Origin of the sequence: Bradyrhizobium arachidis (assembly GCF_015291705.1) — a bacterium.
Lineage (GTDB): Bacteria > Pseudomonadota > Alphaproteobacteria > Rhizobiales > Xanthobacteraceae > Bradyrhizobium > Bradyrhizobium arachidis.
This window is the reverse complement of sequence record NZ_CP030050.1, coordinates 7711951-7766331: the sequence shown is the minus strand read 5'-3', so window position 1 is coordinate 7766331 and position 54381 is coordinate 7711951. Positions and strand designations below refer to the sequence as shown.

Genomic DNA, 54381 nt, shown 5'->3' with positions numbered 1-54381 from the left:
CGATCACGGGACGGATCCTGAACAGCGGCACCATCGCCTTCAACAACTCCGCCGCGTCCGCCTCCGACATCCTTCTCCCCTTGATCCGCGCGGACATGAGTCCGAGCCGCCCGGCCATTCCACGGAGCGGCAGATCGCATCTAATCTAACGGCATCACGATGAGAAGGAAGCATCTCATGGCCATGCTCGACTGGAACAACTATCGCCGCCAGATCGTCGCCGGTGTCGGCGAGATCGGCAAGCTCGCGCCCGATACGGTCAAGGGCTACGCGACCCTGAGCGGCGCAGGCGCCAAGACAAATCACCTCGATGCGAAGACGCGTGAGCTGATCGCGCTCGCGGTCGCCATCAGCCTGCGTTGCGACGGCTGTATCACCGTCCATGCGGCCGAGGCGAAAAAGCACGGCGCGAGCGAAGCAGAGATTGCCGAAGCGCTCGGCACCGCCATCTCGGTCAATGCCGGCGCCGCGCTGGTCTACGCGACTCGCGCGCATGAGGCGTTCAAGGAAGCGTGAGCCAACGCGCCGACGCTAATTCCTTCTAACACAACCTAACGCGCAATCGTCGCAGCGTCATGTCAGTGTCGCGACATGAGCGTTGCCGTCATTTCGAAAAAGCACGGTTATCGACGGGAGAGCCCATGACGTCCAGAACGCCAACCGAATTGTCACCGCGGCCTGCGAACGTGTCGCGCCGCGGCTTCGTGGGAGGCCTGTCGGCGGGCATCCTTGGCGCGGCCGCAACTGAAGCTGCCGCCGCCGAGACTCTGGCCGACGTGCCCGATCGCGGGCCCGGCGCCGATCTCAGCGCACACAGCGAACGCTCCCGCTTCGCAAAACTCGATCGCATTCCCGAGGCGACGCCGGGGAAGCGCAACGTCGATCCCGGCGATGCCATCAATTCCAAGACGCCGCACCAGAAGCTCGTCGGCAACATCACGCCGACCGACCTGCATTACGAGCGCAGTCATTCCGGCGTGCCCGACATCGACCCCGCGCAGCACCGGCTGCTGATCCACGGCATGGTCTCGAAGCCGCTGGTGTTCAGCGTCGAGGACCTGAAGCAGATGCCGTCGGTCACCCGTGTCGTGTTCATCGAGTGCACCGGCAACGGCTGGGAGAACTGGAAAAAAGCCGACCCTGATATCACGGTGCAGAACACGCACGGCCTCGTCAGCACCAATGAATGGACCGGCGTCCCGCTGAAATTCCTGATCGACCTCGTCGCCAAGGACAAGGGTTCGAGCTGGATGCTGGCGGAGGGCGGCGACGGCGCGGGCGTCGATCGCAGCATTCCACTCACCGACGAGATCGTGAACGAGGCTTTCGTCGCCTACGGGCAGAACGGCGAGCCGCTGCGGCCCGCGCATGGTTTTCCGATGCGGCTGGTGATGCCGGGCTTCGAGGGCAACCTCAACATCAAATGGCTGCGCCGCCTCAAGTTCGGCAACGCGCCCTGGATGACGCGCTGGGAAACGGCGCGCTACACGCAGTTGCTCGCGAATGGCAAGGCGCGGCAGTTTCAGCTGCGGATGGAAACCAACTCCGTCATCACCCAGCCCTCGGGCATGATGCAGATCCAGCCTGGCTACAACCGCATCTCCGGCCTTGCCTGGAGCGGCCACGGCAAGATCGCCAAGGTCGAGATCTCGACCGACGGCGCGAAGACCTGGAAGCCAGCGCAATTGAGCCAGCCGGTGCTGTCCAAGGCGCAGGTGCGCTTCCAGATGGATTGGGTCTGGGACGGCAAGCCGACCAAGATCGTGAGCCGCTCGACCGACGAGAAGGGCAACGTCCAGCCGGACCGGCAGTCCTTCATCGCCGCGATGGGGACCAACGCGCTGTTTCACTACAACGCGCAGCAGACCTGGAGCATCGACGAGGCCGGGAGGGTCCGCAATGTCCTCGCATGACAAGCTCGTTCTCGCCGGCATCCTCTCACTCGGCCTGCTGGCGCCTCCCGCACTGGCGTTTGATTTCGGGCGCCCCGCGACACCGCAGGAGATTAAGCTGTGGGACATCGACGTCAGCCCCGATGGCAAGGGCCTGCCTGACGGCAGCGGCACCGCGGTCCAAGGTAAGCAGATCTTCGCCGACAATTGTGCGGCCTGTCACGGCGACAACGGCCAGGGCGGCATCAAGGATCGCCTCGCCGGCGGACAGGGCACGCTCGCCTCCAACATGCCGGTCAAGACGGTCGGCAGCTTCTGGCCCTATGCGACGACCTTGTTCGACTACATCCATCGCGCGATGCCCTATCCGACGCCGGGCTCGCTCAGCACCGACGAGACCTATGCCGTCACCGCCTACATATTGAGCCTCAACGGCATCGTTCCCGCCGATGGCAAGATCGACAAGGAGTCCTTGCCGAAGATCAAGATGCCCAATCGCGACGGCTTCATTCCGGAGCCGGAATTCGATCCCGCCAAACTGTTCCGCAACAAGTGAGCGGACAATGAGGCTTTCGGCACTGATCAGGATGCTCGCTCTGATCGCGGCGACATGTTCATGGGAGACGCAAGTCATGGCTGCAGACGGACTCATCACCATCAAGAGCAGTTTCGGCCCCGAAGACACCATGAAGCGGCTAGAGGCGGAAGTGAAAGCCAAGGGTCTCACGGTGTTCGCCCATGTCGATCACGCCGCGGGTGCGGCTGCGGTCGGGATGAATTTGCGGCCGACGGATTTGCTGATCTTCGGCAACGCCAAGGGTGGCACGCCGTTGATGCAGCAGGCGCAGACCATCGGTATCGACCTGCCACTGAAGGCGCTGGTCTGGCAGGACGAGCAGGGCGTAACCTGGCTGTCGTACAACGATCCCGCCTTTGTGGCGGGGCGTCATGACGTTGGCGAGCCGGCGAGGGCTGCCATTACCACAATGACCGGCGCGCTGCATGCAATCGCAACCAAGGCCACGGCACAGTAGGCGTGATGCCGTGGCCCTCCTGAGGCACAAAAGGAGAGATCCATGAGTGTTACACATGATCAACCGGCACCATCCAACCCGCAAGACGGCAAGCTCGCCCGATGGCTGGTCATCGCGGTGCTGTGCGCGTTGCTCGTCGGCGCCGGCGCGCTCGGCTATCTCGGCTGGGTCAGCACGGATACCAAGGTGCCGGAAGCGGGCTATGTCGCGCTGGTGCTCGGCGTCGTGTTCTCGCTGATCGTCGGCGTCGGCCTGATGGCCTTGGTGTTCTACAGCAGCCGCGCAGGCTATGACGAACCCGCGGTGCTGATCCAGGAGCCGGAAAGCGATCCGGAGGATGGACGCAGCGACCTGCGCTGATTGGACGGCAATTTGCGCCGATGCAGACCGGTTGATGCCGTTTGCTCTGTATTGTCCGGGGGCATCAAATTTGATCTGAATCAAGCAGGCGGATGCCAGCCGTACCACAACGCGTCACTGAGGGTTGGTGACAGTTGGTGCAGCGCAATGATTGCAACGTGGTACGTTACCTTTGAGGTGCAACAGCGGGGCATTCTTCCGAGACAGCGGAGCCCTCGCGAGACAAGGACTTTTCCGACAGAGCAGGAGGCCAAACTCTTCGCGCGCGAAAAGCGCGATGCGGGATGCGCCGTCTTTGCAGGCACGATCAACCCGCACCTTCCAAGGCGATTGATCCCGTCCTCCGGCATCAATGCGTGGCTCGCCGACGAACAGGATGGCGCCGCGACGAGCGGCACTTCGGACACCGACTAAGCACTTTTGCATGCATAGCGATGGCGCTTAGGTGTTGCCATTTTGTTACGGGTCAACACTCCCCCCGCGCGTAAACTTCAGGCTGTTCGCAGACTTTTATGCACGCCAGCCTGCATAAGGGCCTTGCGTCGGACGTAAGAAACTTGAGCAAAGGGGACGAAACGATGAAAAAACTTTCGATCGCGGCGATCGGTTTCGCGGCGCTGAGCATGTCGGCTCCGGCCTTGGCGGCCGATATGGCCGTCAAGGCGCCGCCGCCCGCGCCGGTGGTGGCGGTTTACAACTGGACCGGGTTCTACATCGGCGCCAACGGAGGCTGGGGACAGAGTCACGGTTGCGCGGATTTCATAACGCCCGCGGGCGCCGTCGGAAGCGGTTGCGCCGATCGCTCCGGCGGCCTCGCCGGCGGGCAGATCGGGTATCGCTGGCAAACCAATCAGTTTGTGCTCGGCCTGGAAGCCCAGGGCGATTGGGCCGAGATCAAGAACACGCGCGTCAGCCTGATCGATCCGTTGATCTCGACCACGGGCAAGATCGACGCCATCGGGCTGTTCACGGCCCAACTCGGCTGGGCATGGAACGCCTCGCTGCTCTACGTGAAGGGCGGCGCCGCCGTGACGCGCAATCGCTTTGACATCTTCAACAATGTCACCGGCGTCGGCCTCGCCTCGGCAGGCCACACGCGCTGGGGCGGCGCGCTGGGTGTCGGTTGGGAATATGGATTCTCGCCGAACTGGTCGGTCGGCGTCGAGTACGACCATCTCTGGATGGGACGTGACAACACCACCTTCGCGGGGGTCGTGACGCCCGGCGGGTTCACCCTGACTGGCAGCGGGGTCACGCAGGATGTGGACATGGTCACGCTTCGGTTGAACTACCGCTTCGGCGGTTTCGGTGCGCCGGTCGCGGCGCGCTATTGATCTGATGTCTTCCCAGTGAACTCAGGCCCCGGCATCGACCGGGGCCTTTTTCATTGGAGGTCGCAACGAGCAGGGATGCCTGTTGCAGCCAGAGTCAGTTCTGGCGGTCGAGCCCGGCGAGTTGCTGCCTGTCCACGAGAACAATGTGGCGCTGGCTATTGTCGATGAAACGAAGGATGCCGAGCTCGCGCAGATGCGACAGCGATCGCGAGACGGTCTCGATCGTCAGGCCGAGATAGTCTGCTATGTCGCGCCGAGTCATGGGCAGCGCCAGAATGCCTGCGGTGGTGAGCCGCTTGTCCATTTCGATCAGGAAGGCGGCGACCCGCTCCATCGACGTCTTGCGTCCGAGTAGCAGCATATGATCCTCCGCATGCCCAAGATTCGTAGCCGCCATGCGGAGCAGATCTCTGGTCAAGGTGCCGTCATTCTCGGCGGCGGCATCGAGGCTCTCACGCCTGACGCGATGCACGATCGTGTCGACCATGGCTTCCATGCTGAAGCGGTGGACATCGCCGTTCTCCAGCCCAAAGAAGTCGCCGGCAACGTGGAAGGCACCGATGTGGCGACGTCCGCCGGACAGCAGTTTGCAGCTTCGTACCGCGCCCGACTTGACTTGATAGACAAATTCGATCGGCTCTTTCTCGCTGTAGATCTCGCTGCCGCGTGTGTAGGTGAATTCGCTCAGGCTGATCGTCGGATTTGAGGCGGAGAGTATTCCGAACTCTATGAGCGTATGTGGGCGGGGAAGCGAGGCCGAGGTCTGGGGCATCGGCATTTGTCCAACTCCTCAATCAGGTGACGATCGGGTTTGCCAGCCACGGCGCATGTGACACCGGCCAGTGCCGACCGCTCGAGGTCCGCGCAAAATTCGAGCTTGTTCCAGCGCGGAGCTGGTGACTATCGTCATAAGGTTCATTGTACCAACGGACAGCACGATGCTGCCTTCGACGGCGCGACGTCGGTCGACGCACTGCTTCTGCTCGTCGGGCTCGAGCGTGACGAAGCGGCTGGAGCGATTACGCCGCTCGTAACGGTCTCGGCTGCACGCCGGGCACGCTCGTCAAGGGCGGCGGTGGGATCATGTATGTTTGCCAATAAGTGAGCGAGACCGGAGGTGCGCCATGCGCGCCTCCAACCAATTACCAGTATCTGTACCCGAACCATCCGAACTGCCCCTGCCGAGCCGCAAGGACCATTTGCGGCGGCGCGTGTCGCTTCAACCGCACAGCGGCGTGTTGGGACTTGCGCGCTCGCTTGCGATCGACCGCCGCGCTTGGCGGCGAGTCCGGGCGCGTCATGGCGAGTGCGTTGGCAACCGCCGGAGTTTGGGCCCGGATCATCGGCGGTTTTGCGCGGTCGAGAGGGGCCGCGGCTTGCGCGACCGACACCGCGGGCGCCGCTGCGACGATGACCGGCATGCTGGTATCGAGGATCACGCGTTCGGGCAATTTGCGATCCGAGTGAATGCGTATCGCCGGCCGGTCCGCGGCGCTCTTCTCGGCGATCGGGGCTTTCGGGAGACAAAGGTCCGCAAGGAAGAGCAGGGCGAGCAACGCTGCACCGACCTTCCAGAAGTACGCCAGCAACGACATCTCGCCCGCTCCGCGCCCCCCACAATGGGCCCAGCTTGCGACGACGTTGCACGATTTTGCAATGCGCTGTGAGAACGGGCTTGATTCAAATCAAGCGCGCGAAGAAATCTCCGATGCGGTTACGAAGTTCCTCGACAATTCCATCGTGCCAGTGTTTTGCCCGGCGAAGTAATACAGCCGTCATGCCACTTTTCGATGATGCCATTATGCCGGTGTTTTGCCCGACGTGTCAAATGTATTTCGGATAATACGTAAGACCCCTGATATCGCAGCGCCGGTCTACTGTGCATGGGGTTGTTTTCGAAGTTTGGTTTCGAGGGGCTATCCCGCCCCGAGCGCCACCGCGATGTTGTACGTCACGAGGCTCGCGGCATAGGCCAGCACCAGCATGTAGGCGAAGGTCGCAGCCATCCATCCCCAGCTCCCGGTCTCGCGCCGGATCACGGCGAGCGTGGAGGCGCATTGCGGGGCGAAGATGTACCAGGCCAGCATCGATAAAGCGGTTGCGAGCGACCATTTCGTCGCCAGCACCTGGCCGATCTGCTCGGCCGCTTCCTTGCCGCCTTCGATGGCATAGACGGTGCCGAGCGCCGCGACCGCGACCTCGCGCGCTGCCATGCCCGGGATCAGGGCGACCGCGATCTGCCAATTGAAACCGACAGGGGCGAGCAGCGGCTCCAGCGCCTTGCCGATGATGGCAGCAAGGCTGAAGTCGATCGCGGGCTCGGTTGCGCCCGCGGGCGGCTGCGGGAACGAGGCCAGGAACCAGATCAACACCATCATCGAGAAGATCGTGGTGCCGGCGCGGTACAGGAACATCTTGGCGCGGGTGAAGATGCCGATCGCGATCGATTTCAGCCGGGGCATCTTGTAGTCCGGCAGCTCCAGCATGAACGGCGCCGGCGCATAGTCGCGCAGCATGAAGAATTTGAGCAGGAACGAGACGGCAAGTGCGCTGACGATGCCGGTCGCGTACAGGCCGAACATCACGAGGCCCTGCAGGTTGATGAAGCCCCAGACGTCCTTTGCCGGAATGAAGGCGGAGATGATCAGCGTGTAGACCGGAATGCGCGCCGAGCAGGTCATCAGCGGCGCGATCAGGATCGTGGTCAGCCGGTCGCGCTTGTTGTCGATCACGCGCGTCGCCATGATGCCGGGAATGGCGCAGGCAAAGCTCGACAGCAGAGGAATGAAGGCGCGGCCGTGCAGCCCCGCGCCGCCCATGATGCGGTCCATCAGGAACGCGGCGCGCGCCATGTAGCCGAAATCTTCCAGGAGCAGGATGAACAGGAAGATGAGGATGATCTGCGGCAGGAACACGATCACGCTGCCGACGCCCGCGATTACGCCGTTCTGCAAGAAACTCTGCAACAGGCCGTCGGGCAGGGTGGCTTGCACGAACTCCCCGAGCGTGTCGAAGCCGGACTTGAGCAGGTCCATCGCCGGCTGCGCCCAGGCGAACACCGCCTGGAACATCACGAACAGGATCAGCGCCAGGACGATCAGCCCGCCGACCGGATGCAGCACCACCGCATCGATCCGCGCGGTCCAGGTGTCGGGCCTGGCAGGCAGGCTGACGCAATCGGCGATGATGCGATCGGCCTCGCGCTGGGTGGCGCGCAGCTCGGAGACGCTGAGCGCGCGCCAGCTGTTATCCTGCGGCGGCTCGGCGGCGAGTTTTGCAGAGATCTCGTCGGTCAGCGCCAGCAGGTCGGCGGTGCCGCCCTTGCGCACCGCGATCGAGGTGACCACGGGCACGCCGAGCTCCTTGGCCAGCCGCTCGACGTCGACGGTGATGCCGCGGCGGCTCGCGATGTCGAACATGTTGAGCACGAGGATCATCGGCCTGCCGGTGCGCTTGAGCTCCAGCAGCAGGCGGATGGTCAGGCGCAGATTGGTGGAATCGGCGACACACAACACGAGGTCGGGCACGGTCTCGCCGGAAGCCTTGCCGAGCACGAAGTCGCGGGTGATCTCCTCGTCCGGGCTGCGGCCGCGCAGCGAATAGGTGCCGGGCAGGTCGACCACGGAGACCTGACGCCCCTGGGGCGTGACGAAGAAGCCTTCCTTGCGCTCGACGGTGACGCCGGGATAGTTCGCGACCTTCTGCCGGCTGCCGGTCAGCGCGTTGAACAGCGAGGTCTTGCCGCTGTTGGGCGTGCCGACCAGGGCGAGATGCAGCAGGGGTAATTCCATGTGATCAAAGGCCTTGGGAGCAGATGTCCGGTCGCCAATTAGGCGACGATGATGGCCATGGCTTCGCGGCGGCGCACCGCGATCGTGATGTTGTCGACCCGCACGGCGATCGGGTCGCGCCCGACCAGCCCCTCGTGCAGGACCTCGACCCGGGCGCCCTCGACGAAGCCGAGCTCGATCAGCCGGCTCTCGAGCTCGATATCCGAGAGCGCCGAGCCTGCGTCCTTGGCGGAGAGGTGCTGGATGACGCCGGTATAGCCGCGCTGGGCCAGGCCCAGCGGCATCTCGCGGCGCGTGTCATGGGTGTCGGTCATGCCCTGTATTTTCAACGCAGGGCAGTGAGGTCAAGCGCACGGGTCGGCCGAAGCTGCACCTTAGAGTGATTTTAAAGTGCAGATGCCGAAAGCGTGAGGAAACGCCTCGGCCGCTACTGGGCCGGGACCTTGTCCGGCTGGAGGGCGGCCATGGCGCGGCTCTTGAAGTAGTCGAGCACGAACAGGCGGATCGCCGAGGACAAATTGCCCTGCTGGCGGTTGCTGTCGATCTCGCCGACCAGCTCGGACAGCGTCATGTTGCGCAGGCCCGAAATCTCCTTCATTCCGTTCCAGAAGGCCTCTTCCAGGCTGACGCTGGTCTTGTGGCCGGCGACCACGATCGACCGTTTCACGACGGGCGACTTCATGGCTGCTCCTCGCGATCGATCTGATGCTGGTCCAGATGCGCCTTCGCTTTGTCCGCGCGCGTCTCCTCCGCCGACCGCTCCGCCTTCGAGCGGCCGAACTTCGCCCGGTTGGCGTCCGCCTGCTTCGCCGAGGCTTCCCGCTCGGCGCGCTTCCTGAAACGATTCAGGTTGATGACGTTCCCCATGCCGCGTCTCCATCATCCGATCCTCATCAGGCAGGATGAAACATTCAGAAACAGGGTGGCGCGCTGCGCCCCACAAGACTTGATCGTCATTCGCTCATCCTCGTCAATCGGCCCCTCGGGCCATCAAACGATGAATTTCGCCCGTCAAGGGCAGACGGCGGGCGTAACACGCCGTCCGGCCATTTCATTGACGGTAATCAAATCCCGTCTCTAAAACTGCATATTTCTGAGCGTCGAGCGTCCGTATCATTACGGATGACTATCGGAATTCGGAATTTATCCCGGGCTGGTCATTTTCTCGGGGCGCACCAGGCGGTCGAACTCGTCCGCCGAGACGAAGCCGAGCCGCAGCGCCTCCTCCTTCAGCGTGGTGCCGTTGGCATGCGCCGTTTTGGCCACCTTGGCGGCGTTGTCGTAGCCGATCTTCGGGGCCAGCGCCGTGACCAGCATCAGCGAGCGCTGCATCAGCTCACTTATGCGTTTCTCGTCGGCGCGGATGCCGCTGACGCAATGTTCGGTGAAGGAGCGCGCCGCATCCGCCATCAGGCGGATCGAGTGCAGCATGTTGTAGGCCAGCACCGGCTTGTAGACGTTGAGCTCGAAATGGCCCTGGCTGCCGGCGACTGTGATGGCAGTGTGATTGCCGAACACCTGGCAGCACACCATGGTCATCGCCTCGCACTGCGTCGGATTGACCTTGCCCGGCATGATCGAGGAGCCCGGCTCGTTTTCCGGCAGGATCAATTCGCCAAGCCCCGAGCGTGGGCCTGATCCGAGCAGGCGGATGTCGTTGGCGATCTTGAACAGGCCGGTCGCGACGGAATTGATGGCGCCGTGCGCCAGCACGTAGGCGTCGTTCGAGGCCAGCGCCTCGAATTTGTTGGCGGCGCTGGTGAAGGGCAGCTTCGTAATCCCGGCAACGTGCTTTGCGAACAGCTTGGCAAAGCGCGGCTTCGAGTTGAGGCCGGTGCCGACGGCTGTGCCGCCCTGCGCCAGCGGATAGAGGTCCTTCACCGCGACCTTCAGCCGCGCGATGCCGCTCTCGACCTGCGCGGCATAGCCCGAAAATTCCTGGCCGAGCGTCAGCGGCGTCGCATCCTGGGTGTGGGTGCGGCCGATCTTGACGATCTTGCCGAACTCTTTCTCCTTCTTGCGGAGTGCCCCGAGCAGCTCGCCGAGGGCGGGGACGAGGTCGGCATTGATGCGGCTCGCGGCTGCGATGTGCATCGCAGTCGGGAAGGAGTCGTTCGACGACTGGCTCATATTGACGTGGTCGTTGGGATGCACCGGCTTCTTGGCGCCGAGCTCGCCGCCGAGTAGCTCGTTGGCGCGGTTGGCGATCACCTCGTTGAGGTTCATGTTGCTCTGGGTGCCGGAGCCGGTCTGCCACACCACGAGCGGGAAATGGTCGTCCAGCTTGCCCTCGATCACCTCGCGCGCGGCGCGGATGATGGCATTGGCCCGGCGCTCGTCGAGCAGGCCGAGCTCGAGATTGGACTGCGCCGCGGCGAGCTTGACGATGCCGAGCGCATGCACGAGCGAGATCGGCATGCGGTCGGTGCCGATGCGGAAATTCTGCCGCGAGCGCTCGGTCTGCGCTCCCCAATAACGATCGGCGGGGACCTCGATCGGACCGAAGCTGTCGGTCTCGGTGCGAGTTGCGGCGTTGCGCGCGGGGCGGGTCGTCTTGGCCATGAGCATATCCATCCTGTCGCGCGAAACGCCGCGCGGCCTTCTGATATGCCTCTCTATATAGACAGTTTGGGCGGACGCGACGGCCTAGCGCCCAACCTAGATCATTTCTTGCGGAAACGATCGAGCCGCACGACCTCGGCGCCGCCCTGGCTCGGCGGGGTCGGCTCGTCCGCAGCTTCCGCCGTCTCAGCGGCGGGCGCGGGCACCGACACAGCGGCAGGAGCGGGGGCTGCCGGCAATGTCTCCGGTGCGACCTCGGCAACGTCCGAGGTGTCGAACTGGAGGCCGAACTTCACGGACGGATCGAGGAAGCTCTTGATGGCGCTGAATGGCACCACCAGCCGCTCAGGAATGCCGCCGAAGGACAGGCCGACCTCGAAACGGTCCTCTAGCACGGTCAGGTCCCAGAACTGGTGCTGGAGGATGATCGTCATCTCTTCCGGATATTGCGCGAGGAGCCGCGACGACAGCTTCACGCCCTCGGCCTTCGACACGAAGGTGATGAAGAAATGGTGCTCGCCCGGCAGGCCATGGGCCGCGGCATCGGTCAGCACCTTCCGCAGCACGCCGCGCAGCGCGTCGCGGGCCAGCACATCGTATCGGATATGATCGGTCGCCATGGTGGTCCTGTTACATCCCCGGAGCCGGACCCCGCCGGCCCGACTCGCCAAGCCGCGATAGTACTGCGCCTGACGGGTCAGCAGGAGTCCCCGCCGGAGAGGAAATCAAAAAGTTAAAGTGGAGGCTTCTGTTGCCAGGTGCCTCCGAACCCCGCCTAGCGGAGCTTAACCCGCTAGGACTTTAGAGTGGTCTTTCAAACTGCGTTACGCAGCCTGAGCAACCGGAGCAAAGTTGTCGTTGGCAACTATTGCAGTAGCCCGATAACGGCGGAACAATACCGGGAAAAAGCACGCCCTTTACGCCCTCGTCGATCCTATTTCGCCCCCGCCAAAACTCACCTTGAAGGACTCGAGTCCGATGAGCTTTGGTGGAGGCGCCGGGTACCGCCCCCGGGTCCGAATGGTTTATTACGACGACCGTTTATTTCCATAGCCGGCGAACCGGCACCCCCAATATAGGGGGCAAAGGTTTCAAAAAACAGAAGTTTCGAGCGGCGATCGCGCTGTTCCCTTTGGATAGGTTCCGGACCGTCCGCCTCTGACCTTGGCCGCGCGGCCGCGGCCGTTCTAAGCTCCTGACATGCCCCCGGATTCAGCACCGGCCGTCCAAGAGCCGGATATCCCTGTCGCCCACGCCCCACCGCCCGGCTTGCTGGCGCTGTTCCTGGCCTTCGCCCGGATGTCGCTGGCCGGTTTCGGCGGGGTCTTGGTGTTTGCCCGCCACGCCATCGTCGACCAGCACCGCTGGATGACGGCGGACGAGTTCAACGAGACCTTTGCGCTCTGCCATTTCCTGCCGGGGCCCAACATCGTCAACCTGTCGATGGTGTTCGGCTCGCGCCTGCGCGGGATCGCGGGTGGCGTTGCCGCCTTCAGCGGGCTGCTGCTGCCGCCGACGCTGATCATGACCGTGCTCGCGATCATCTATGCCCGGTTCGGCGACGTCGAGGTGCTGCGCCGGATCCTCGCCGGCATCTCCTGCGCCGCGGTCGGCCTCCTGATCGCGGTGGTCCTCCGCATGATGACGCCGCTGCTGAAGCGGATGGATGTTGTGGTGCTCCTCCTGATGCTCGGCGTGTTCATCGCCATCGGCGTGCTCCGCTTGCCGCTCCAGGCGGTGCTGCTGGTCGCGATCCCCGTTAGCATCGGCGTCACATATCTGATGCGGCGGAAGGTAGCAGCATGAACAGCGAGAACCCGATCTGGGCGCTGATCTCCACCTTTGGTCTAATGTCGCTGTTCGCGGTCGGCGGCGCTGCGGCGGCGGTGCCGGAGATGCACCGCATCGCGGTCGACGTGCATCATTGGATGACCGACAAGCAGTTCGCCGACGCGTATGCGATCGCGCAACTCTCGCCGGGTCCGAACGTGCTTATTGTCACGTTAATCGGCTATGCCGTTGCCGGCATCCCCGGCGCTCTGGCGGCGACGCTGGCGATGTGCCTGCCGACCGCGTTGCTTGCCTATTATGTCAGCCGTCTCCTGAGCCGGCCCAGCCAATCGCGCTGGCCCGGCCTGATCCAGGCTGCACTGGTTCCGCTGTCGATCGGATTGATGGCAGCGAGCGCCCTGATCCTGGCCCAGTCGACCGATCGCACCGTTGCTGCACTGCTTCTGACCGCCATGGTTGCGGTGATCGCCTCGATCTCGCGCATCAATCCACTATGGCTTTTGCTCGCCGGCGGCCTGTTGGGTTTTGCTGGCATTGTGTGATGAAAATCGCTAGGCAGTGATGCGGCCCGGGGATCCCTTTCCAGCCGATTTAGAACAACAGTGCTCGTGACTTACGGGTCGCGGAGGAGACATGCATGGCCGATACGATGGGCCACTCAGCGACAGCCACCCGAAACACCTCGGTGGCGCTCGGCTTTTGCCTGCTGGCGATTGCGCCGCAGATTTTCGAATTCATCTGGTCGATCGGCACGATCTTCGGCTGGGGGGCGGGACGCGGCCCGGCCACCGTCCTGATCAGCCACGCCACCGCGCTGGTCGCGGGCGCGCCCGGTGCGCTGATCGGAGCAGTCGGCGGTGAGACCAAGAAGGCGTCATCCGATGTGCTGCTGGCGCTGATCTATTCCTATCCGATCTTCGCGGTGGCGATCGTCACGCTGTTCATGACCATCCGCTCGGCGCAGGACTATGTCGGCGGCGTCATTCTGATGGCGCTCGCCCTGTTTGCGCTGTGGGCTTCCAGTGATTTGCAGGGCATGCGCGGCTTCTCCTTCGGCGCAGGCACCGCGCCGCGGATGTTCGGCGGGCTTCTGGTCGCGCTGTCCGCTGGCATCGCCCTAACCGGCCTTCTGACGGACGGGGCGGGAATGTCGCATTATTCCTGGCGCGGGCCGTTGTTCGTGATGGTCGCGATCCTGTTCTTCGCGCTCGCGATCCGGCCGCTCGGCCTCGTGGTCACGGCCTTCGTCAGCTTCATGATCGCCGCGACCGGGTCGCATGAGACGCGGTGGCTGGAGGCGGCCATCGTCGGCGCCTGCCTGACGCTCGGCTGCGCGATCCTGTTCCCCTATGTGCTCGGACTACCGATGCCGATGTTCCCGCGTTTCCTGGTCCAGTGAGGGTGTGATGGATATCTTTGCCAACCTCGCTCACGGTTTTGCCGTCGCGCTCTCTCCCATCAACCTCCTGATGTGCCTGATCGGTGCCCTCGTCGGCACGCTGGTCGGCGTTCTCCCCGGCATCGGCACCATCGCAACCGTCGCGATGCTGCTGCCGATCACCTTCGGCCTGCCGCCGGTCGGCGCGCTGATCATGCTCGCCGGCATCTATTACGGCGCGCAATATGGCGGCTCGACCACGTCCATCTTGGTCAACATTCCAGGTGAGGCGACATCGGTCGTCACCGCCATCGACGGTCACCAGATGGCCAAGCAGGGCCGTGCCGGCCCGGCACTGGCGATCGCGGCGATCGGCTCGTTCTTTGCCGGCTGCGTCGCGACCGTTTTGATCGCCGTCCTCGGCGCGCCACTCACAAAGCTCGCGCTGGCGTTCGGTCCGGCCGAATATTTCTCGCTGATGGTGCTCGGCCTGATCTTCGCGGTCGTGCTGGCCAAGGGCTCGGTGCTGAAGGCGATCGCGATGATCGTGTTCGGCCTCCTGCTCTCGATGGTTGGTTCGGACATCGAGACCGGCGCCTCGCGCATGGCCTTCAACATTCCGGAGCTCGCCGACGGTCTCGGCTTTGCCACGGTGGCGATGGGCGTGTTCGGCTTCGCCGAGATCATCCGCAATCTCGACGCAGGCGCCGAGATGAACCGCGACCTCGTGCAGCAGAAGATCACCGGCCTGATGCCGACCAGGAAGGACCTGGTCGACTCGACGCCACCGATCCTGCGCGGCACCGTGCTCGGCTCGATCCTCGGCATCCTTCCGGGCGGCGGCGCGGTGATCGCCTCGTTCGCGGCCTACACCCTCGAGAAGAAGCTCGCGAAGGATCCGAAGCGGTTCGGTCGCGGCGCGATCGAAGGCGTGGCGGCGCCGGAAAGCGCCAACAACGCCGCAGCGCAGACCTCCTTCATCCCGCTGCTCACCCTCGGCATCCCGCCGAACGCGGTGATGGCGCTGATGGTGGGCGCGATGACCATCCACGGCATCGTGCCGGGTCCGCAGGTGATGCAGAAGCAGCCGGATCTCGTCTGGGGCATGATCGCCTCGATGTGGATCGGCAATCTGATGCTGATCATCATCAACCTGCCGCTCGTGGGCATCTGGGTCCGCCTGCTGCGCGTGCCTTACCGGCTGATGTTCCCCTCGATCGTGATCTTCTGCGCGATCGGCATCTACTCGGTGAACAACGCACCGGTCGACGTCATCCTCGCCGGCGTGTTCGGTCTGGTCGGCTACTGGCTGATCAAGCACGATTTCGAGCCGGCGCCGCTGCTGCTCGGCATGGTGCTGGGACCGCTGATGGAAGAGAACCTGCGCCGCGCGCTGCTGATCTCGCGCGGCGACTGGAGCGTGTTCCTGACGCGGCCGCTCTCGGCGGTGCTGCTGGCGATCTCGCTCGGCCTTCTGGTGCTGACGGTGTTGCCGACGCTGCGTGCCAAGCGCGACGAGGTGTTCACCGAGTCCGAGAACTGATCGCGTCCGCGCGGCCCTGCGTCCGCGCGGCGCCCTGCGTCCGCACGCCGCATTCGGAAGTCGAATCGACGTGTGTGATGTCTTCGTGACATGAAAATGCCGGCCCTTGTGGCCGGCATTTTTTTGTTTGTGTCCCGGGGAAAACGATATGACCTCTCTTCGCGCGCTTGCTACGGGCGCATGTGCTGCCGCGCTCGCATCGCTGTGCGCCTTTGTCGCACCGGCGAAAGCGCAAAGCTATCCGACGCGCAGCATCACCATGATCGTGCCGTTCGCAGCGGGCGGCCCGACCGACGTCATCTCGCGCATCGTCACCGCGCATATGGCGCAGACGCTGGGGCAGAGCATCATCATCGAGAACGTGGTCGGCGCCGGCGGCACCACCGCAACCACGCGCGCCGCACGCGCGACCAATGACGGCTATACGCTCATCACCGGGCATATGGGCACGCACGCGGCATCCGTGCCGCTCTATCCCAAGCTCGCCTATCATCCCGAAAAGGATTTTGAGCCGGTCGCGCTGCTCGCGGGCACGCCGATCCTGATCCTCGCACGCAAGGATTTTCCGCCGAAGGACCTCAAGGAGTTCGTGACTTACGTGAAGGCCAATGCCGAGAAGGTGAACGCTGCGCATGCCGGCGTCGGCTCGGTCTCGCATGTCTCTTGCGAGCTCCTGCACTCCATCCTCGACATCAAGCCGGTCGGCGTGCCCTTCAACGGCACGGGTCCCGCGATGAACGCGCTGGTGGCGGGACAGGTCGACTACATGTGCGATCAGATCGTCAACGCGGTTCCGCAGATCAACGCCGGCACAATCAAGGCCTATGCGATCGCAACGCCCGAGCGCAATCCGTCGCTGCCGAACGTGCCGACGACCGCGGAAGCCGGCCTGCCGAACTTCCAGGCCCAGGCCTGGAACGCAATGTTCGCGCCGAAGGGAACTTCGCCCGCGATCATAGCCAGCCTGAACGCCGCCGCCATCAAGGCGCTCGACGACGAGACCGTGAAGAAGCGCTTGCTCGAGCTTGGCAGTGTCATCCCGGCCCCCAAGGACCGGACGCCGGAAGCCCTGGCAACCCTCGTCAAGAACGAGATCGCGAAGTGGAGCCCGGTGCTCAAGCCGGCGACTTAACCAGCACTTTCAAGCCGATAGGCGAGGGGCGGGACTTAAGTTCCGCCCCTTGTCGTTTGCCGCGGGAACGCTCACCTTTTCCGGGTATAATCTGTGGGAGCAGCGAATCGCTGCTGTCGCAGCGCGGGGGCGGCCGTTAAGTTCGCCGCCTCCCCAAAGGCTCATTGGCACATGCACCAGTATCAGGACCTGCTCGAGCGGATTCTTTCAGACGGCGCCGAGAAGACAGATCGGACCGGCACCGGCACGCTGTCGGTGTTCGGCCATCAGATGCGATTCAATCTGTCCGCCGGCTTCCCGATGCTGACCACCAAGCGGCTGCCGCTGAAGGCGATCGTGCATGAGCTGCTGTGGTTCCTGAAGGGCGACACCAACATCAAGTATCTCAAGGACAACGGCGTCACCATCTGGGACGAATGGGCCGACGCCAACGGCGACCTCGGCCCGGTCTACGGCCATCAATGGCGCTCCTGGCCCACGGCCGACGGGCGCAGCATCGATCAGATCGCCAATGTCATCGAGATGATCAAGCGCACCCCGGATTCGCGCCGGCTGATCGTCACCGCCTGGAATCCGGCCGACGTCGAGAAGATGGCGCTGCCGCCCTGCCACCTGCTGTTCCAGTTCTATGTCGCCAACGGCAAGCTGTCGTGCCAGCTCTATCAGCGCTCGGCCGACGTCTTCCTCGGCGTGCCCTTCAACATCGCCTCCTACGCGCTGCTCACCATGATGGTGGCGCAGGTCACGGGATTGAAGCCCGGCGATTTCGTGCACTCGCTCGGCGACACCCACCTCTATTCCAACCATCTGGAGCAGGCGCGGCTTCAGCTGACGCGCGCGCCGCGCGCGCTGCCGGTGATGCGCATCAATCCCGATGTGAAGGACATCTTCTCCTTCCGTTACGAGGATTTCGAGCTCGTCGGCTACGACCCGCATCCGCACATCAAGGCGGAAGTCGCGGTCTGACGCATGATCCGGAAAAGTGTGCAGCGGTTTTCCGATATGATCATGCGGGCTCTTTAAAGCGATGTCTCTCAGCATCCGCCGCGCGCGCCCGGACGAGGCCGGGCTCGTTCTTGCCTTCATCCTCGAACTCGCCGAGTACGAAAAGCTTTCGCACGAGGTCGAGGCGACGGAGCAGACGATTGCGGAGGCGCTGTTCGGCAGCAACCCGCGGCTTTATTGCGCAATCGGCGAATGGGACGGCGAGGCTGTCGGCTTCGCGGTGTGGTTTACGAATTTCTCCACCTTCAGCGGCCGTCACGGCATCTATCTCGAAGATCTCTATGTGCGGCCGTCGCATCGGGGCAAGGGCCTCGGCAAGGCGCTGCTGGTCTATCTCGCCAAGGAATGCGTCGACAATGGCTGGTCGCGCCTGCAATGGGCGGTGCTCGACTGGAATGCGCCGTCGATCGCGTTCTACAAATCGCTCGGCGCGGTGATGATGGACGACTGGACGCTGTGCCGCGTCTCTGGTCCTGCCTTGAGGCGGCTTGCCGGGAGCGCTAACTGATGGAGATCGTCTTCGTCGTCGCGATCGCGGAGAACGGTGTCATCGGCGCCGGCAACGCGATCCCATGGCGGTTGAAATCCGACATGGCGCGCTTCAAGGCGCTCACCATCGGCAAGCCCGTGATCATGGGCCGCAAGACGTTCGAGTCCCTGCGTAGGCCGCTGCCGGGACGCACCAACATCGTGATCACGCGCGATGCGGATTATCGCGCCGCGGGTGCCATTGTCACGACATCGGCCGCGGATGCGGGCGATGTCGCGCGCGGCGATGCCCTGCGGCGTTCGGTCACTGAAATCGCGGTGATCGGCGGTGCCGAGATCTATCGGCAATGGCTCGATCGCGCCGATCGCCTCGAAATCACCGAAGTGCATGCGAGCCCCGAGGGCGACACGTATTTCGAGATCGACAAGGCGGACTGGGAGGAGACGGCGCGTGTCCGCCATCCTGCCGGTCCCGACGACGGCGCCGACTACTCCTATGTGACATATCGTCGGCGGTCGCCCCATTAACCGCTTTCGCCAATGTTTACATTGACTTTTTCGTGCCCGAGCATAGCTCGGAAGGCGGCGAGGGCTGCGTTGTAAGGGACCTGCCGGTCCCCTATAAAGCCGGACCGGACAATGCGGGCCGGGTTAGTTCTAGTCCCGGTCTGCCGAGGAGAGCGTCGAATGCCGTGGAAGAATCAGGGCGGTGGCCCATGGGGCTCGGGTCCGAAAGGACCATGGGGCACGGGCCCGCAACCGGTCGGGCCGAGGCCGCCGGATCTGGAAGACCTTCTGCGCCGCGGCCAGGATCGTCTCCAGCAGATCATGCCGGGCGGCTATTTCTCCGGCATCGGCATCACGCTGATCATCCTGATCATCGTTGCGTTCTGGCTGCTGTCGGGCTTCTTCCGCGTGCAGTCCGAAGAGCTCGGCGTCGTGCTGCGCTTCGGCAAGCACGTTCGCACCGTGCAGCCGGGCCTGAACTATCATCTGCCCTATCCGATCGAGACCGTGCTGCTGCCGAAGGCGCTGCGCGTCAACACCATCTCGATCGGCATGACGCTGATCGACGATCCGGCGCGGCGCGGCCGCTCCATTCGTGACGTGCCGGAAGAGAGCCTGATGCTGACCGGCGACGAGAACATCGTCGACGTCGACTTCACCGTGCTCTGGCGCATCAAGCCGGACGGGGTCGGTGACTTCCTCTTCAACATTCAGAACCCCGAAGGCACCGTGAAGGCGGTCGCCGAGAGCGCGATGCGCGAGGTGATCGGCCGATCGCAGATCCAGCCGATCCTGACCGGCGCGCGCAACGTCACCGAGCAGGGCGTGCAGGAACTGATCCAGAGGACCCTGGACGGCTACGGCTCCGGCATTCTCATCACCCAGGTGCAGATGCAGAAGGTCGACCCGCCGGGCGAGGTGATTGCTGCCTTCCGCGACGTCCAGGCGGCACGCGCCAATCTCGAGCAGCTGCAGAACGAAGCCCAGACCTACGCCAACCAGGTGGTGCCGCAGGCGCGCGGACGCGCGGCGCAGATCCTCCAGGCTGCCGAAGGCTACAGGGAGCAGGCGATCGCCGAGGCCAAGGGCCAGAGTGCGCGCTTCCTGAAGGTTTACGAGGAATACAAGAAGGCGCCCGACGTGACGCGTGAACGGATCTATCTGGAGACCATGGAGCGGGTGCTCGGCGGCGCGGACAAGCTCGTCTATGACGGCGGCCCCTCGGGCCAGGGCGTCGTGCCCTTCCTTCCGCTCAATGAATTGACGACCAAGCGGCCGCCGACCAGCGGCCAGCAGTCGGGCGGAGGCAACCGATGAGGTCTCCGGTCACAGGTATCGTCACGCTGCTCGCGCTCCTGCTCGTCGTGATCGTCGGCTACATGTCGTTGTTCACGGTGCAGCAGACCGAGCAGACCATCGTGCTGCAGTTCGGCCGGCCCGTCGACGTCGTCACCGCACCCGGCCTGCACTTCAAGGCGCCGTGGAATTCGGTGATCAACATCGACAAGCGGATCCTCGACCTCGAGAACCCGTCGCAGGAAGCGATCGCGTCCGACCAGAAGCGGCTCGTGGTCGACGCCTTCGCGCGCTACCGCATCAAGGACGCGCTGCGCTTCTACCAGAGCGTCGGCTCGATCCAGGCCGCCAACATCCAGCTCACCACGCTCCTCAACGCGGCGCTGCGCCGTGTGCTCGGCGAGGTCACCTTCATCAACGTGGTGCGCGACGACCGCGAGAAGCTGATGCTGCGCATCCGCGACCAGCTCGATCGCGAGGCCGACGGCTACGGCATCCAGGTGGTCGACGTCCGGATCCGCCGCGCCGATCTGCCGGAGCAGAACAGCCAGGCGGTCTATCTGCGCATGAAGACCGAGCGCGAGCGCGAAGCTGCCGAGTTCCGCGCCCAGGGCGGCCAGAAGGCACAGGAGATCAAGTCGAAGGCCGACCGCGAGGCGACCGTCATTGTCGCGGAAGCCAATTCGCAGGCCGAGCAGACCCGCGGCGCCGGCGATGCCGAGCGCAACCGCCTGTTCGCCGAGGCCTACAGCAAGGATGCCGACTTCTTCGCCTTCTACCGGTCGATGACCGCCTACGAGAACGGGCTGAAGGCGAGCGACACACGCTTCCTGCTGCGGCCGGGCTCGGACTTCTTCCGGTATTTCGGTAGCCCGTCCGGCAAGACGGCGACCGAGACGCCGGCGAAACCGTAAGCTAGACGAGGGCGGCAGGTCTGCCGCCCTGCGTCCACACAAGAACAGCACAACGGGAGGTTCCAATCCGATGAGGTCCATTGCGTTCGCCGACTTCCTCATCGGCCTAGGCATCCTGTTCGTGCTGGAAGGCTTGATGTTCGCGGCAAGTCCGAACTGGATGCGCAAGGCCATGAAGAGCGCCATCGCCACACCGGACAACATCCTGCGGGCGGTCGGGATCGGCTCGGCTGTGGCCGGTCTGATCCTGATCTGGGTTATGCGCCGCCCGGTTTAAGCGTCACGACAACGCCAAAGTGAAGGCGAAGAACCGGTTTTCGCCGTATTATTCCGGTCCTGAGGCCCGTTAAGCTCCGTGCTTGCGCCGTCCCCCCGTTCGAGCGCAGTCTTGGAGCCGAATTCTTGGCGCCGATTCCTTTTCTCTGGAGAAACCAATGACCGCTGCCACCATTGCCCCGACCCGCTTGCGTTTAGGGCTGGCCGCGCTCGCCGTCAGTGCATTCAGCGTGTTCGGCACGCCGGCTTACGCGCGTGGACCGGAGGGCATTGCCGACGTCGCCGAGAAGGTGATCGACGCGGTCGTCAACATCTCGACCTCGCAGACCGTCGAGGCCAAGGGCGGCGCCAACACCATGCCGCAACTGCCGCCCGGCTCGCCATTCGAGGAGTTCTTCGACGACTTCTTCAAGAACCGCAAAGGCCCCGGTGGCGGCAGCAAGGGCGGCGATAATGGCAGCGGGCCGCCGCGCAAGACCAACTCGCTCGGAAGCGGCTTCATCATCGACACGGCGGGCGTCGTCGTCACCAACAACCACGTCATCGCGGATGCCGACGAGATCAACGTCATCCTCAACGACGGCACCAAGATCAAGGCCGAGCTGGTCGGCGTCGACAAGAAGACCGACCTCGCCGTGCTCAAGTTCAAGCCGCCGAAGCCGCTGGTCGCGGTGAAGTTCGGCGACAGCGACAAGCTGCGCCTCGGCGACTGGGTGGTCGCGATCGGCAATCCGTTCAGCCTGGGCGGCACGGTGACTGCCGGCATCGTCTCGGCCAAGAACCGAGACATCTCCTCGGGACCCTATGACAGCTACATCCAGACCGACGCCGCCATCAACCGCGGCAATTCCGGCGGCCCGCTGTTCAACCTCGAAGGCGACGTCATCGGCGTCAACACTCTGATCATCTCGCCGTCCGGCGGCTCGATCGGCATCGGCTTCGCCGTGCCGTCGAAGACGGTCGCGGGTGTCGTCGACCAGCTGCGCCAGTTCGGCGAACTCCGCCGCGGCTGGCTCGGGGTGCGCATCCAGAGCGTCACCGACGAGATCGCCGAGAGCCTCAACATCAAGCCGGCGCGCGGCGCGCTGGTTGCGGGGGTCGACGACAAGGGCCCGGCCAAGCCCGCCGGCATCGAGCCCGGCGACGTCGTGGTCAAGTTCGACGGCAAGGACGTCAAGGACCCGAAGGACCTCTCCCGCGTCGTCGCCGACACCGCGGTCGGCAAGGAGGTCGACGTCGTCATCATCCGCAAGGGCGAGGAGCAGACCAAGAAGGTCACGCTCGGCCGCTTGCAGGATCCCGAGAAGGTGCAGGCCGCGGTGAAGACCGACGAGCCCCCGCCCGAGAAGCTGGTGACGCAGAAAGCGCTCGGCCTTGATCTCGCAGCGCTCAGCAAGGACCTGCGCTCGCGCTACAAGATCAAGGACAGCGTCAAGGGCGTGGTCGTCACCAATGTCGATGCCAATTCGGATGCGGCCGAGAAGCGCCTCTCCGCGGGCGACGTCATCGTCGAAGTGGCACAGGAGGCCGTCTCCAGCGGCGCCGACATCCAGAAGCGCGTCGACCAGCTCAAGAAGGACGGCAAGAAGTCCGTGCTGCTGCTGGTCTCGAACGGCGATGGCGAATTGCGGTTCGTCGCGCTGAGCGTGCAGTAACCTCATCTGTCATTCCGGGGCGGTGCGAAGCACCGAACCCGGAATCTCTAGGTTCCGGGTCTGGTGCTTCGCACCATCCCGGAACGACGACTGTGTCAGGTCTCCACGAACTCCTCGCGCCGATACCCCTGCGCATAAAGCAGTGCGGTGAGATCACCGTGATCGATCCGCGCCGCCGCAGCCGCGGCCACCGCCGGCTTGGCGTGATACGCAACGCCCAGTCCCGCCGCCTGGATCATCGCGAGGTCATTGGCGCCGTCGCCGACCACGACGGAGTCGATGTCGTCGAGATCGAACGATTCCATCAGATCCACCAGCGTCGCCAGCTTTGCCGCGCGGCCGAGGATCGGCTCCTTGACCTCGCCGGTGAACTTGCCGTCACGCACGACGAGCTCGTTGGCGCGGTTCTCCTGGAAGCCGATCTTCGCGGCGACCGCGCTGGTGAACAGGGTGAAGCCGCCGGAGACGAGGCAGGTATAGGCGCCGTGCTTGCGCATGGTCGCCACCAATTCGCGGCCGCCCGGGGTCAGCGTGATGCGCTTGGCCAGCACCTCGTCGACCACGCTGGCGGGAAGGTCTTTCAGCAGCGCGACGCGCTCGCGCAGCGCCGGCTCGAACTCGATCTCGCCGCGCATCGCGCGTTCTGTGATTGCTGCGACATGGGCCTTCATCCCGACGAGATCGGCGAGCTCGTCGATGCATTCCTGGCCGATCATGGTGGAATCCATGTCGGCGAGAAAAAGCTTCTTGCGCCGGAAGCCGACAGGCTGCACCACGATGTCGATCGGCAGGTCGCCGCGCAGCTCGCGGAGCCGCTGCTCGATGGCGTGACGGTCGCCTTCGAGGTTATCCTGCGCGCCGAAAGGAATATCGACCGCAACCCCGTCGAACAGCCAGTGCGCCGGTTGCGCTTTCGGCAGCACGGCGCGGGCGCCGTCGACGATGGTAGAGTCGAGCGCGGGATTGTCGGGGTTGCAGATCAGCGTGGCGACGAGGGACATTTGAGGTTTTCGTGAGCGAGGGACGTACGAGCAAGGCCGTGCTTATCGCAGGCCCGACCGCCAGCGGCAAGTCGGCGCTGGCGCTGGAGCTTGCCCTCAGCGCGGGCGGAATCGTCATCAATGCCGATTCCATGCAGGTCTACCGCGACCTCCGCATCATCACGGCACGCCCCACCCATGGCGAGGAGGCGCGCGCGCCGCACCGGCTCTACGGCCATGTCGATGCGGCCGTGAATTTCTCGGCCGGTGCCTGGGTGAGCGATGCAGCCAAGGCGCTCGAGGAGGCGCAAGCCGAAGGCCGTCTAGCGATTTTCATCGGCGGTACCGGGCTCTATTTCAAGGCGCTGACGGTGGGCCTTTCCGTGGTGCCCCCGATCCCTGCGCAGGTGCGCGAGGACGTACGGGCGCGGCTGGAGCAGAACGGCGTCGAGGCGCTGCATGCGGAACTCGCACGCCGCGATCCGCGTGCGGCCGAGCGATTGAACCTGCGCGACCGGACCCGGATCTCGCGCGCGCTCGAAGTGATCGAGGCGACCGGCCGCTCGCTGCTGGACTGGCACCATGAGGGCCAGCCGCCGCTATTGCCCAAGGACAGTTATCGTGCGGTCTTCCTCGCGCCCGAGCGCGACGAGCTCTATGCCCGCATCGATGCCCGCTTCGACGCGATGCTGGGTGCCGGCGCGCTGAAGGAGATCGAGCGGCTGGCCGCCCGCCAGCTCGATCCGCTGCTGCCGGCGATGAAGGCCCATGGCGTGCCGGCGCTGATGCGGCATCTGCGCGGCGAGCTCAGCCTGGAGGACGCCGCCGCGATCGGCCGCGCCGACACCCGCCACTATGCCAAGCGGCAATTCACCTGGTTCCGGCATCAACTCCCCGAATTCGAGTGGGTGAAGCTGGAGGAGGCGAGGGGATGGCTCGCCGCCGCCGTGAACGCGACGCGGGACGAGGAATAAGAGCCTCGCTCGATCGTCGTTCCGGGGCGCGCGCAGCGCGAGCCCGGAACCCATACCCCCAAGCGCTCGTGTGGCGACGGCATTCTGCGACCCCTCGGACCCCAGCGAGGCCTGTGGCTATGGATTCCGGGCTCGATGCTGCGCATCGCCCCGGAATGACGGGCTGACGCGCTTTTGTGTTCGGGTTCCCGCATTTACCTCTCGCCGAACCCCGGGAACACCGCTACACTTCCTAAATCGCGCGGGAACGGCCGCTTTGCCTTGACATCTAGGCTTTGGCCGTTATGTTTCGCGCAACCTTTGGGAAGCCGAGCGCCCGCCATGCGTAACATTATTACCAAACTCCTTATCGCCGTCGTACCCAGGCACACCGCCGGGGGTGGCTAGCTGCCATCCACAAGACAGGCGGTGTGCATGGGCCCTCTTCGGGGCCTTTTTTATTTCCCGAACCCAGAACGAAAGCCGCTGACAACAGCGCATCCGGAGCAAGCCAATGACCGACAAGAGCCACGATCCGAACCAGATGACCGGCGCCGCGATGATCGTCCGCGCGCTCATCGACCACGGCGTGACCGACATTTTCGGCTATCCCGGCGGCGCGGTGCTTCCGATCTATGACGAGATCTTCCAGCAGAGCGAGGTCCAGCACATCCTGGTCCGCCACGAGCAGGGCGCGGGCCACGCCGCCGAGGGCTATGCGCGCTCGACCGGCAAGCCGGGCGTTGCGCTGGTGACCTCCGGTCCGGGCGCCACCAACATGGTGACGCCGCTGACCGATGCGCTGATGGACTCGATCCCGCTGGTCTGCATCTCCGGCCAGGTGCCGACGCATCTGATCGGCAACGACGCGTTCCAGGAATGCGACACGGTCGGCATCACGCGGCCCTGCACCAAGCACAACTGGCTGGTCCGCGACGTCAACGATCTCGCCAAGGTCCTGCACGAAGCCTTCTATGTTGCCACGTCGGGCCGTCCAGGCCCGGTGCTGGTCGACGTGCCCAAGGACGTGCAGTTCGCAACCGGCACCTATCATCCGCCGCGCAAATCCGACGTGCACCGCTCCTACGCGCCGCGCGTGAAGGGCGATGCGACGCAGATCCGGAAAGCCGTGTCTCTGCTCGCCAATGCCAAGCGTCCCGTGATCTACAGCGGTGGCGGCGTCATCAATTCCGGCCCGGAGGCGACCAAGCTCTTGCGCGAGCTGGTCGAGGTCACCGGCTTCCCGATCACGTCCACGCTGATGGGCCTCGGCGCGTATCCGGCCTCGGGCAAGAACTGGCTCGGCATGCTGGGCATGCACGGCACCTACGAGGCCAACATGACGATGCATGATTGCGACGTCATGCTGTGCGTCGGCGCGCGCTTCGACGACCGCATCACCGGCCGCGTCGATGCGTTCTCGCCCGGCTCGAAGAAGATCCACATCGACATCGATCCGTCCTCGATCAACAAGAACATCCGTGTCGACGTGCCGATCATCGGCGACTGCGGCAACGTCCTCGGCGACATCATCCAGGTGTTCAAGGCGGAGGCGAAGAAGCCGGACATCAAGTCGTGGTGGCAGCAGATCACGCAATGGCGGGCCCGCAATTCGCTCTATTACAAGAAGAGCAACGACGTCATCCTGCCGCAGCACGCGATCCAGAGCCTGTTCGAGGCAACGCGTGGCAAGGATACGTACATCACGACCGAGGTCGGCCAGCACCAGATGTGGGCGGCGCAGTTCTACGGCTTCGAGGAGCCGCATCGCTGGATGACGTCGGGCGGGCTCGGCACCATGGGCTACGGCCTGCCGGCCGCGGTCGGCGTGCAGGTGGCCCATCCCGACAGCCTCGTCATCGACATTGCGGGCGATGCCTCGGTGCAGATGACGATGCAGGAGATGTCGACGGCGGTGCAGTACGAGCTGCCGATCAAGATATTCATCCTCAACAACCAGTACATGGGCATGGTGCGGCAGTGGCAGCAGCTGCTGCACGGCAACCGGCTGTCGCATTCCTACTCGGAGGCGCTCCCCGATTTCGTCAAGCTCGCGGAGGCCTATGGCGCCGTCGGCCTGCAGGTGCACAAGCCTTCTGATCTCGATGGGGCCATCAAGGAGATGATCTCGGTCAAGCGCCCGGTGCTGTTCGACTGCCGCGTCGCGGCGCTCGAAAACTGCTTCCCGATGATCCCCTCCGGCAAGGCGCACAACGAGATGCTGTTGCCCGAGCAGGCCAACGACGAGGCGACGGCGAAGGCGTTCGCCGGCGGCAAGGCGCTGGTGTGAGCGCGATGGTCACAAACTCCGCTGTCATCGCCCGGCTTGACCGGGCGATCCAGTACGCCGCGGCCTCTCGATCAATCTCATGGGCCTCTGGAATACTGGATCCCCGCCTTCGCGGGGATGACGGCTGCATGAGATGGTCGATGGAAGGACCACAATGTTCGACCTGACGGAGCTCGAGCGCGCACATGCGATCGTGGGGCAGGCGGTGCCGGCAACGCCGGCGCGCGGCTGGCCGCTGCTCGCCGAGCGCCTCGGCACCGAGGTCGTGGTCAAGCACGAGAACCATACGCCGATCGGCGCCTTCAAGGTGCGCGGCGGGCTGGTCTATCTCGACCGCCTGAAGCGAGAGCGGCCGAACACGCCAGGCATCATCTCGGCGACGCGCGGCAATCACGGCCAGAGCCTCGCATTCGCGGCGAGCCGACACGGCGTGCCCGCGGTGATCTACGTGCCATCAGGCAACTCGGTCGAGAAGAACCGGGCGATGAGGGCGTTCGGCGCCGAGCTGGTCGAGCATGGCGAGGACTTCCAGGCCGCCCGCGAGGAGGCCGAGCGCCGCGCGCAATTCGCCGGCCTCCACATGGTGCCGTCGTTCCATCCGGACCTCGTGCTGGGCGTTGCGACCTATGCGCTCGAGCTGTTCAGGGCCGCGCCCGATCTCGACATTCTCTATGTGCCGATCGGGCAGGGCTCCGGCATCTGCGGCTGCATCATGGCACGCGATCTCCTGGGCCTGAAGACCGAGATCGTCGGCGTGCAGTCGACGGAAGCGCCATCCTATGCGCTGTCGTTCGCAGCCGGCACGATCGTGACGACTGAGACGGCCAATACGCTCGCCGACGGCATGGCAACGCGTATCCCTGACGAGGATGCGCTGGCGCTGATCCGCAAGGGCGCTTCGCGCATCGTTCAGGTCACCGACGACGAGGTCGCCGCCGCAATTCGCGCCTACTGGACTGACACACATAATCTCGCCGAAGGCGCCGGCGCAGCCGCGCTCGCTGCGGCACTGCAAGAAAAGAGCAAGCTGAAGGGCAAGCGCGTCGGTCTCGTGCTGTCCGGCGGCAATATCGATTTCGATCTGTTCCGCCGTTGGGTCGGAACGGACGCGCCGGCCATGGCGTGACGGAGAGACAAGAGGGGACGACAATGAACCAGCCTGCATCCGCCTACTTCATCGAGGACCGTCACGATCCCAACGAGACGCACACGCTCGCGGTGCTCGTGCAGAACGAGCCCGGCGTGCTCGCGCGCGTGATCGGCCTGTTCTCGGGGCGCGGCTACAACATCGAGAGCCTCACCGTCTCGGAGACCGAAGCCCAGAAGCACCTGTCGCGCATCACCATCGTCACGACGGGCACGCCGATGGTGATCGAGCAGATCAAGCACCAGCTCGACCGCATGGTCCCGGTCTACCGCGTCGTCGACATGACCCAGACCAAGCGCTCGATCGAGCGTGAGCTGGCGATGGTCAAGGTGCGCGGGCAGGGCGAGCATCGCGTCGAGGCGCTGCGGCTGGCGGATGCGTTCCGCGCCCGCGTGATCGACGCCACCACCGAGAGCTTCGTGTTCGAGATCACAGGCAACACGGACAAGATCAACCAGTTTATCGACCTGATGCGCCCGCTCGGACTTGTCGAGGTGTCGCGCACGGGTGTTGCCGCGATCGGTCGCGGGCCTGAAGGGATGTGAACCATGCTGGCGCGCGACTGGTATTACAACGAGCGGAACCGGATGGGGATCGAGCCCGCTGTGGCCTCGATCTACGACAACCATGACGATGCCGACCTGCGGGCGCGCGCCGCGCTGAAAATGCTCGGAGTGCAGCGCGGCTGGCGCATCGCCGATATCGGCTGCGGCAACGGTGTGCTTGCCACCGAAGCCGCGCTGATGGGCGCCGAGGCCGACGCCATCGACATCTCGCCGGCGATGCTGGCGCTCGCCGAGATCTACGCCCGCGACCGCAAGGCGCCCGTGCGCACCCAGTCCGCCGGCTTGCTCAGCTTCGCCTACCGGCCGGAATCCTACGACCTGATCGTCAGCGAGTTCACGCTGCACCATCTGCCGGATTTCTGGAAGGCGGTGGCGATGTCGCGGATCTATCGTGCGCTCAAGCCCGGTGGCAGCTTCTATTTGCGCGACATCGTCTACGCCTCGATGCCCGATGCGATCGAGCGCGACGTCGAGCAATGGGCCGATTTCCAGATCAAGAACCACGATTTTTCCCGCGGGGGCGTGGTGACGCATATGCGCGATGAATATTCCACCTTCGGCTGGGTGATGGAGCGGATGCTGACCGATGTCGGCTTCACGCTGGTCTCAGCCGATTACCACGCGCCGATGCACGGCACGTATCTGCTGCGGAAACCCAATTCTTCCACGTAAAGGCCGGCGAGCAAGGCTAGACCAGAACAACAAACAGGGCTGCACGACAAGGCAGAACCGGAAACAACAATGAAGCCGGCCGACATCCTCATCGCCGTCATGGTGGCGATCATCTGGGGGCTTGCCTTCGTGGCAAGCCGGATTGCGCTCGACGAGTTGTCACCGGAGCTGATGACGGCGTTGCGCTTTACGATTGCCGCGGTGCCGTGCCTGTTCATCCGCAAACCGAAGGTCGCCTGGTCGCTGCTGATCGCGATCAGCTTCACGCTGTTCCTCGGCCAGTTCCTGTCGCAGGCCTACGGCATCGCCCACGGCGTGCCGGTGGGGCTGACCTCCGTCGTCGTGCAGAGCCAGGCGCTGTTCACCATCGGCTTCGCCGCGATCGCCTTCGGCGAACGCCCGACGCCGGTGCAGACGCTGGGCATCGTCATCGCCGCCGCTGGCCTCCTGATGATCTGCGGCACCGTTGGCTATGATTTCACCGTCAGTGCCTTTGCGGTGCTGATGATCTCGCCGGTCAGCTTTGCTGTCGGCAATCTCCTGCTGCGTGGTGCCCGCGGTGTGCCGATGTTCGACCTGTTCGCCTGGCTGTGCCTTGCCTCGGCCGTGCCGCTGTTCGTGCTGGCGTTGGTCGCCAACGGTCCCGCTCCCACCTGGACCTCGCTGACACACATGTCGCTGACGTCAGCGCTCTGCATGCTGGCGCTGGGCGCCATCTCCACCAGCATTGCCTACTGGCTCTGGGGCCGATTGCTGCGCGATTACCCGGCGGCCCAGGTGGTGCCGTTCGCGCTGCTGGTGCCGTTCGTCGGCTCGGCGGCCTCCAGCATCGTCTTCGGCGAGCGGTTCGGGCCGCTGCGCCTGGCCGGCATGGTGACTGTGATCGCCGGCATCGCCGTGATGGTGCTGGCTCAGCGTCCCCGGGCGCTGCCGAAGACCGCGTGAGGTGATGATGGCCTACTCGCTGTTCTACGCCTTCCTCGCCTTCATGGTCGTGATGTACTTCACGCCCGGGCCGAACAACATCATGCTGCTGTCGTCGGGCCTCACCTACGGCTTCCGCCGCACCATCCCGCACATCGTCGGCATCGTCCTCGGCTTTGCCTTCATGGTCGCCACCGTCGGCCTTGGGCTCGGCACCGTCTTCCTGGCCTATCCGATCCTTCAGACCATCCTGAAATATGCCGGCGCCGCCTACCTGATCTACCTCGCCGTCGTGATCGCCTTCTCCGGACCGGCCAAGCCGGGCGAGGAGAGCGCCCGCGGCCCGATGACCTTCTGGGGTGCGGCGATGTTCCAGTGGATCAACGCCAAGGGCTGGGTGATCGTGATCGGCACCATCACCGCCTATGCAGCGATCGCCCAATTCCCCCTGAACATCGCGATCCAGACCTTGATCAGCCTGCTGGTCGGAACGGTCTCGACCGTGGTCTGGGCCTTGTTTGGCACTGCCTTGCGGCCCGTCCTGACCTCCGAGCGGCTGGTCCGCGCCTTCAATATCCTGATGGCGATCCTGCTGCTCGCCTCCCTCTACCCCGTTTTCATGGATGCATGATGTCGCGGATTTCCATGCAGAAACGGGTTTCCCTAAGGGGCCGAAATGCTCTAGACAGCCCCCGAAATCCGCAAATTTCACCCTTCGGACACTGACCATCGGCCGATTTCGGCCCGCAACGAGGAAACGACTATGCGTGTTTATTACGATCGCGACGCCGACCTGAACCTGATCAAGGGCAAGAAGGTCGCCATCGTCGGCTATGGCAGCCAGGGCCACGCCCATGCGCTCAACCTGAAGGACTCCGGCGTCAAGGAAGTCGCCATTGCGCTGCGCAAGGACTCGGGCTCGGTGAAGAAGGCGGAAGCCGCCGGCTTCAAGGTGATGGAAGTTGCCGAGGCCGCCAAATGGGCCGACCTCGTCATGATGCTGACCCCGGACGAGCTCCAGGGCGACATCTATCGTGACCACCTTCACGACAACATGAAGAAGGGCGCCGCCCTGGTGTTCGCGCACGGCCTCAACGTCCACTTCAACCTGCTCGACCCGCGCGCCGACCTCGACGTGCTGATGATCGCGCCGAAGGGCCCCGGCCACACCGTGCGCTCGGAGTATCAGCGCGGCGGCGGCGTGCCCTGCCTGATCGCGATCGCCAAGGACGTCTCGGGCAACGCCCATGACCTCGGCCTGTCCTACGCTTCGGCCGTCGGCGGTGGCCGCGCCGGCATCATCGAGACCACCTTCAAGGAAGAGTGCGAGACCGACCTGTTCGGCGAGCAGGTGGTTCTGTGCGGCGGTCTGGTCGAGCTGATCAAGGGTGGCTACGAGACCCTGGTCGAAGCCGGCTACGCCCCGGAGATGGCCTATTTCGAGTGCCTGCACGAAGTGAAGCTGATCGTCGACCTGATCTATGAAGGCGGCATCGCGAACATGAACTACTCGATCTCCAACACCGCCGAGTATGGCGAGTACGTCACCGGCCCGCGCATCATCACCGACGAGACCAAGAAGGAGATGCGCAAGGTTCTCGCCGACATCCAGGGCGGCAAGTTCGCCCGCGACTGGATGCTCGAGAACAAGGTCAACCAGACCTCGTTCAAGGCGACCCGCGCCAAGCTCGCCGCGCACCCGATCGAGGAAGTCGGCGCGAAGCTGCGTGACATGATGCCCTGGATCAAGAAGGGCGCGCTGGTCGACAAGTCGAAGAACTGACGGCATCGCCGTCATTCCGGGTTCGCGCGAACGCGCGCCCGGAATGACGGGTTAAGCACAAGCTTCGCTCGCCAAACCAAATCTTAAACCTTCGTCCCTACAAACGAGCGAGATCGCAAATGGCGTTCTCGCTCTCTCCATCTCACCCGAAGCTTTGCTGCTTCATTCAAATTCTTCGCGAGCTGAATTGCTCTCTGAGCAGCAAGAACTGACGCTTAAACCACATTCTTGACCTCGCGTCGTTTCTCAGAACTTTTTCAGACATACCGATCGCCAAAAGCCCAGCGTCTTCAGAGTCAAAGATTCGGCTCTTCATCCGCGGTCTCATCGCGCTCGTTATCTCGCCGAGCGCCGTTCGCGTGCCGCTTCATTCTAAGATTCCACATCCGCTGCACCTTCTTTGCGGCGCCTCACTCGCACGAAAAGCGCCGTCGTTGCGCGGCCTGAGAACCCCGTCCATTGCACTGGCGTACCCTTCTCCTGCATGATCCCGGGAACTCGAGGGGGAGGGGACCATGCGATCCGTCGTCATCACCGGCGCATCCACCGGCATCGGCTGGGCCGCTGCGAAATTCCTGATCGGGCGCGGCTATCGCGTCTTCGGCAGCGTCCGCAAGCAGGCCGATGCCGACCGGCTCAAGGGTGAGTTCAGCGACAACTTCACGCCGCTGCTGTTCGACGTCACCGACGAGGCCGCAGTCCTCGCTGCAGCGCGACAAGTTCGCGAGGCGCTCGGCGGTGAGACGCTGGCCGGCCTCGTCAACAATGCCGGCATCGCGGTCGCCGGCCCCGTGCTCGAATTGTCGGCCGACGACTTCCGCCGCCAGATGGACATCAACGTCATTGGCCCCGTCATCGCGACGCAGGCGTTCGGGCCGCTGCTCGGCGCCGACCCGTCGCTGAAGGGGCCGAAGGGACGGATCGTGATGATCAGCTCGGTCGCGGGCAGGAACGGCAATCCGTTGTCGGCGCCCTATTGCACGTCCAAGCACGCCGTCGAGGGGCTGTCGGAGAGCCTGCGCCGCGAGCTGATGCTGTTTGGCATCGACGTCATCATCGTCGCCCCCGGCGCGGTGAAGACGCCGATCTGGAGCAAGGCGGAAGAGATCGATCTGTCCGTCTACCAGAACTCGCCCTACCTGCCGGCGCTGAACAAGGTCATGGCGTTCATGATGGAGATCGGCGCCAAGGGCCTGCCCGCCGAGCGCATCGCCGAAATCGTGTTCGAAGCGCTGACTGCGGCAAGCCCCAAGGTACGTTACCAGATCACGCCGGATCCGCTGCGCCATCTGATTGGCGCCGTGCTGCCGAAGCGGATGCTCGATCGCATCATCGCCAAGCGGCTCGGGCTGTTGCCGCACTAAAGCATGATCCGGAAAAGTGCGAAGCGGTTTTCCGAAAAGATCATGCTTAAACAACAACCTAAAGCGCGATGACGATTCATCCCAATCTCATCGCGCTTTAGGCGGGCCCCTCAGCCCGCCGCCACGGTTTGCCCGCGCGGACGCGCGGCCATCGCGATCAGCCGCAGCGCCATTACCGCGAGCAGCGGAACGAGGAACGCGGCATAGAGCGGCATCGCCGGCACGCGCTTGCCGAACGACACCATGAACTGGAACCAGAGGTAATAGCCCCCGACAAGGTGCAGGGCGCGCCAGGCGCGCGGCCCGACCAGCGCCGCGGTGCGGTCGAACGAGGTCGCGCTCATCGCGACGATGAAGCCATAGCCGATGCCGCCGAAGATGTAGGAGGCGGCGGAGGTGGCCCCGGCAAAGCCGGCCGGATCCATGTTGGCAAAGGCGACGATCGCCGCCGCATGGATGGCGTGGGAGGCCGCAAAGCTCAAGCCCAGATAGCGGCGGTTGCGGCGTTGCCATCGCGTCCAGGGGTTGGGCCAGAGCCGGGCCAAAGCCGCGGCGCTGAAGGCGAGGCAGAACAGTAGCAGCGAGCTGCGCGCCGTGAAGCGGATCACCATGCGTACGCCCTCGACCTCGAACTGCCGCATCGAGGCGATCCACAGGCTGAGCGCGAGCAGGCTCAGGGTGAGTACGGCGAGCAGCCGCCAGCCTTCGAACCGGCCTTGACGTTGTGACATGGCAATCGCCTCCGTTATGTAATCACTGATTACATTTCGTGGCGGTAAGTCCGTCAACGGTGTAATCACTGCTTACATTCACGTTCGGGTGATGCTAGGAAGCGCCATGCCTGCCCGACAGCCGTCCAAACCGCGCGCCCGCCGCCAGACACCTGAAGCTCGGCCCTATCATCATGGCGACCTCCGCCGTGTGCTGATCGATGCTGCGTTGCAACTGGCAGAAGAGGGTGCCGAGGTCTCGGTGCGCGAGGCTGCCCGCCGTGCCGCTGTGTCGCCGGGGGCGCCATTCCGGCACTTCCCGAACCGCGATGCCCTCATGGCGGCGGTGGCCGAGGAGGCACAGCGGCGCTTTCGTGCCGAGATTGAGGTGGCGCTGGGGCAGGCCCCAGCCGCCGATCCACTCGGCCGCTTCCGCGCCTTCGGCCTTGCGTATTTGCGCTGGGCGATGCGCAACCCCGCGCATTTCGAGATCATCTCCACCGGGCGCTATTTCGCCCATGGCAGCTCCACCGAGCTGACTCGCGACAATGCCGAATTGATCGCGCTGACCGAGCAGATGCTGGCTGACGCCGCCAGCCAAGGCCTGCTGCGATCGGCCGACCTCAAGCGCATCCAGATCGCCGGCCGCGCCCTGGTCTATGGCTTCGCCCGGATGAATCTGGACGGCCACTTCCCGCGCTGGGGCGTGGCGGCGGGCGAGATCGACCGCATGGCGGAGGGGGTGATCGATCTGTTCATCGCCGGGATCGCGAAGGCCTAGCCATCCGACCCTCATGGTGAGGAGGCGCGCAGCGCCGTCTCGAACCATAGAGGCCCCAGCTGCCCCCCCGCGCGCTTCGCGGGCTCCTCGGGTGAGCCGATAGAGTTGAAGGCAGCGCGCCCAAGCGTGCGGCACATTCGCGCGTTGCTAACATTAAGCGAAGGTCGGACGCCGGATCGCGTTGCCTGCCCGTGACGGTTCCGTTACAGTTTTGTGACACGGTGCAGGCTTCCGGCTGCGCCGGACGCCGCAGCCGTCCTGGGGCCGGCTCGACGGCTTGGCATCACCGCGCCGGACCAGAAGTTGCGTGCCCGTCGATGGCGTCCGCGCCCAATCCAGGTCCTTCTGCCACCACCGCCGTACTGGCGAGCGTCGCCGCGCTCGGCATCTGGCGGTTGCTCGCGGTTGCGGTGCCGCATCTCGCCGCGCTGGCGCTGATGTATGAGACTGAGACCGATTTCGGCTCGCGTCTCGCCTTCGCGCTCGCCTGGGGCATCCTCAACTTCTTCTGGATCACGCTGCTGCGGCGGCCGGCGCTGTCGGGCGCGCTGTCGCTGACCATGGTCGTCGTGCTGGTGCTGCTATCGCGGCTCAAGCACGACGTCGTGCAGATGACGGTCAACTTCATCGACCTGATGATGATCGACCGCGACACCGTCGCGTTCCTGTTCACGATCTTCCCGAGTCTGCGCTGGTCGGTGATCCTGGCCGGTCTCGTCACGTTGCCGCTGATGTACGCGCTGTGGTGGCTCGATCCGTTTCGGATCCGCCGCTTGCCGGCGCTTGCTTCCATGCTCGCCTGCGTGGCTGGGCTGGTCGGCTATTCGCTCTATCATCCCGATGAGGCCTGGCGCGGCTATTACGACGATGGCTATCTCTCGAAATTCTTCCGCTCGGGCGTCACCGCGGTCTCCGATTTCGCGCAGTACGGCCTCATGGAGTCGGCGGCCTCGACCAATGAGCGGCTCAACATGCCGCTGGTCGATGCCTGCCATCCCGCGGGCCGCCGGCCGAACATCATCATGATCCATGATGAATCGAGCTTCGACATCCGCGCCGCGCAGGGCATCAAGGTGCCGCCGGGCTATGGCAATCACTTCAAGTCCTGGGACGGCAGGCAGCGCACCTTCCTTGCGGAAAGCAATGGCGGGCCGAGCTGGTTCACCGAATACAACGTGCTCGCGGGACTTTCCTCGCGTTCGTTCGGCCGCTTCGCCTATTTCGTGACGCGTATCGCATCCAACCGGGTCGAACGCGGCCTGCCGCTGGCGCTGCGCCGCTGCGGCTACGATACGCTCTCGCTCTATCCCGCCCATGGCGGCTTCATGGGCGCGCGCAGCTTCCAGCTGACGACCGGCGTCGAGCGCTTTCTCGACGCGAAGGACCTCGGCGCCAGGGATGTCGAGCCCGACAGCTTCTTCTACGACAAGGCGCTGCAGCTGATGGGCCAGCAGCCGCCGAACAAGCCGCTGTTCACCTTCATCTATCTCGGCGCCAATCATTTCCCCTGGGAGACGCGCTACCGTCCGGACCTGCTGCCGAACTGGCGTGCGCCGGGCAATGTTCCGTCCATCGACGAATATCTGCGCCGCCAGGCGATGAGCGCAGAGCAGTATAAGGCGTTCGTCGCGGGTCTGAAGAAGAACTTTCCGAGCGAGCCGTTCCTGATCGTGCGCTATGGCGATCACCAGCCGGAATTCGCGCCGAACCTGCTCGAGCCCGGGCTCGACGAGGGCGCGATCGGCAAGAAGCTCGATGCCTACGATCCGCGTCTCTACGCGACCTATTACGCGATTGATGCCGTCAATTTCGAGCCGGTCAAAACCGAGGCCGTGATGGACACGGTCGACGGCCCGTATCTGCCGCTGGTGATCCAGGAGACTGCCGGCATCCCGCTCGATCCGTCCTTCGCCGAGCAGAAGCAGATCATGCTCCGTTGCAAGGGCATCTTCTACGGCTGCAAGGACGGCGCGGAGGCGCGGCGGTTGAATCGGTTGCTGATCAATGCCGGGATGATCCGGGGGCTGTAGTTTCCATCGCGGCCATTCATTCGCCACCGCATCCGTCGATATTTCACCTCGCGCTGTCCTCCAAACGGTGGACGCGACGACAGACGATGCCGGCTAAGGGGGCGCTTGACAAACAGCCAACCCTAAGGAGACGACATTGGCAATATCCGTGAAACAGATGCTCGAAGCCGCCAACGCCGCCGTGCCGAAGATCACGCCGGCCCAGGCGAAGGAGATGATCGGCAAGGGCGCGCTCGTGCTCGACGTGCGCGATGCGCCGGAAATCGAGAAGAGCGGCAAGATTCCCGGCGCACTGAATGTCTCCCGCGGCATGCTGGAGTTTCGGGCCGATCCGGACTCGCCCTATCACGACAAGGCTCTCGCCAGGGACAAGACGGTGATCCTCTATTGCGCCTCGGGCGGCCGTTCGGCGCTGGCCGGCAAGCTGCTTCAGGACATGGGCTATAGCCATGTCTACAACGTCGGCGGCTTCAAGGACTGGGTCGACGCCGGAGGGGCAACCGAGAAGGTCTAGCAAGGGCGGCGGCGCAGAGCCTCGCTCTAGCGCCGGCCCACCTTCTCCCACAGCCACTTCGCCACCGCATCGGGTGATGAATTCGCATCATTGCCGCTGGCGCGCAGGTTTGCCTCGCGCATGGTCGCGATGTCGATCTTGCCGAGCAGCGGCTCGAGCGCCGTCTGCAATTTTTCATCGCCGGCGCGCTTTGGCGCGAGCAGCAGGATCGCGTCATAGGGCGGGATCGCGTGCTTGGGATCGTCGAGCACGACGAGGTCGTATTTCGCAATCAGCCCGTCGCTGGTGTAGCCGGCGATGACGTCGACCTCGCCGCTGGCGACCGCGGCATACATGAAGTCGGGCTGCATCTGGCGCTGGGCGCGGAACGAGAGGCCATAGGCCTTTTGCAGCGCCGCCCATTCCGGCCGCGAGAAGAATTCGTAGTCGCCGGCAATCGACATCGTCGGCGCGTGTGCGGCGAGATCGGCGATGCTGCGGATATGAAGCGCCTCGGCGCGCTGCTTCGGCATCACCAGCGCATAGGCGTTCTCGAAGCCGAGCTCGCCGAGCAGGGTGATGTTATCCTTCGCGAGCGCTGTTTTGAGGTCGGCCAACAGTTCCGCCCGCGGCTTAATGTCGGTGCGGTGCAGCTGGTTGGCCCAGAGCGTGCCGGAATAATCGACATAGAGATCGATGTCGCCGGCCTTCAGCGCCTCGAAGATCACACTGGAGCCGAGGCCCGAACGCGCTGTGGCGGTGAGACCGGCGGCCTGGAGGCGGTCGCGGAGCAGGGACGACAGCACGTATTGCTCGGCAAAGGTCTTGGCCCCGACTACATAATTCTGCGGCGAGCGCCCCATCGTCGGCACCAGCGTTGCGGCGACCAGCGCCGCAATTCCAATACCGCCAAGCGCGGTGCGCAGGCGGCGGCGCTGGCGCAGGCCACCTTCGATCAGGCCGAGCAGCTGATCGACCGCGAGCGCCAGCAGCGCCGAGGCAAAGCAGCCGAACAGCACGAACACCCAGTTCTGGGTCTGCAATCCCGCAAAGATGTAGTTGCCGAGGCTGGTCTGCCCGATCGGGGTCGAGAGCGTCGCGGTGCCGATCACCCACACCGCGGCGGTGCGAATGCCCGCCATCATCACCGGCAGCGCCAGCGGCAGCTCGACCATGACGAGCGACTGCCGTGCGGTCATGCCGACGCCCTTGGCGGCCTCGATCAGCGCGGGATCGATGCCGTTGAGGCCGGTGATGCCGTTGCGCAGCACCGGCAGCATGGAATAGAGCGCCAGCGCCAGCATCGCCGGCAGGAAGCCGAAGGCGGAGAAAGAGACGCCGAACCAGGCGAGCGTGACCGAGGCAGCTAGCAGCAGCAGTGGATAAAACAGCGCCAGCAGCGCCAGCCCCGGCACCGTCTGCACGATGCTGGCGAGCGCGAGCAGAACCGCGCGCGGCGCGGGCCGGTTGCGCGTCAGTATCGCGAGCGGCAGGCTGACGGCAAGGCCAAGCGCGAGCGCGGCAAGACTCACCCGCACATGGTTGCCGAGATAGTCGGGCAAATGCGCCAGCGCCTCGCCCCAGCGCGGATCATTGAGGAGGCTCATGCCGCACCGCTCTGCGGCAGCAGCGTGTTCAGCCGCTCGACCTGGCGCCGCGGCGTCCTCAGCAGCTCCAGCACATAGGCATCGCTGCTGTTCGAGAGCTCCGCCGGCGTGCCCTGCGCCAGCAGCTTGCCGCCGCGCATCACCGCGATGCGGTCGGCAAGCAGGATCGCCTCGGTCATGTCATGCGTGATCATGACGGTGGTCAGGCCGAGCTTCTTGTGCAGCGCGCGATAATCGTCGCCGAGCGCATCGCGGGTGAGGGGATCGAGCGCGCCGAACGGCTCGTCCATCAGCACGATGCGCGGGCGTGCCGCGAGCGCCCGCGCCACGCCGACGCGCTGCTGCTGACCGCCCGAGAGCGCTTCGGGGAGGCGGTCGCGATGGGCGCTACGGTCGAGCTGTACGAGCTCCAGCAGCTCGTCGACCCGCACCGCGATATCCGCCGCCGGCGCGCCCAGCAATTTGGGCGTGATCCCGATATTGTCGGCGACACTCAAATGCGGGAACAGCCCGCCGCTCTGGAAGACGTAGCCGATCCGCCGCCGCAGCGCGACCGGATCGACGTTTCGCACGTCCTCGCCCTCGACCGTGATGGTGCCGCCGGCGGCCTCGATCAGCCGGTTGGCGAGCCGCAGCAACGTGGTCTTGCCCGAGCCCGAGCCGCCGACGATCGCTACGAACTCGCCCTCGGCGATATCAAGCGATACGTCGTCGACGGCCTTGAGCGTGCCGAAGCTCTTGGTGACGTGGGCGTAGCTGATGGCCAGCTTGGAAGGCATTCGACGCGGCTCGCTTCTCTTACCCTCCCCTGGAGGGGGAGGGGCGATCGCGCGAAGCGCGAGCGAGGTGGGGTGATCTCTCAACACGGGCACCGCCTCATTGGAGAGCCTGTCACCCCATCCCGTCTCACATTTCGCTGCGCTCATGTGAGCCGACCCTCCCCCTCCAGGGGAGGGTAAGAGCACGGCAAGAGCCCATGCGTAGCACGCTTGGCGGCTTGATTGAACTTGGCGGCGCGAGCGGCTAAGGCATCGGGTCAAGTCTGGAGGGAATACATGACAACGCCCACGGCAGTGGCGCTGGAAGATGCCAAGGTTGCGTTCCGGCTCGGGGACGGGCGGGTCTATACGGCGGTGGAGAAGGCGCATCTTACGGTCGCGCAGGGCGAGTTCGTCGCCATCGTCGGGCCCACGGGGTGCGGGAAATCGACGCTGCTCAACGTCGCGGCCGGCCTGCTGAAGCCCGCTGCCGGCAACGTCAAGATATTCGACCGGCCGCTTGCGGGGCTGAACCGGGACGCCGGCTACCTGTTCCAGGCCGACGCGCTGTTCCCCTGGAAGACCGCGCTCGACAATGTCGCGATCGGGCTCGAGATCAAGGGCACGCCGCGCGCCGAGGCGCTGCCAAGGGCGCAGAAATGGCTGACGTCGGTCGGCCTCGGCGCCTTCGCCGGCCGCTATCCGCACATGCTCTCCGGCGGCCAACGCAAGCGCGTGGCGCTGGCGCAGGTGCTGATCCGCGATCCTAAGATCCTGCTGATGGACGAGCCGTTCGGGCCGCTCGATGCGCAGACCCGGCAGGTGATGGGTAATCTGCTGCTCGACCTCTGGAACGCCGACCGCAAGGCCGTGCTGTTCGTCACCCATGACCTGGAAGAGGCGATCGCGCTCGCCGATCGCGTGGTGATCATGTCGGCAGGGCCGTCCTCGCGAATCATCGGCGACTGGCGCGTGAGCTTGCCGCGCCCGCGCGACATTTTCGAGGTGCGGCTCGACAAGGAGTTCCACGCGCTTCATCGCGAGATCTGGAGCGTGCTGAAGGACGAGGTGATGAAGGGTTACGCGCAGTCCACCCACGCGGCGGAGGCGGTCTGATGTCGCGCCCGACGCTGTTCGCGCTGCAAGTCCTGGTCGCGGTCGTCTGCATCGTGCTGTGGCAGGTGCTGTCGACCGTTCCCGTGTTCGGCAAGATCCTGCTGCCGCCGTTCTTCTTCTCCAACCCGTTCGACGTCTTCAGCCAGATCGTGAAATGGTTCGCCTCCGGCGTGATTTGGAAGCATCTCGGCATCACGCTCGCGGAATCGATCCTCGCCTTCGTGATCGGATCGCTCGGTGGCGTTCTTGTCGGCTTTTGGTTCGCGCGCCAGCCGATCGTTGCCGCGGTGTTCGATCCCTACGTGAAGATGGTCAACGCGTTGCCGCGCGTCGTGCTCGCGCCGATCTTCGCGCTGTGGCTCGGCCTCGGCATCTGGTCCAAGGTCGCGCTCGGGGTGACGCTGGTGTTCTTCATCGTCTTCTTCAACGTCTATCAGGGCGTCAAGGAAGTCAGCCGCACCGTGCTCGATAACGGCCGCATGCTCGGCATGAGCGAGCGGCAGCTGATGCAGCACGTCTATTGGCCCTCGGCGCTGTCCTGGATGTTCTCCTCGCTGCACACCTCGGTCGGTTTCGCCGTGGTCGGCGCGGTCGTCGGCGAATATCTGGGATCGGCGGCGGGGCTCGGCTATCTCATCCAGCAGGCCGAGGGCGTGTTCGACGTCGCCGGCGTGTTCGCCGGCATGTTCGTGCTGTCGGCGTTCGTCATCCTGATCGACTTCGGGGTGACGCTGGTGGAGCGACGGCTGCTGGTGTGGCGGCCGACGGTGGACGGGCGCGGCTAGGCCGGCTCGTTGCCCGCTGACATTTATGTGATTGAGCGGCCGGAATAGAACGGGCGCCCGCGCGTCAAACCCCCATGCAACCACCCGCATGGGAGTTTTCGATGTCCTCCTTACAATTTCGCCGCGCCGTAGCAGCGCTCGCAAGCAGATGTCGATGGCCCAGGCCCGGCCTCGGCACGGCGTTCCTTGCCGCGCGCATTTTGGTCGCATTCGCGGTGCCTCCGCTCGCGTTCGCGCATGAAGCCCATCCAGCCGCCCCGCCGGCCGCGCAAAATGCAGAAGAACGGGCGTTCCTGGAAGAAAACGAAGCCGCCATGACCAAGATGATGAACGACATGACGGTCAAGCCGACCGGCGACGTCGACCGCGACTTCGTCGCGATGATGAACCCGCATCATCAGGGCGCGATCGACATGGCGGTGATCGAACTGCGCTACGGCAAGAACGAGCAGCTGAGGCGCATCGCCCAGGAAATCATCGTCGACCAGATGCAGGAGATCGCGGCCATGAAGCTCGCCATTGGCGAGCCTGCCACGGACACCACGCCTGCTCCAACCCAGTCGGCACCCGTTCCCGTCGCTGCCGGTCATCATCCGGGCATGCAGATGGACACGTCCAATGGAATGAAGAAGTAGGAGCCGCAGATGACCACGTCACCAATCAATATGATGAAGAGCATCTTTCTGGCAGCCTCCATGCTCGCCACGGGCTCTGCCGCATGGGCAGGGCAGGCGCCGGGTGCGCTATCCGCCCCCGATATTCCGGTCAGCCACCACGACCGCCTCTACGCCGCGGAACAGTTCTCGAACACGGTCTCGGTCACCGACCCCGTCGACAACAAGCTGCTTGGCGTAATCCGGCTGGGCGACCCGCAGCCCGGCAATTTCAGCCCGCTGTACAAGGGGCAGGTGCTTGTGCACGGCATGGGCTATTCGCCCGATCACAAGACGCTTGCCGTGGTGTCGATCGGCTCGAATTCGGTGACGTTCATCGATACCGCGACCAACGCGGTCAAGCACACCACTTATGTCGGACGATCGCCGCATGAGGCGTTCTTCACCCCCGACGGCAAGGAGGTCTGGGTCACCGTTCGCGGCGAGAACTACATCTCCGTCATCGACCCCGTCAGCTTCAAGGAGAAGACCCGCATCACGACTCCGAACGGGCCGGGCATGCAGATTTTCTCACCAGACGGCAAGTACGGCTACATCTGCTCGTCGTTCAATCCCGAGACCGACGTCGTCGCGGTGGCCGAGCACAAGATCATTGCCAAGGTGAAGCAGGAAAGTCCGTTCTGTCCGAACATCGCGGCGACGCCCGATGGAAACCAGGTCTGGTTCACGCTGAAGGACGTCGGCCGTACCCAGGTGTTCAACGCCAAGCCCCCGTTCAACGCGATCAAGACGATCGATACCGGTCCAATCACTAATCACGTCAACTTCGCGCACACCACCAAGGGCACGTTCGCCTATGTCACCATCGGCGGACTGAACGAAGTGAAGGTGTTCCGCACCGACGACTTCTCGCTTGTCGCCACGATCCCGGTTGGGAATCTGCCGCACGGCGTGTGGCCATCCGGCGACGGCACCCGGATCTATGTGGGACTGGAGAACGCCGACGCGCTGGTGGCCATCGACACGGCGACCAACACGGTGGTCGGGAACGTTCCGATCGGCCAGGCGCCGCAGGCGATCGCCTATGTTCCAAATGCTGCGCCCGACCCCGATGACCGCCAGAATCTTCAGGCACTCGGCGTTGCCGGACAGGTGGCTCATCTGTCGCTCGCGTCGAAAGATGGTGCAAAGGACGGCAAGCCGCCGACCAGCGTGTCGCTGTTCGACCAAGGCCTGATTCAGATCTTGCAGGCCTCGGTGACGGGACTGCAGCCCAAGCAGAAATATGTGCTTGCCCTGGCGGAGCATGGCGACGGTAGCGGCCCGCTGCAGCCGCTGGCCGCGTTCATGACCAATCCGGCCGGATCTGCTATCGTCAACGCGGCCGGCCCGATCCGACAGATCGTCGATCAGTCTGCCGCAGCCGCAAAGCGCTACCTGGTGATTGCCGCCGGCGATGCGGCCGCGCCCGGCGAGGCCGTCCAGGTCGAGGCGCAATGACCTCGGCCAAAGCAGCCACGAAGAGGTGACGGAGCGCGTCATGAAGGACATGCTGGTTCAGGTCGAACCGCTGATCCCTGCGCTCCGTCGCTATGCGCGCGCCCTCGTGCGCGACCGCTCGGCGGCTGACGACCTGGTCCAGGATTGCCTGGAGCGCGCCGTCAGCCGCTGGCATCAACGACGCGACGGAAGCGTGCGTGCCTGGCTGTTCACCATCCTCCACAATCTGGCGGTCAGCCAATTCCGCCAGGCCAGAGCGCGAGGCAGGCACATGCCGATCGACGATGCAGGCGAGCAGGAACTCGTCAGTGCGGCAGCACAGGAGCTGAGGCTGATCTATCAGGATGTCCTGAGCAAACTTGCAAAGCTCCCGGAGGAGCAGCGGGCCGTGCTGTTGCTCGTTGGGGTCGAAGATCTTTCCTATGCGGACGCTGCGGCAGTTCTCAACGTCCCGGTCGGTACGGTAATGTCACGCCTCTCGCGCGCGCGGGAGAGGCTGCAACAGGAGATGGATGGCGTTGCACCGGGGAATGTCGTGGCATTGCGGAGCTTGAAATGAACCAGCGGCCGATCACGGAAGACGATCTGCACGCCTATGTGGACCAGGTGCTCGAGCCCGAGCGTCGCGCGGAGGTCGTGTCCTATCTGGATGATCATCCGGATGTCGCCAGCCGCGTTGCCGCCTTCGCCACCCAGCGCGAGCAGCTGCGTGGCGCGCTGGCCTCGATTGCCGACGAGCCACTGCCGGCGGAGCTGAACCTGTCGCACATCATCGAGGGCCGGAAGCGGCGTCCGCTCCGGCTATGGGGTGCGATCGCTGCGATGCTGCTTCTCGGCATTGGCGGCCTCGGCGGATGGACCATGCGCAGCGTGTTGCAGGATGGCTCGAACGGGCTGTCCGCATTGGCGCAGGAGGCGGCCTACTCCTATAACGTCTTTGCACCCGATCGCGTGCGGCCGGTCGAGATAAGGGCGTCCAACAGCGCCGAGCTCACACAGTGGGTCTCCAACCGGCTGAAGCAGGCGGTCAAGGTGCCGGACCTCTCCGTGTCGGGCTATAGGCTGATGGGTGGCCGCCTGGTTCCGACGTCGCATGGTCCGGCCGCGATGTTCATGTACGACGACGATCGCGGCGACCGCCTCGTGGTGCTGACGCGCCCGATGAGCAACCGCAATCTGGATACGCCGATGATGCCGCAATCGACCGGCGATGTTGCGGGCTTCGTGTGGGCGGAGGGCGGCATGGGTTACACGCTCGTCGGCCAGCTTCCGGGGGACACCCTCAAGCCAATCGCAAACGAGATCCGCAAGCAGACGCGCCCGATCTAGCACCGGAATTGACGAAACGGGCCCGCACGGCCGTGCGAGCCCGGGCACTCAGCCACGCTCCGTTTTCGCGGCTTCAATCCAGCAGCTTGGTATCATCAGGCGCCTGCGGCGGCGTCTTGATCGCGATTGCCTTGACCTGGCCGCTGATCGGCTTGGTGCCGCCATGCGCGGTGCCCTTCGGGATGATGACGAGGTCGCCGGGCTTCACCGTGACCTCCTTGTCGCCGAGCCAGATCGTCCCGGTCCCGTCCAGGATGTACTGGATCTCGTTGGTGTTGGGATGCATGTGCTTGGGCACGTTGCCGACCTGGATCGAGATCGTGGCGCCGTCGGCGCTCGCGAACATCTTTGAGCGGAAGCCGACATTGTTGGCGGACCCGAGCGCATCGCCATCCATCTCGCCGGTATGGATGATCTGTGCGGTGATGTTCTCGGCGGCCAGCGCCGGCCGGAGCAGCTGGTTGGCGCCGCATCCTGCGGCAAAGGCGGCGGCGAGCGCGAGCCCGGCAGCAAGGCGATTCATGGATGATCCTCCCCATCAAGACTTGTTGTTGTGGGCCCATGCTATTGCGCCGAAAGGCCGATGGCCAGAGCCCTGAGTTGCGCTTCTCAAGCCGGGTGCGCTGCATTATGGTGCCGCCAGCCGAACGGAGGAAACCAATGAAGAACACGATTGCCAGGCTCGCCGGCGCGCTGCTCGCGCTGACGCTCACCACCGGATTTGCCGCGGCGCAAAGCAAGGTCACCATCGCGGTCGGCGGCGGCGCCTGCCTGTGCTATCTGCCGACGGTGCTGGCCAAGCAGCTCGGCGAATACGAGAAGGCCGGCCTCAATGTCGAGCTGGTCGACCTCAAGGGCGGCTCGGACGCGCTCAAGGCCGTGCTCGGCGGCAGCGCCGACGTCGTCTCCGGCTATTTCGACCATTGCGTCAACCTCGCCGCCAAGAAGCAGGAGCTTCAGTCTTTCGTGGTCTATGACCGCTATCCTGGCCTCGTGTTGGTGGTCGCGCCGTCGCGCACCAATGACATCAAGTCGGTCAAGGACCTCGCCGGCAAGAAGGTCGGCGTCAGCGCGCCCGGCTCGTCTACGGACTTCTTCCTGAAATACATGCTCAAGAAGAACGGGCTCGATCCCACCAGCGCCGCCGTGATCGGCGTCGGCCTCGGCGCCACCGCGGTCGCCGCGATGGAGCAGGGCCAGATCGACGCGGCCGTGATGCTCGATCCCTCCGTGACCGTGCTCCAGGGCAGCCACAAGGATCTGCGCATCCTCTCCGACACCCGCACCCAGAAGGACACGCTCGAGACGTTCGGCGGCGAATATCCCGGCGGCGCGCTGTACTCGACCGCGGCCTGGGTCAACGGCCACGAGAAGGAGACGCAGGCGCTCACCAATGCGATGCTGGCGACGCTCGCCTGGATCCATTCGCATTCGCCCGAGGAGATCATGGCGAAGATGCCGGACGAGATGGTCGGCAAGAACAAGGACCTCTATCTCGCCGCGCTGAAGAACACGATCCCGATGTTCTCCGAAACTGGCAAGATGGACCCGAAGGGCGCCGACGCCGTGCTCGCGGTGTTCAGCGTCGGCTCGCCGGACGTCGCCAATGCCAAGATCGACGTCAGCAAGACCTTCACCAACAAGTTCGTCGACCAGGCCAAGAAGACCACGGGGAGCGCCAAATAACTGACGCGAACGCGTTGTAATCAGGCGTCATGACGTCACCAGCCATTCATCGCGTCACGACGCTTGATCTTGCCGTGCGGCCGATCTCCTGGCCGTTCGCAGAGGAGCGCCGCGCCGAGATCGCGGCGCATTTCGCCGAAAAGCAGCGCGAGCGGCCCAAGATCTGGAACGGTCGCATCCTGCTCGGCCGCGATCCCGTGTTCTCGGATGGCGGTTTCGCCGCGACCTATTCCGAAGTGGATTTCGCAAGCTTCCTCGCCTGGCGCGACTGGGGATTTCCCGATCCTACCGTGTTCAACGGTTTCGGCATGGGGGCGCTGCGCGCCTCCGACGGTGCTTTCATCATGGGCGAAATGGCGCCCCACACCGCCAATGCAGGGCGGATCTATTTCCCCTCGGGCACACCCGATCCGGGCGACGTCAGGGACGGCAGGCTCGATATTCCCGGCAGCGTCGTCCGCGAGCTCGAGGAGGAGACCGGGCTCACGGCCGACGACTATCGGGCCGAAGCAGATTGGCACTGTGTCGTCTCCCACCGCGCGATTGCAATGATCAAGGTGCTCAACCTGGATATGCCGGGCGACGTCGCCCGTGCCCGGATCGAAGCCAATCTCGCGCGCGAGGCCGAGCCGGAGCTGTCGGCCATTCATCTCGTGCGCGGGATGGATGATCTCACGCCGACCATGCCGCGATTTGTCACGGCCTTTATCGCGCAGCAGTTCGCATCGCGTTGATGCGCGAGGCTTGACATCGCTGCGCGCAGCCCATGTGATGGGCCAAAAAGCAAAAGCAACAAGAATGCAATGCACAATCGTCCAGGGAGGTTTAGATGCGCCTGCGCATGGCTGCCCGCTTGGTACGTGGGCTGTTGGTCGCGATAGCAGCGACGGGCTTGGCGGCGTCCGCTGACGCTCAAGAGAAGAAGATCAAGATCGGCGTGATTTTCGACCTGACCGGGCCGCTCGCGGGCGGCGGGTCCGAGCTCGAATATATCGGCACCAAGATCATCCTCGACCAGTTCGGCAAGACCGGCGTCGAGGGCTACAAGATCGAGGCGGTCTATGCCGATGCGCAGAGCAAGCCCGACATCGCCATCAATGAATCCGTCCGCCTGCTCGAGCAAGAGAAGGTCGACCTGGTGCTCGGCTTCTTCTCCTCGGCGCAATGCGTGCCGGTGGCCGCCCGCGTCGAGCAGCTCAAGAAGTTCATGTGGATGACGACCTGCATCTCGTCCGCCGTGTTCAACGAGAAGAACTACAAATACGTGTTCCGTCCGCAGGCGAGCGGCGATCAGTTCGGCATGATGACGATGGACTTCATCGCGCAGAACGCCAAGGAGAAGTTCGGCAAGGAGCCGAAGGATCTGCGCGTCGCCATTATCCACGAGGACGGCTCCTATGGCGTCGATGTCTCCAAAGGCAACGAGGCCGGTGCGAAGAAAGCCGGTTTCAACGTCGTGCTGAAGGAAGGCTATTCGGCGACCGCACCCGATCTCTCCGCGCTGGTGACCAAGCTCAAGCGCGCCAAGCCGGACGTGATCTTCCACACCGGCTACAACCCCGACATCACGCTGCTGCTGCGCCAGGCCCGCGAGCAGGGCCTGAAATTCGGCGCCCTGGTCGGGCATGGCGCCGGCTACGGCGTCTATGAGAAGCTCAAGGAGGGCATGGGCGCGGACGCCAACTACATCTTCAACACCGACCCGATCTCGATCTGGCTCGCCAACCAGAAGACGATGGACCCGAAACTCGCGCCCATCATCAAGATGGTCGGTGAGGAGTTCGACAAGATCAAGCCTGGCGTTGCCATCCGCTCCGCCCATGTCGGCATCGGCGCGTCCAACACCTACGTGTTCATGAACGACGTGCTGCCGCGCGCGATCAAGAAGTATGGCGGGGTCGATCCGGACGCGCTGCGCAAGGCCGCGCTCGACACCGACATCCCCGAAGGCGGCACCATGCTCGGCTTCGGCGTCAAGTTCTACGGCGAGGGCACGCCGATGGCCGGCCAGAACGAGCGTTCCTTCCCGGTGGTGATCCAGTACATCGACGACAAATCCTCCGTGGTGTGGCCCAAGAGCCAAGCGCAGCGCGACGCCGTGCTGCCGCTGCCGAAGGGCACCACCTACAGCAACCAGTAGCGCAATACTTTTGACAAGGAGAGCGGGGCGGTGCTCGAGGTCAGCGGGCTGGTGAAACGGTTCGGCGGCTTCACCGCCGTCAACAACGTGTCGTTCAAGGTCGAGCAGGGCGAGATCCTCGGCCTGATCGGCCCCAACGGCTCGGGCAAGAGCACGATCTTCAACATGCTCTCCGGCACGCTGGCGCCGACCTCAGGCTCGATCCTGTTCGGCGGCGCCGAGATCGCGGGCCTCGCGCCGCACCGGATCATCAACAGCGGCATCGGCCGTACCTTCCAGATTCCGCGCCCGTTCCGCCGCCTGACGATTTTCGAGAATGTCGCGCTCGCCGGCTTTTACGGCCAGGGCCGCCACAGCCGCGCCAGGGCGGAGGAGGCGGCCGAGCGATCGCTCGCCATGGTCGGCCTGCCGACCGATCGGCACGCCAGCGTCGATGGCCTCGGCGCCGCCGGCCTGAAGAAGCTCGAGCTCGCAAAGGCGCTCGCCACCGCGCCAAAGCTTCTGCTCGCCGACGAGAGCCTCGGCGGCCTCGACGAGGCCGAGATGGATCAGGCTGCCGACATGCTGCGCAACATCCGCGACGAGCTCGGCATCACCATCATCTGGGTCGAGCACATCATGGGCGTCCTGATGCGCGTCGTCGACCGCGTCATGGTGCTCGACCACGGCGAGAAGATCTCGGAAGGGTTGCCGAGCGCGGTCGCCGGCGATCCGCGCGTCATCGAGGTCTATCTCGGCACCGATGCCGAGACCACGCAGGCCGCGGCCGCCGAAGCGCGCCGCCGCGCGGGAGGCCAGTGATGCTGGAGCTCCGCGGCGTCAATGCCGGCTATGGTACATTCCAGGCGCTGTTCGACGTCAATCTCGACGTGAAGGCCGGCGAGGCGGTCGGCGTCATCGGTCCCAACGGCGCCGGCAAGACCACCCTGATGCGCGTCATCTCCGGCCTGATCCGACCCACGCGCGGATCGATCAGGATGGAGGGCGTCGATGTCGTGGCAACGCCGCCGCACAAGATCGTCAGCCTCGGGATTGCGCATGTGCCGGAGAACCGGCGGCTGTTTCCGCAGCTCACGGTTGACGACAATCTCAAGATGGGCGCCTTCATGAAGGAGGCGCGCGGCCATTATGCCGAGCGGCTTGAGGTCGTGTTCGATCTGTTTCCGCGCCTCAAGGAGCGCCGCCACCAGATGGCCGGCACCATGTCCGGCGGCGAGCAGCAGATGTGCGCGATCGGCCGCGCGATGATGTCCAATCCGAAGCTGCTGCTGCTCGACGAGCCGTCGGCGGGCCTGGCGCCGGTCGTGGTGCAGCAGGTGTTCGAGCTGGTGAAGCGGATCCGCGCCAGCGGGCTGACGGTGCTGATCGTGGAGCAGAACGTGCAGCAGGTGCTGAAGGTGGTCGATCGCGCCTATCTGATCGAGGCGGGCACGATCCGGGCCTCCGGCACCTCGGCCGAGATGCTGGCGAGCGACACAGTCAAGGAAGCGTATCTCGGGGTGTGATGGGTATGCAGGCGTTCCTCGATATTTTCGACATCTACCTGTTGGAGGCCGTGATCAACGGCATCCTGCTCGGCGGCGTGCTGGCGCTGCTCGCACTCGGGCTCAATTTGATCTTCGGCGTCATCGATGTGACCTGGATCTGTTATGCCGAGCTGGTGATGATCGGCATGTACGCCATGTATTTCATGGTGCAGTACTATGGCGTCAGCTATTTCGTCGCGGCACCGCTGACGATCCTGCTGGTCGCGCTGCTCGGTGCCGCGCTGCATTACCTCGTGATCGCGCCGCTGCTCACGGCGCCGCCGATCAACCAGCTGCTCGCGACCGGCGGCGTGCTGTTCGTGCTCCAGAGCTTTGCCACCGTCGCCTTCGGCATCGACTTCCGCAATCTCGGCATCCGCCTGCCGGTGCTCGCCTTCGGCGACATGAATTTCAGCTACGCACGACTGCTCTCGTTTCTCGCGGCGCTGGTCGGCATGGTCGCGGTCTATCTGTTCATGACGCGGACCTTCACCGGCACCGCGATCCGCGCCATCTCGCAGGACCGGCAGATCATGGCGCTGATGGGCGTCGACACCAGGCGCATCTATCTCATCACCTCCGCGATCGGCGGCGGGCTGGCCGGGCTCGCCGCCTGCCTCCTGGTGCTGCAATATGACGTGCATCCCTTCGTCGGCCTCTCGTTCGGGCCGATCACCTTCCTGATCTGCGTGCTCGGGGGCCTCGGCAATTTCATCGGCGGCTTCATCGCCGCCTTCGTGTTCGCCGAGATCATCTCGCTCGGCGGACTGTTCTCCGATCTCGAATGGGGTTATGTGCTCGCCTTCGCCTTCTTCATCGTCATGATGTTCATCCGGCCCGCGGGCCTGCTGGCGAGGCGCCGATGACGGGGCAGGGGCGTCTCGCCGCATGGGGGATCGGACTGGCGGCGCTGGTCGCGCTGCCGTTCGTCTATCGCGATCCCTATCATCTGCACATCCTGGTGCTGATCCTGATCTGGTCGTTCGCCTATACGTCGTGGTCGATGATGGGACGGTTCGGCCTGGTCTCGCTCGGCCATGGCGGCTTCATGGGGATCGGCGCCTATGTCACCGCGCTGTTGTGGAATCATCTGGGACTGTCGCCCTGGATCGGCATTCCCATCAGCATGGTCGCGGCCGGCGCGCTGGCGCTGATCGTCGGCTATCCCTGTTTCCGCTTCCGCATCACCGGCCACTATTTCGTGCTGGTGACGCTGGCGCTGTCGGGCATCGTGCTCCAGGTCATCACCGCGACGCGCGACTATACCGGCGGCTCGCTCGGCTACACGCCGAACCGAGCCTCCGGCAACAAGCTCTTGGCGCTGCAATTCGACGACAAGACCACCTGGTACCTGATCGCGCTCGCGGTCTGGCTGTTCGGCATCGTGGCCTGGCACTGGGTCGACCGCAGCATGGCGCGCTATGCGCTGGAGGCGATTTCGGAGGACGAGGACGCCGCCGCCGCCGCCGGTGTCAACGTCACCGCGGAGAAGCTCAAGATCACGCTGCTCAGCGCGCTGATGACGGCGCTCGCCGGCGCGATCTACTGCCAGTACCAGATGTTCATCACGCCCGACACGGTCAGCGGCATCGCGGTGTCGCTCCAGATGGTGTTCGCCGCCATCGTCGGCGGCCTGTTCGTCTCGCTCGGTCCGACCTTCGGCGCCATCATCACGATCCTGCTGGCCGAGACCCTGCGCATCGGCTTCGGCACCAAGGCGGTTGGCTGGGACAACCTCGTCTATGGCGTGCTGCTCGTGCTCTTCATCATATTCCTTCCCAAGGGTATCCTTGGTAGCTTGCTCGACCGATTGAAGCCCCAACGCAAGGTGCCCCGCGCTCATGAGCAAGAAGCCGTCCAAATCGCTCGCCCAGGAACTTGACCGCTACATCACGCCCTTCCGTTACGACGGATCGGGCAAGTTTCACCTCAAGGACTACAAGACCAACGAGAAGGGCGATCTCGACAAGGAGAAGGCGCAGGAGATCCTCGACGCCAACAAGAAGCGGCTGGTCGAATTCCAGGAGAAGCTCTACGCTCAGGACCGCTGGTCGCTGCTGATCGTGTTCCAGGCCATGGACGCGGCCGGCAAGGACAGCGCCATCAAGGCGATCTTCGAGGGCATCAATCCGCAGGGCTGCGAGGTCACCGCCTTCAAGGCGCCGAGCAGCAATGAGCTCGACCACGATTTCCTCTGGCGGCACGTCGTCGCGCTGCCCGAGCGCGGCCATATCGGCATCTTCAATCGCTCGCATTACGAGGAATGCCTGGTGACGCGCGTGCACCCGGAGATCCTCGCCAAGGAGAAGCTGCCGGAAAAGCTCGTGACCAAGAACATCTGGAAGGAGCGGTTCGAGGACATCTCCGCCTTCGAGCGTTACCTGGCGCGCAACGGCACCGTGGTGCTGAAGTTCTTCCTCAACCTCTCCAAGGACGAACAGCGCGACCGTTTTCTCGACCGGCTGGAGATTCCGTCCAAGCAGTGGAAGTTCTCCATGGACGACATCAAGGAGCGCGCGCTGTGGCCGCGCTACCAGGCGGTGTATCAGGACATCGTCCGCCACACGTCGACGCCGCACGCGCCCTGGTACGTCGTGCCGGCCGACCACAAATGGTTCGCGCGCGTCGTGATCGGCTCGGTGATCAATGCTGCGCTCGAAAAGCTCGACCTGCGCTTCCCGCGCGCCGACAAGGCTTCGCTCGAGGAATTCAAGGCCGTACGCAAGGCGCTGGAGAAGGAGGGCAAGGGCGGCAAGAAGTGACGGTGAGCGGCGGCGCCAGCACATGTCAGAACAAAAAATCGAAAACAACCCCATGCACAGTAGCCGGCGATAGCTGGGTCAACGGTTTGGCGATGTAGGTGAAGGTCATTGCGGATTTTTCGAAATTAAATTGACGCGTCGGGCAAAACAGGGGTATGGTGTCATCATCGCAGCAGGTCGCGTTCGGATCTCGTAGGGTGGGCAAAGCGCAAGCGTGCCCACGCATTTTTGCGACCTGAGAGAGTTGGTGGGCACGGCGCAAGTGCGCCTTTGCCCACCCTACGATTGCGGTGTGAGTCGATCGTTCGTAGCCTCGTTCGATCAGGAGCGCTCGACGCGAGATCGTTGCTACCGTTGCGGCCTAAGGAACTCGCGTTAAATGTGATCCCTGCGCCATTGATCCTGCTTGACAGTTTTGTGGCACGGGAGGAGCATCCTTACGGTCGCAAACAAGCGACGCCCAACGTCCACATCAGAGCAAGGGGAGGTCTATGACTCCACCTCCGCAAATCCAGCCGCGTTAATTGCGATGGAGCTCGTTCGGACTATCGCATAGCGGCGAAAACCGCGAACGGCACGCCGGGACAAGGTTTAGCGGGCTGCATCAGTGAGGCAAGGCCCCTACCGTCCCGGCGCTGTATTCGATAGCGCCTTGATAGTGCGCTGAGCGCAGCGGATGGCCGACGAGGCCGACCGGCGTGTTTGACATCCTGTTTTCTCTCTCCTCCTCCTCGCCGTCATTCCGGGCCGACTCCCGGAATGACGGGAGAGTTTTGGCGCGTGTCTCACGGCGAAGACGGCCCGCGGCCGCACGGAAGCTCGCAGTTCCCATTCCTGCACTGCGGCAAATGCCAAGAGAATGTCGCCACATTGGCCAACTTCCGACACAGCGCCGGGGCGAATGAC

At 64.4% G+C, this 54381-nt stretch carries 58 protein-coding genes and 1 other RNA gene (1 of these 59 only partly in view); 44 read left to right on the top strand and 15 right to left on the bottom strand.

Annotation, left to right across the window (positions count from 1 at the left end; genetic code table 11):
- On the bottom strand, positions 1–70 hold the beginning of the coding sequence (locus WN72_RS36630) for an AraC family transcriptional regulator (protein WP_167380606.1). The gene continues 884 nt to the left of window position 1, outside the view; 70 of the gene's 954 nt are visible here — the first part of the coding sequence; the start codon lies at positions 68–70; its stop codon lies off the left edge, out of view.
- A 107-nt stretch (positions 71–177) separates the two neighbouring features.
- Here WN72_RS36630 and WN72_RS36625 point away from each other — a divergent pair, with 107 nt between their 5' ends.
- The 6 genes from WN72_RS36625 to WN72_RS36600 all read left to right on the top strand — a co-directional run bounded on the left by WN72_RS36625 (position 178) and on the right by WN72_RS36600 (position 4620).
- Complete coding sequence (locus tag WN72_RS36625) at positions 178–516, top strand: carboxymuconolactone decarboxylase family protein (RefSeq protein ID WP_199820243.1); 339 nt, start codon at positions 178–180, stop codon at positions 514–516.
- A 125-nt stretch (positions 517–641) separates the two neighbouring features.
- Positions 642–1913, top strand: a complete 1272-nt coding sequence (gene soxC, locus WN72_RS36620; RefSeq protein ID WP_092212581.1) for a sulfite dehydrogenase — start codon at positions 642–644, stop codon at positions 1911–1913.
- Entirely contained in the window at positions 1900–2448 is a 549-nt protein-coding gene (locus WN72_RS36615) for a c-type cytochrome (RefSeq protein ID WP_092212579.1), read from the top strand. Before soxC ends, WN72_RS36615 begins: the two co-directional genes overlap by 14 nt.
- Positions 2449–2455: 7 nt before the next feature.
- A complete protein-coding gene (locus WN72_RS36610; RefSeq protein ID WP_092212577.1) occupies positions 2456–2926 on the top strand; it encodes a DUF302 domain-containing protein in 471 nt (156 codons plus the stop codon).
- 42 nt (positions 2927–2968) lie between these two features.
- Positions 2969–3286 (top strand): hypothetical protein, encoded by a 318-nt coding sequence (locus tag WN72_RS36605; RefSeq protein ID WP_027560537.1) that lies wholly within the window; start codon positions 2969–2971, stop codon positions 3284–3286.
- 578 nt (positions 3287–3864) lie between these two features.
- On the top strand, positions 3865–4620 hold the full coding sequence (locus WN72_RS36600) for an outer membrane beta-barrel protein (protein WP_027560535.1): 756 nt from the start codon (positions 3865–3867) through the stop codon (positions 4618–4620).
- A 94-nt stretch (positions 4621–4714) separates the two neighbouring features.
- Here the strand turns inward: WN72_RS36600 and WN72_RS36595 are convergent, their stop codons facing one another.
- The 9 genes from WN72_RS36595 to ssrA form a co-directional block, all read right to left on the bottom strand.
- Positions 4715–5398: a helix-turn-helix domain-containing protein gene (locus WN72_RS36595; RefSeq protein ID WP_092212575.1), complete on the bottom strand. Its 684-nt coding sequence runs from the start codon at positions 5396–5398 to the stop codon at positions 4715–4717.
- A 364-nt stretch (positions 5399–5762) separates the two neighbouring features.
- Positions 5763–6215 carry a hypothetical protein gene (locus tag WN72_RS36590; RefSeq protein WP_092212573.1) on the bottom strand — a complete coding sequence of 151 codons (453 nt, stop codon included), beginning with the start codon at positions 6213–6215 and terminating at the stop codon, positions 5763–5765.
- Positions 6216–6536: 321 nt separating this feature from the next.
- Positions 6537–8411, bottom strand: a complete 1875-nt coding sequence (gene feoB / locus WN72_RS36585) for a ferrous iron transporter B (RefSeq protein WP_092212571.1) — start codon at positions 8409–8411, stop codon at positions 6537–6539.
- Positions 8412–8449: 38 nt separating this feature from the next.
- Positions 8450–8725 (bottom strand): FeoA family protein, encoded by a 276-nt coding sequence (locus WN72_RS36580; RefSeq protein ID WP_027560531.1) that lies wholly within the window; start codon positions 8723–8725, stop codon positions 8450–8452.
- 113 nt (positions 8726–8838) lie between these two features.
- Entirely contained in the window at positions 8839–9093 is a 255-nt protein-coding gene (locus WN72_RS36575) for a ribbon-helix-helix domain-containing protein (RefSeq protein WP_027560530.1), read from the bottom strand.
- Positions 9090–9278: a DUF4169 family protein gene (locus WN72_RS36570; protein WP_027560529.1), complete on the bottom strand. Its 189-nt coding sequence runs from the start codon at positions 9276–9278 to the stop codon at positions 9090–9092. Before WN72_RS36570 ends, WN72_RS36575 begins: the two co-directional genes overlap by 4 nt.
- A 276-nt stretch (positions 9279–9554) precedes the next feature.
- Positions 9555–10985: a class II fumarate hydratase gene (gene fumC, locus WN72_RS36565; protein WP_092212569.1), complete on the bottom strand. Its 1431-nt coding sequence runs from the start codon at positions 10983–10985 to the stop codon at positions 9555–9557.
- Positions 10986–11074: 89 nt separating this feature from the next.
- Positions 11075–11593 carry an SspB family protein gene (locus WN72_RS36560; protein ID WP_027560527.1) on the bottom strand — a complete coding sequence of 173 codons (519 nt, stop codon included), beginning with the start codon at positions 11591–11593 and terminating at the stop codon, positions 11075–11077.
- 117 nt (positions 11594–11710) lie between these two features.
- Positions 11711–12078, bottom strand: a transfer-messenger RNA (tmRNA) gene (gene ssrA, locus WN72_RS36555).
- A 95-nt stretch (positions 12079–12173) separates the two neighbouring features.
- Here ssrA and WN72_RS36550 point away from each other — a divergent pair.
- The 12 genes from WN72_RS36550 (at position 12174) to WN72_RS36495 (ending at position 22959) form a co-directional block, all read left to right on the top strand.
- The gene (locus tag WN72_RS36550; protein WP_092212567.1) at positions 12174–12779 is read left to right on the top strand and encodes a chromate transporter; all 606 of its coding nucleotides are present in this window, start codon (positions 12174–12176) and stop codon (positions 12777–12779) included.
- Positions 12776–13306 (top strand): chromate transporter, encoded by a 531-nt coding sequence (locus WN72_RS36545; RefSeq protein WP_027560525.1) that lies wholly within the window; start codon positions 12776–12778, stop codon positions 13304–13306. The genes WN72_RS36550 and WN72_RS36545 overlap by 4 nt, the downstream gene beginning before the upstream one ends.
- Before the next feature lie 95 nt (positions 13307–13401).
- Complete coding sequence (locus WN72_RS36540) at positions 13402–14163, top strand: tripartite tricarboxylate transporter TctB family protein (RefSeq protein WP_027560524.1); 762 nt, start codon at positions 13402–13404, stop codon at positions 14161–14163.
- A gap of 7 nt (positions 14164–14170) precedes the next feature.
- Positions 14171–15685 carry a tripartite tricarboxylate transporter permease gene (locus tag WN72_RS36535; protein ID WP_027560523.1) on the top strand — a complete coding sequence of 505 codons (1515 nt, stop codon included), beginning with the start codon at positions 14171–14173 and terminating at the stop codon, positions 15683–15685.
- 148 nt (positions 15686–15833) lie between these two features.
- A complete protein-coding gene (locus WN72_RS36530; protein ID WP_092212563.1) occupies positions 15834–16817 on the top strand; it encodes a tripartite tricarboxylate transporter substrate binding protein BugD in 984 nt (327 codons plus the stop codon).
- 171 nt (positions 16818–16988) lie between these two features.
- A complete protein-coding gene (locus WN72_RS36525) occupies positions 16989–17783 on the top strand; it encodes a thymidylate synthase (protein ID WP_027560521.1) in 795 nt (264 codons plus the stop codon).
- Positions 17784–17844: 61 nt separating this feature from the next.
- On the top strand, positions 17845–18330 hold the full coding sequence (locus WN72_RS36520; protein ID WP_092212561.1) for a GNAT family N-acetyltransferase: 486 nt from the start codon (positions 17845–17847) through the stop codon (positions 18328–18330).
- The gene (locus tag WN72_RS36515; protein ID WP_092212559.1) at positions 18330–18839 is read left to right on the top strand and encodes a dihydrofolate reductase; all 510 of its coding nucleotides are present in this window, start codon (positions 18330–18332) and stop codon (positions 18837–18839) included. Before WN72_RS36520 ends, WN72_RS36515 begins: the two co-directional genes overlap by 1 nt.
- A gap of 159 nt (positions 18840–18998) precedes the next feature.
- Positions 18999–20135 carry an FtsH protease activity modulator HflK gene (gene hflK / locus WN72_RS36510; RefSeq protein WP_027560518.1) on the top strand — a complete coding sequence of 379 codons (1137 nt, stop codon included), beginning with the start codon at positions 18999–19001 and terminating at the stop codon, positions 20133–20135.
- Positions 20132–21028 (top strand): protease modulator HflC, encoded by an 897-nt coding sequence (gene hflC / locus WN72_RS36505; protein ID WP_092212557.1) that lies wholly within the window; start codon positions 20132–20134, stop codon positions 21026–21028. Before hflK ends, hflC begins: the two co-directional genes overlap by 4 nt.
- 70 nt (positions 21029–21098) lie before the next feature.
- Positions 21099–21305 carry a DUF2065 domain-containing protein gene (locus WN72_RS36500; protein WP_027560516.1) on the top strand — a complete coding sequence of 69 codons (207 nt, stop codon included), beginning with the start codon at positions 21099–21101 and terminating at the stop codon, positions 21303–21305.
- Between the two features lie 157 nt (positions 21306–21462).
- Complete coding sequence (locus tag WN72_RS36495; protein WP_092212555.1) at positions 21463–22959, top strand: Do family serine endopeptidase; 1497 nt, start codon at positions 21463–21465, stop codon at positions 22957–22959.
- 95 nt (positions 22960–23054) lie between these two features.
- Here the strand turns inward: WN72_RS36495 and serB are convergent, their stop codons facing one another.
- The gene (gene serB / locus WN72_RS36490; protein ID WP_092212553.1) at positions 23055–23960 is read right to left on the bottom strand and encodes a phosphoserine phosphatase SerB; all 906 of its coding nucleotides are present in this window, start codon (positions 23958–23960) and stop codon (positions 23055–23057) included.
- A gap of 11 nt (positions 23961–23971) precedes the next feature.
- On the opposite strand from serB, the gene miaA reads away from it, so the two are divergent.
- From miaA to WN72_RS36445, 9 genes are all read left to right on the top strand, one after another.
- Entirely contained in the window at positions 23972–24913 is a 942-nt protein-coding gene (gene miaA, locus WN72_RS36485; protein ID WP_092212551.1) for a tRNA (adenosine(37)-N6)-dimethylallyltransferase MiaA, read from the top strand.
- Positions 24914–25406: 493 nt separating this feature from the next.
- The gene (locus WN72_RS36480) at positions 25407–27182 is read left to right on the top strand and encodes an acetolactate synthase 3 large subunit (RefSeq protein ID WP_027560512.1); all 1776 of its coding nucleotides are present in this window, start codon (positions 25407–25409) and stop codon (positions 27180–27182) included.
- Positions 27183–27336: 154 nt separating this feature from the next.
- Positions 27337–28308, top strand: coding sequence for a threonine dehydratase (locus WN72_RS36475; protein ID WP_092213052.1), 972 nt, complete (start codon positions 27337–27339; stop codon positions 28306–28308).
- A 23-nt stretch (positions 28309–28331) separates the two neighbouring features.
- Positions 28332–28874 (top strand): acetolactate synthase small subunit, encoded by a 543-nt coding sequence (gene ilvN / locus WN72_RS36470; protein ID WP_027560510.1) that lies wholly within the window; start codon positions 28332–28334, stop codon positions 28872–28874.
- Between the two features lie 3 nt (positions 28875–28877).
- Complete coding sequence (locus WN72_RS36465) at positions 28878–29567, top strand: class I SAM-dependent methyltransferase (RefSeq protein ID WP_092212549.1); 690 nt, start codon at positions 28878–28880, stop codon at positions 29565–29567.
- Positions 29568–29636: 69 nt separating this feature from the next.
- Entirely contained in the window at positions 29637–30512 is an 876-nt protein-coding gene (locus tag WN72_RS36460; protein ID WP_027560508.1) for an EamA family transporter, read from the top strand.
- A gap of 7 nt (positions 30513–30519) precedes the next feature.
- On the top strand, positions 30520–31122 hold the full coding sequence (locus tag WN72_RS36455) for a LysE family translocator (RefSeq protein WP_027560507.1): 603 nt from the start codon (positions 30520–30522) through the stop codon (positions 31120–31122).
- 132 nt (positions 31123–31254) lie between these two features.
- Positions 31255–32274, top strand: a complete 1020-nt coding sequence (ilvC, locus tag WN72_RS36450) for a ketol-acid reductoisomerase (RefSeq protein ID WP_027560506.1) — start codon at positions 31255–31257, stop codon at positions 32272–32274.
- Between the two features lie 515 nt (positions 32275–32789).
- Positions 32790–33638 carry an SDR family oxidoreductase gene (locus WN72_RS36445; RefSeq protein ID WP_092212545.1) on the top strand — a complete coding sequence of 283 codons (849 nt, stop codon included), beginning with the start codon at positions 32790–32792 and terminating at the stop codon, positions 33636–33638.
- Between the two features lie 110 nt (positions 33639–33748).
- On the opposite strand, the gene WN72_RS36440 is transcribed toward WN72_RS36445, so the two are convergent.
- Positions 33749–34369 carry a hypothetical protein gene (locus WN72_RS36440; RefSeq protein ID WP_092212543.1) on the bottom strand — a complete coding sequence of 207 codons (621 nt, stop codon included), beginning with the start codon at positions 34367–34369 and terminating at the stop codon, positions 33749–33751.
- Positions 34370–34475: 106 nt separating this feature from the next.
- Here WN72_RS36440 and WN72_RS36435 point away from each other — a divergent pair, with 106 nt between their 5' ends.
- From WN72_RS36435 to WN72_RS36425, 3 genes are all read left to right on the top strand, one after another.
- Positions 34476–35129 (top strand): TetR/AcrR family transcriptional regulator, encoded by a 654-nt coding sequence (locus tag WN72_RS36435; RefSeq protein ID WP_245003221.1) that lies wholly within the window; start codon positions 34476–34478, stop codon positions 35127–35129.
- A gap of 317 nt (positions 35130–35446) precedes the next feature.
- Positions 35447–37159, top strand: a complete 1713-nt coding sequence (locus tag WN72_RS36430; protein ID WP_092212540.1) for a sulfatase-like hydrolase/transferase — start codon at positions 35447–35449, stop codon at positions 37157–37159.
- A gap of 136 nt (positions 37160–37295) precedes the next feature.
- Positions 37296–37673 carry a rhodanese-like domain-containing protein gene (locus tag WN72_RS36425; protein ID WP_092212538.1) on the top strand — a complete coding sequence of 126 codons (378 nt, stop codon included), beginning with the start codon at positions 37296–37298 and terminating at the stop codon, positions 37671–37673.
- A 26-nt stretch (positions 37674–37699) separates the two neighbouring features.
- Here the strand turns inward: WN72_RS36425 and WN72_RS36420 are convergent, their stop codons facing one another.
- Positions 37700–39259 (bottom strand): glycine betaine ABC transporter substrate-binding protein, encoded by a 1560-nt coding sequence (locus WN72_RS36420; RefSeq protein WP_027560500.1) that lies wholly within the window; start codon positions 39257–39259, stop codon positions 37700–37702.
- Entirely contained in the window at positions 39256–40038 is a 783-nt protein-coding gene (locus WN72_RS36415; RefSeq protein WP_092212536.1) for an ATP-binding cassette domain-containing protein, read from the bottom strand. The genes WN72_RS36420 and WN72_RS36415 overlap by 4 nt, the downstream gene beginning before the upstream one ends.
- A gap of 276 nt (positions 40039–40314) precedes the next feature.
- Between WN72_RS36415 and WN72_RS36410 the strand changes: the two genes are divergently transcribed.
- The 6 genes from WN72_RS36410 to WN72_RS36385 all read left to right on the top strand — a co-directional run bounded on the left by WN72_RS36410 (position 40315) and on the right by WN72_RS36385 (position 45361).
- Positions 40315–41133 carry an ABC transporter ATP-binding protein gene (locus WN72_RS36410; protein WP_092212534.1) on the top strand — a complete coding sequence of 273 codons (819 nt, stop codon included), beginning with the start codon at positions 40315–40317 and terminating at the stop codon, positions 41131–41133.
- The gene (locus WN72_RS36405) at positions 41133–41918 is read left to right on the top strand and encodes an ABC transporter permease (protein ID WP_027560497.1); all 786 of its coding nucleotides are present in this window, start codon (positions 41133–41135) and stop codon (positions 41916–41918) included. The genes WN72_RS36410 and WN72_RS36405 overlap by 1 nt, the downstream gene beginning before the upstream one ends.
- Positions 41919–42019: 101 nt before the next feature.
- Positions 42020–42553, top strand: coding sequence for a DUF305 domain-containing protein (locus WN72_RS36400; protein ID WP_167380605.1), 534 nt, complete (start codon positions 42020–42022; stop codon positions 42551–42553).
- 9 nt (positions 42554–42562) lie between these two features.
- On the top strand, positions 42563–44032 hold the full coding sequence (locus WN72_RS36395) for a YncE family protein (protein ID WP_092212530.1): 1470 nt from the start codon (positions 42563–42565) through the stop codon (positions 44030–44032).
- A gap of 40 nt (positions 44033–44072) precedes the next feature.
- Complete coding sequence (locus WN72_RS36390; protein ID WP_092213050.1) at positions 44073–44591, top strand: sigma-70 family RNA polymerase sigma factor; 519 nt, start codon at positions 44073–44075, stop codon at positions 44589–44591.
- Positions 44588–45361 (top strand): anti-sigma factor family protein, encoded by a 774-nt coding sequence (locus WN72_RS36385; RefSeq protein ID WP_092212529.1) that lies wholly within the window; start codon positions 44588–44590, stop codon positions 45359–45361. Before WN72_RS36390 ends, WN72_RS36385 begins: the two co-directional genes overlap by 4 nt.
- 73 nt (positions 45362–45434) lie before the next feature.
- Here the strand turns inward: WN72_RS36385 and WN72_RS36380 are convergent, their stop codons facing one another.
- Positions 45435–45884: a cupin domain-containing protein gene (locus WN72_RS36380; RefSeq protein ID WP_027560492.1), complete on the bottom strand. Its 450-nt coding sequence runs from the start codon at positions 45882–45884 to the stop codon at positions 45435–45437.
- 137 nt (positions 45885–46021) lie between these two features.
- On the opposite strand from WN72_RS36380, the gene WN72_RS36375 reads away from it, so the two are divergent.
- The 8 genes from WN72_RS36375 (at position 46022) to WN72_RS36340 (ending at position 53475) form a co-directional block, all read left to right on the top strand.
- Positions 46022–47047 (top strand): ABC transporter substrate-binding protein, encoded by a 1026-nt coding sequence (locus WN72_RS36375; RefSeq protein ID WP_027560491.1) that lies wholly within the window; start codon positions 46022–46024, stop codon positions 47045–47047.
- A gap of 29 nt (positions 47048–47076) precedes the next feature.
- Entirely contained in the window at positions 47077–47781 is a 705-nt protein-coding gene (locus WN72_RS36370) for an NUDIX hydrolase (RefSeq protein ID WP_027560490.1), read from the top strand.
- Positions 47782–47876: 95 nt separating this feature from the next.
- A complete protein-coding gene (locus WN72_RS36365) occupies positions 47877–49187 on the top strand; it encodes an ABC transporter substrate-binding protein (RefSeq protein ID WP_092212525.1) in 1311 nt (436 codons plus the stop codon).
- A gap of 30 nt (positions 49188–49217) precedes the next feature.
- Positions 49218–49988 carry an ABC transporter ATP-binding protein gene (locus WN72_RS36360; protein WP_092212523.1) on the top strand — a complete coding sequence of 257 codons (771 nt, stop codon included), beginning with the start codon at positions 49218–49220 and terminating at the stop codon, positions 49986–49988.
- Positions 49988–50692: an ABC transporter ATP-binding protein gene (locus WN72_RS36355; RefSeq protein ID WP_027560487.1), complete on the top strand. Its 705-nt coding sequence runs from the start codon at positions 49988–49990 to the stop codon at positions 50690–50692. The genes WN72_RS36360 and WN72_RS36355 overlap by 1 nt, the downstream gene beginning before the upstream one ends.
- 5 nt (positions 50693–50697) lie before the next feature.
- Entirely contained in the window at positions 50698–51579 is an 882-nt protein-coding gene (locus WN72_RS36350; protein WP_027560486.1) for a branched-chain amino acid ABC transporter permease, read from the top strand.
- Positions 51576–52595, top strand: coding sequence for a branched-chain amino acid ABC transporter permease (locus WN72_RS36345; protein WP_027560485.1), 1020 nt, complete (start codon positions 51576–51578; stop codon positions 52593–52595). The genes WN72_RS36350 and WN72_RS36345 overlap by 4 nt, the downstream gene beginning before the upstream one ends.
- A complete protein-coding gene (locus tag WN72_RS36340; RefSeq protein WP_092212521.1) occupies positions 52555–53475 on the top strand; it encodes a polyphosphate kinase 2 family protein in 921 nt (306 codons plus the stop codon). The genes WN72_RS36345 and WN72_RS36340 overlap by 41 nt, the downstream gene beginning before the upstream one ends.
- Positions 53476–54381 lie beyond the last annotated feature (906 nt).

Bases quoted from the DNA above. Each gene is read 5' to 3' on its own strand.
- WN72_RS36625 (WP_199820243.1), top strand. From the start codon at position 178: ATGGCCATGCTCGACTGGAACAACTATCGCCGCCAGATCGTCGCCGGT.
- soxC (WP_092212581.1), top strand. From the start codon at position 642: ATGACGTCCAGAACGCCAACCGAATTGTCACCGCGGCCTGCGAACGTG.
- WN72_RS36615 (WP_092212579.1), top strand. From the start codon at position 1,900: ATGTCCTCGCATGACAAGCTCGTTCTCGCCGGCATCCTCTCACTCGGC.
- WN72_RS36610 (WP_092212577.1), top strand. From the start codon at position 2,456: ATGAGGCTTTCGGCACTGATCAGGATGCTCGCTCTGATCGCGGCGACA.
- WN72_RS36605 (WP_027560537.1), top strand. From the start codon at position 2,969: ATGAGTGTTACACATGATCAACCGGCACCATCCAACCCGCAAGACGGC.
- WN72_RS36600 (WP_027560535.1), top strand. From the start codon at position 3,865: ATGAAAAAACTTTCGATCGCGGCGATCGGTTTCGCGGCGCTGAGCATG.
- WN72_RS36595 (WP_092212575.1), bottom strand. From the start codon at position 5,398: ATGCCGATGCCCCAGACCTCGGCCTCGCTTCCCCGCCCACATACGCTC.
- WN72_RS36590 (WP_092212573.1), bottom strand. From the start codon at position 6,215: ATGTCGTTGCTGGCGTACTTCTGGAAGGTCGGTGCAGCGTTGCTCGCC.
- feoB (WP_092212571.1), bottom strand. From the start codon at position 8,411: ATGGAATTACCCCTGCTGCATCTCGCCCTGGTCGGCACGCCCAACAGC.
- WN72_RS36580 (WP_027560531.1), bottom strand. From the start codon at position 8,725: ATGACCGACACCCATGACACGCGCCGCGAGATGCCGCTGGGCCTGGCC.
- WN72_RS36575 (WP_027560530.1), bottom strand. From the start codon at position 9,093: ATGAAGTCGCCCGTCGTGAAACGGTCGATCGTGGTCGCCGGCCACAAG.
- WN72_RS36570 (WP_027560529.1), bottom strand. From the start codon at position 9,278: ATGGGGAACGTCATCAACCTGAATCGTTTCAGGAAGCGCGCCGAGCGG.
- fumC (WP_092212569.1), bottom strand. From the start codon at position 10,985: ATGGATATGCTCATGGCCAAGACGACCCGCCCCGCGCGCAACGCCGCA.
- WN72_RS36560 (WP_027560527.1), bottom strand. From the start codon at position 11,593: ATGGCGACCGATCATATCCGATACGATGTGCTGGCCCGCGACGCGCTG.
- WN72_RS36550 (WP_092212567.1), top strand. From the start codon at position 12,174: ATGCCCCCGGATTCAGCACCGGCCGTCCAAGAGCCGGATATCCCTGTC.
- WN72_RS36545 (WP_027560525.1), top strand. From the start codon at position 12,776: ATGAACAGCGAGAACCCGATCTGGGCGCTGATCTCCACCTTTGGTCTA.
- WN72_RS36540 (WP_027560524.1), top strand. From the start codon at position 13,402: ATGGCCGATACGATGGGCCACTCAGCGACAGCCACCCGAAACACCTCG.
- WN72_RS36535 (WP_027560523.1), top strand. From the start codon at position 14,171: ATGGATATCTTTGCCAACCTCGCTCACGGTTTTGCCGTCGCGCTCTCT.
- WN72_RS36530 (WP_092212563.1), top strand. From the start codon at position 15,834: ATGACCTCTCTTCGCGCGCTTGCTACGGGCGCATGTGCTGCCGCGCTC.
- WN72_RS36525 (WP_027560521.1), top strand. From the start codon at position 16,989: ATGCACCAGTATCAGGACCTGCTCGAGCGGATTCTTTCAGACGGCGCC.
- WN72_RS36520 (WP_092212561.1), top strand. From the start codon at position 17,845: ATGTCTCTCAGCATCCGCCGCGCGCGCCCGGACGAGGCCGGGCTCGTT.
- WN72_RS36515 (WP_092212559.1), top strand. From the start codon at position 18,330: ATGGAGATCGTCTTCGTCGTCGCGATCGCGGAGAACGGTGTCATCGGC.
- hflK (WP_027560518.1), top strand. From the start codon at position 18,999: ATGCCGTGGAAGAATCAGGGCGGTGGCCCATGGGGCTCGGGTCCGAAA.
- hflC (WP_092212557.1), top strand. From the start codon at position 20,132: ATGAGGTCTCCGGTCACAGGTATCGTCACGCTGCTCGCGCTCCTGCTC.
- WN72_RS36500 (WP_027560516.1), top strand. From the start codon at position 21,099: ATGAGGTCCATTGCGTTCGCCGACTTCCTCATCGGCCTAGGCATCCTG.
- WN72_RS36495 (WP_092212555.1), top strand. From the start codon at position 21,463: ATGACCGCTGCCACCATTGCCCCGACCCGCTTGCGTTTAGGGCTGGCC.
- serB (WP_092212553.1), bottom strand. From the start codon at position 23,960: ATGTCCCTCGTCGCCACGCTGATCTGCAACCCCGACAATCCCGCGCTC.
- WN72_RS36480 (WP_027560512.1), top strand. From the start codon at position 25,407: ATGACCGACAAGAGCCACGATCCGAACCAGATGACCGGCGCCGCGATG.
- WN72_RS36475 (WP_092213052.1), top strand. From the start codon at position 27,337: ATGTTCGACCTGACGGAGCTCGAGCGCGCACATGCGATCGTGGGGCAG.
- ilvN (WP_027560510.1), top strand. From the start codon at position 28,332: ATGAACCAGCCTGCATCCGCCTACTTCATCGAGGACCGTCACGATCCC.
- WN72_RS36465 (WP_092212549.1), top strand. From the start codon at position 28,878: ATGCTGGCGCGCGACTGGTATTACAACGAGCGGAACCGGATGGGGATC.
- WN72_RS36460 (WP_027560508.1), top strand. From the start codon at position 29,637: ATGAAGCCGGCCGACATCCTCATCGCCGTCATGGTGGCGATCATCTGG.
- WN72_RS36455 (WP_027560507.1), top strand. From the start codon at position 30,520: ATGGCCTACTCGCTGTTCTACGCCTTCCTCGCCTTCATGGTCGTGATG.
- ilvC (WP_027560506.1), top strand. From the start codon at position 31,255: ATGCGTGTTTATTACGATCGCGACGCCGACCTGAACCTGATCAAGGGC.
- WN72_RS36445 (WP_092212545.1), top strand. From the start codon at position 32,790: ATGCGATCCGTCGTCATCACCGGCGCATCCACCGGCATCGGCTGGGCC.
- WN72_RS36440 (WP_092212543.1), bottom strand. From the start codon at position 34,369: ATGTCACAACGTCAAGGCCGGTTCGAAGGCTGGCGGCTGCTCGCCGTA.
- WN72_RS36435 (WP_245003221.1), top strand. From the start codon at position 34,476: ATGCCTGCCCGACAGCCGTCCAAACCGCGCGCCCGCCGCCAGACACCT.
- WN72_RS36430 (WP_092212540.1), top strand. From the start codon at position 35,447: ATGGCGTCCGCGCCCAATCCAGGTCCTTCTGCCACCACCGCCGTACTG.
- WN72_RS36420 (WP_027560500.1), bottom strand. From the start codon at position 39,259: ATGAGCCTCCTCAATGATCCGCGCTGGGGCGAGGCGCTGGCGCATTTG.
- WN72_RS36415 (WP_092212536.1), bottom strand. From the start codon at position 40,038: ATGCCTTCCAAGCTGGCCATCAGCTACGCCCACGTCACCAAGAGCTTC.
- WN72_RS36410 (WP_092212534.1), top strand. From the start codon at position 40,315: ATGACAACGCCCACGGCAGTGGCGCTGGAAGATGCCAAGGTTGCGTTC.
- WN72_RS36405 (WP_027560497.1), top strand. From the start codon at position 41,133: ATGTCGCGCCCGACGCTGTTCGCGCTGCAAGTCCTGGTCGCGGTCGTC.
- WN72_RS36400 (WP_167380605.1), top strand. From the start codon at position 42,020: ATGTCCTCCTTACAATTTCGCCGCGCCGTAGCAGCGCTCGCAAGCAGA.
- WN72_RS36395 (WP_092212530.1), top strand. From the start codon at position 42,563: ATGACCACGTCACCAATCAATATGATGAAGAGCATCTTTCTGGCAGCC.
- WN72_RS36390 (WP_092213050.1), top strand. From the start codon at position 44,073: ATGAAGGACATGCTGGTTCAGGTCGAACCGCTGATCCCTGCGCTCCGT.
- WN72_RS36385 (WP_092212529.1), top strand. From the start codon at position 44,588: ATGAACCAGCGGCCGATCACGGAAGACGATCTGCACGCCTATGTGGAC.
- WN72_RS36380 (WP_027560492.1), bottom strand. From the start codon at position 45,884: ATGAATCGCCTTGCTGCCGGGCTCGCGCTCGCCGCCGCCTTTGCCGCA.
- WN72_RS36375 (WP_027560491.1), top strand. From the start codon at position 46,022: ATGAAGAACACGATTGCCAGGCTCGCCGGCGCGCTGCTCGCGCTGACG.
- WN72_RS36370 (WP_027560490.1), top strand. From the start codon at position 47,077: ATGACGTCACCAGCCATTCATCGCGTCACGACGCTTGATCTTGCCGTG.
- WN72_RS36365 (WP_092212525.1), top strand. From the start codon at position 47,877: ATGCGCCTGCGCATGGCTGCCCGCTTGGTACGTGGGCTGTTGGTCGCG.
- WN72_RS36355 (WP_027560487.1), top strand. From the start codon at position 49,988: ATGCTGGAGCTCCGCGGCGTCAATGCCGGCTATGGTACATTCCAGGCG.
- WN72_RS36350 (WP_027560486.1), top strand. From the start codon at position 50,698: ATGCAGGCGTTCCTCGATATTTTCGACATCTACCTGTTGGAGGCCGTG.
- WN72_RS36345 (WP_027560485.1), top strand. From the start codon at position 51,576: ATGACGGGGCAGGGGCGTCTCGCCGCATGGGGGATCGGACTGGCGGCG.
- WN72_RS36340 (WP_092212521.1), top strand. From the start codon at position 52,555: ATGAGCAAGAAGCCGTCCAAATCGCTCGCCCAGGAACTTGACCGCTAC.